This window comes from uncultured Campylobacter sp., from assembly GCF_938041645.1.
Classification (GTDB): Bacteria; Campylobacterota; Campylobacteria; order Campylobacterales; family Campylobacteraceae; genus Campylobacter_B.
Genome location: NZ_CALIST010000063.1, coordinates 1 through 52,199 on the forward strand (window position 1 = coordinate 1; position 52,199 = coordinate 52,199).

Annotated in this window: 42 protein-coding genes and 1 pseudogene; 21 read left to right on the forward strand and 22 right to left on the reverse strand. The window is 46.9% G+C overall.

The window, feature by feature from the left end:
* Window positions 1-159 precede the first annotated feature (159 nt).
* The 3 genes from Q0600_RS09140 to Q0600_RS09150 all read right to left on the reverse strand — a co-directional run bounded on the left by Q0600_RS09140 (window position 160) and on the right by Q0600_RS09150 (window position 4,408).
* Complete coding sequence (locus Q0600_RS09140) at window positions 160-1,110, reverse strand: DUF3137 domain-containing protein (RefSeq protein WP_298759472.1); 951 nt, start codon at window positions 1,108-1,110, stop codon at window positions 160-162.
* A 241-nt stretch (window positions 1,111-1,351) separates the two neighbouring features.
* Window positions 1,352-3,478 carry a DUF1007 family protein gene (locus Q0600_RS09145; RefSeq protein WP_298759474.1) on the reverse strand — a complete coding sequence of 709 codons (2,127 nt, stop codon included), beginning with the start codon at window positions 3,476-3,478 and terminating at the stop codon, window positions 1,352-1,354.
* Between the two features lie 3 nt (window positions 3,479-3,481).
* The gene (locus tag Q0600_RS09150; protein WP_298759477.1) at window positions 3,482-4,408 is read right to left on the reverse strand and encodes a zinc ABC transporter substrate-binding protein; all 927 of its coding nucleotides are present in this window, start codon (window positions 4,406-4,408) and stop codon (window positions 3,482-3,484) included.
* Window positions 4,409-4,521: 113 nt separating this feature from the next.
* On the opposite strand from Q0600_RS09150, the gene Q0600_RS09155 reads away from it, so the two are divergent.
* Both Q0600_RS09155 and Q0600_RS09160 read left to right on the forward strand, forming a co-directional pair.
* Window positions 4,522-4,875, forward strand: coding sequence for an HTH domain-containing protein (locus Q0600_RS09155; protein ID WP_298082437.1), 354 nt, complete (start codon window positions 4,522-4,524; stop codon window positions 4,873-4,875).
* 134 nt (window positions 4,876-5,009) lie between these two features.
* The gene (locus Q0600_RS09160) at window positions 5,010-5,450 is read left to right on the forward strand and encodes a hypothetical protein (RefSeq protein WP_298759480.1); all 441 of its coding nucleotides are present in this window, start codon (window positions 5,010-5,012) and stop codon (window positions 5,448-5,450) included.
* 869 nt (window positions 5,451-6,319) lie between these two features.
* On the opposite strand, the gene Q0600_RS09165 is transcribed toward Q0600_RS09160, so the two are convergent.
* The 4 genes from Q0600_RS09165 to rpmB form a co-directional block, all read right to left on the reverse strand.
* On the reverse strand, window positions 6,320-6,550 hold the full coding sequence (locus tag Q0600_RS09165; RefSeq protein ID WP_177387402.1) for a YdcH family protein: 231 nt from the start codon (window positions 6,548-6,550) through the stop codon (window positions 6,320-6,322).
* Window positions 6,551-6,797: 247 nt separating this feature from the next.
* Window positions 6,798-7,991 carry a bifunctional glutamate N-acetyltransferase/amino-acid acetyltransferase ArgJ gene (argJ, locus tag Q0600_RS09170; RefSeq protein ID WP_298759483.1) on the reverse strand — a complete coding sequence of 398 codons (1,194 nt, stop codon included), beginning with the start codon at window positions 7,989-7,991 and terminating at the stop codon, window positions 6,798-6,800.
* Window positions 7,984-9,114, reverse strand: a complete 1,131-nt coding sequence (locus tag Q0600_RS09175; RefSeq protein WP_298759486.1) for a potassium channel protein — start codon at window positions 9,112-9,114, stop codon at window positions 7,984-7,986. Before Q0600_RS09175 ends, argJ begins: the two co-directional genes overlap by 8 nt.
* A gap of 18 nt (window positions 9,115-9,132) precedes the next feature.
* The gene (gene rpmB, locus Q0600_RS09180) at window positions 9,133-9,324 is read right to left on the reverse strand and encodes a 50S ribosomal protein L28 (protein WP_291939605.1); all 192 of its coding nucleotides are present in this window, start codon (window positions 9,322-9,324) and stop codon (window positions 9,133-9,135) included.
* 144 nt (window positions 9,325-9,468) lie between these two features.
* Between rpmB and rpe the strand changes: the two genes are divergently transcribed.
* A complete protein-coding gene (gene rpe, locus Q0600_RS09185) occupies window positions 9,469-10,110 on the forward strand; it encodes a ribulose-phosphate 3-epimerase (protein WP_298759489.1) in 642 nt (213 codons plus the stop codon).
* Between the two features lie 21 nt (window positions 10,111-10,131).
* Window positions 10,132-10,938, forward strand: coding sequence for a 3'-5' exonuclease (locus Q0600_RS09190; RefSeq protein WP_298759493.1), 807 nt, complete (start codon window positions 10,132-10,134; stop codon window positions 10,936-10,938).
* 1,007 nt (window positions 10,939-11,945) lie between these two features.
* Here Q0600_RS09190 and Q0600_RS09195 read toward each other — a convergent pair.
* The 8 genes from Q0600_RS09195 to bamD all read right to left on the reverse strand — a co-directional run bounded on the left by Q0600_RS09195 (window position 11,946) and on the right by bamD (window position 21,608).
* Window positions 11,946-13,082 carry a glycerate kinase gene (locus Q0600_RS09195; RefSeq protein ID WP_298759496.1) on the reverse strand — a complete coding sequence of 379 codons (1,137 nt, stop codon included), beginning with the start codon at window positions 13,080-13,082 and terminating at the stop codon, window positions 11,946-11,948.
* Between the two features lie 393 nt (window positions 13,083-13,475).
* Window positions 13,476-14,852 carry a GntP family permease gene (locus tag Q0600_RS09200; protein ID WP_298759499.1) on the reverse strand — a complete coding sequence of 459 codons (1,377 nt, stop codon included), beginning with the start codon at window positions 14,850-14,852 and terminating at the stop codon, window positions 13,476-13,478.
* 962 nt (window positions 14,853-15,814) lie between these two features.
* Window positions 15,815-16,237, reverse strand: coding sequence for a Sua5/YciO/YrdC/YwlC family protein (locus tag Q0600_RS09205; RefSeq protein ID WP_298759502.1), 423 nt, complete (start codon window positions 16,235-16,237; stop codon window positions 15,815-15,817).
* Window positions 16,238-16,250: 13 nt separating this feature from the next.
* The gene (locus Q0600_RS09210) at window positions 16,251-17,150 is read right to left on the reverse strand and encodes a DMT family transporter (protein WP_298759505.1); all 900 of its coding nucleotides are present in this window, start codon (window positions 17,148-17,150) and stop codon (window positions 16,251-16,253) included.
* Window positions 17,151-17,439: 289 nt separating this feature from the next.
* Window positions 17,440-17,622: a GyrI-like domain-containing protein gene (locus tag Q0600_RS09215; RefSeq protein WP_298759508.1), complete on the reverse strand. Its 183-nt coding sequence runs from the start codon at window positions 17,620-17,622 to the stop codon at window positions 17,440-17,442.
* Window positions 17,623-17,657: 35 nt separating this feature from the next.
* Window positions 17,658-18,074: a GyrI-like domain-containing protein gene (locus Q0600_RS09220; RefSeq protein WP_298759511.1), complete on the reverse strand. Its 417-nt coding sequence runs from the start codon at window positions 18,072-18,074 to the stop codon at window positions 17,658-17,660.
* Window positions 18,075-18,444: 370 nt separating this feature from the next.
* Window positions 18,445-20,952 (reverse strand): endopeptidase La, encoded by a 2,508-nt coding sequence (gene lon, locus Q0600_RS09225; RefSeq protein ID WP_298759516.1) that lies wholly within the window; start codon window positions 20,950-20,952, stop codon window positions 18,445-18,447.
* Window positions 20,953-20,960: 8 nt separating this feature from the next.
* Window positions 20,961-21,608, reverse strand: coding sequence for an outer membrane protein assembly factor BamD (gene bamD, locus Q0600_RS09230; RefSeq protein WP_298759519.1), 648 nt, complete (start codon window positions 21,606-21,608; stop codon window positions 20,961-20,963).
* A gap of 252 nt (window positions 21,609-21,860) precedes the next feature.
* On the opposite strand from bamD, the gene Q0600_RS09235 reads away from it, so the two are divergent.
* The 9 genes and pseudogenes from Q0600_RS09235 (at window position 21,861) to Q0600_RS09270 (ending at window position 34,907) form a co-directional block, all read left to right on the forward strand.
* Entirely contained in the window at window positions 21,861-22,616 is a 756-nt protein-coding gene (locus Q0600_RS09235) for a type II secretion system protein (protein ID WP_298759522.1), read from the forward strand.
* 9 nt (window positions 22,617-22,625) lie between these two features.
* Window positions 22,626-22,691: pseudogene (locus Q0600_RS10595) on the forward strand (prepilin-type N-terminal cleavage/methylation domain-containing protein); the annotation flags it as partial.
* A 390-nt stretch (window positions 22,692-23,081) separates the two neighbouring features.
* A complete protein-coding gene (locus tag Q0600_RS09240; protein ID WP_298759525.1) occupies window positions 23,082-23,699 on the forward strand; it encodes a hypothetical protein in 618 nt (205 codons plus the stop codon).
* Entirely contained in the window at window positions 23,699-24,232 is a 534-nt protein-coding gene (locus Q0600_RS09245) for a hypothetical protein (protein WP_298759528.1), read from the forward strand. Before Q0600_RS09240 ends, Q0600_RS09245 begins: the two co-directional genes overlap by 1 nt.
* Before the next feature lie 15 nt (window positions 24,233-24,247).
* Window positions 24,248-24,790, forward strand: coding sequence for a ribosome-associated translation inhibitor RaiA (raiA, locus tag Q0600_RS09250; RefSeq protein ID WP_177388896.1), 543 nt, complete (start codon window positions 24,248-24,250; stop codon window positions 24,788-24,790).
* Window positions 24,791-25,066: 276 nt separating this feature from the next.
* Complete coding sequence (locus Q0600_RS09255; protein WP_298759532.1) at window positions 25,067-31,186, forward strand: hypothetical protein; 6,120 nt, start codon at window positions 25,067-25,069, stop codon at window positions 31,184-31,186.
* Window positions 31,187-31,802: 616 nt separating this feature from the next.
* Entirely contained in the window at window positions 31,803-33,599 is a 1,797-nt protein-coding gene (lepA, locus tag Q0600_RS09260; RefSeq protein ID WP_298759535.1) for a translation elongation factor 4, read from the forward strand.
* A gap of 604 nt (window positions 33,600-34,203) precedes the next feature.
* Window positions 34,204-34,743: a DUF6882 domain-containing protein gene (locus tag Q0600_RS09265; protein ID WP_298759538.1), complete on the forward strand. Its 540-nt coding sequence runs from the start codon at window positions 34,204-34,206 to the stop codon at window positions 34,741-34,743.
* On the forward strand, window positions 34,725-34,907 hold the full coding sequence (locus Q0600_RS09270; RefSeq protein WP_298759541.1) for a hypothetical protein: 183 nt from the start codon (window positions 34,725-34,727) through the stop codon (window positions 34,905-34,907). The genes Q0600_RS09265 and Q0600_RS09270 overlap by 19 nt, the downstream gene beginning before the upstream one ends.
* A gap of 198 nt (window positions 34,908-35,105) precedes the next feature.
* On the opposite strand, the gene Q0600_RS09275 is transcribed toward Q0600_RS09270, so the two are convergent.
* The gene (locus Q0600_RS09275) at window positions 35,106-35,849 is read right to left on the reverse strand and encodes a hypothetical protein (protein ID WP_298759544.1); all 744 of its coding nucleotides are present in this window, start codon (window positions 35,847-35,849) and stop codon (window positions 35,106-35,108) included.
* Window positions 35,850-36,065: 216 nt separating this feature from the next.
* Here Q0600_RS09275 and Q0600_RS09280 point away from each other — a divergent pair, with 216 nt between their 5' ends.
* On the forward strand, window positions 36,066-36,584 hold the full coding sequence (locus Q0600_RS09280) for a hypothetical protein (protein WP_298759546.1): 519 nt from the start codon (window positions 36,066-36,068) through the stop codon (window positions 36,582-36,584).
* 397 nt (window positions 36,585-36,981) lie between these two features.
* Here Q0600_RS09280 and Q0600_RS09285 read toward each other — a convergent pair whose 3' ends face one another.
* The 4 genes from Q0600_RS09285 to Q0600_RS09300 all read right to left on the reverse strand — a co-directional run bounded on the left by Q0600_RS09285 (window position 36,982) and on the right by Q0600_RS09300 (window position 41,777).
* Window positions 36,982-38,118: a PepSY-associated TM helix domain-containing protein gene (locus Q0600_RS09285; protein ID WP_298759549.1), complete on the reverse strand. Its 1,137-nt coding sequence runs from the start codon at window positions 38,116-38,118 to the stop codon at window positions 36,982-36,984.
* A gap of 32 nt (window positions 38,119-38,150) precedes the next feature.
* A complete protein-coding gene (locus Q0600_RS09290) occupies window positions 38,151-39,053 on the reverse strand; it encodes a TonB-dependent receptor (protein ID WP_298759552.1) in 903 nt (300 codons plus the stop codon).
* Window positions 38,999-40,075, reverse strand: a complete 1,077-nt coding sequence (locus Q0600_RS09295; RefSeq protein ID WP_298759558.1) for a TonB-dependent receptor plug domain-containing protein — start codon at window positions 40,073-40,075, stop codon at window positions 38,999-39,001. Before Q0600_RS09295 ends, Q0600_RS09290 begins: the two co-directional genes overlap by 55 nt.
* 772 nt (window positions 40,076-40,847) lie before the next feature.
* Window positions 40,848-41,777: a ribose-phosphate pyrophosphokinase gene (locus Q0600_RS09300; protein ID WP_005873085.1), complete on the reverse strand. Its 930-nt coding sequence runs from the start codon at window positions 41,775-41,777 to the stop codon at window positions 40,848-40,850.
* A gap of 539 nt (window positions 41,778-42,316) precedes the next feature.
* Between Q0600_RS09300 and Q0600_RS09305 the strand changes: the two genes are divergently transcribed.
* Complete coding sequence (locus Q0600_RS09305) at window positions 42,317-42,469, forward strand: hypothetical protein (RefSeq protein ID WP_298759561.1); 153 nt, start codon at window positions 42,317-42,319, stop codon at window positions 42,467-42,469.
* A gap of 71 nt (window positions 42,470-42,540) precedes the next feature.
* Here the strand turns inward: Q0600_RS09305 and Q0600_RS09310 are convergent, their stop codons facing one another.
* Window positions 42,541-44,520 (reverse strand): DNA polymerase III subunit gamma/tau, encoded by a 1,980-nt coding sequence (locus Q0600_RS09310; RefSeq protein ID WP_298759564.1) that lies wholly within the window; start codon window positions 44,518-44,520, stop codon window positions 42,541-42,543.
* A gap of 93 nt (window positions 44,521-44,613) precedes the next feature.
* On the opposite strand from Q0600_RS09310, the gene Q0600_RS09315 reads away from it, so the two are divergent.
* The 6 genes from Q0600_RS09315 (at window position 44,614) to hemE (ending at window position 51,420) form a co-directional block, all read left to right on the forward strand.
* Entirely contained in the window at window positions 44,614-45,162 is a 549-nt protein-coding gene (locus tag Q0600_RS09315; RefSeq protein ID WP_297941485.1) for a YajG family lipoprotein, read from the forward strand.
* Complete coding sequence (locus Q0600_RS09320; RefSeq protein WP_298759568.1) at window positions 45,163-45,780, forward strand: ComF family protein; 618 nt, start codon at window positions 45,163-45,165, stop codon at window positions 45,778-45,780.
* Between the two features lie 50 nt (window positions 45,781-45,830).
* Window positions 45,831-48,554 carry a DNA gyrase subunit A gene (gene gyrA, locus Q0600_RS09325; RefSeq protein WP_298759580.1) on the forward strand — a complete coding sequence of 908 codons (2,724 nt, stop codon included), beginning with the start codon at window positions 45,831-45,833 and terminating at the stop codon, window positions 48,552-48,554.
* Window positions 48,547-49,578: an aspartate-semialdehyde dehydrogenase gene (locus Q0600_RS09330; protein ID WP_297941487.1), complete on the forward strand. Its 1,032-nt coding sequence runs from the start codon at window positions 48,547-48,549 to the stop codon at window positions 49,576-49,578. Before gyrA ends, Q0600_RS09330 begins: the two co-directional genes overlap by 8 nt.
* 301 nt (window positions 49,579-49,879) lie before the next feature.
* The gene (locus Q0600_RS09335; protein WP_298759570.1) at window positions 49,880-50,371 is read left to right on the forward strand and encodes a YqhA family protein; all 492 of its coding nucleotides are present in this window, start codon (window positions 49,880-49,882) and stop codon (window positions 50,369-50,371) included.
* Window positions 50,372-50,373: 2 nt separating this feature from the next.
* The gene (hemE, locus tag Q0600_RS09340) at window positions 50,374-51,420 is read left to right on the forward strand and encodes a uroporphyrinogen decarboxylase (RefSeq protein ID WP_298759575.1); all 1,047 of its coding nucleotides are present in this window, start codon (window positions 50,374-50,376) and stop codon (window positions 51,418-51,420) included.
* Here hemE and Q0600_RS09345 read toward each other — a convergent pair.
* Window positions 51,417-51,560, reverse strand: coding sequence for a hypothetical protein (locus Q0600_RS09345; protein WP_298759578.1), 144 nt, complete (start codon window positions 51,558-51,560; stop codon window positions 51,417-51,419). The genes hemE and Q0600_RS09345 overlap by 4 nt on opposite strands.
* Between the last annotated feature and the right edge of the window lie 639 nt (window positions 51,561-52,199).

Consider the following 52,199-nt stretch of genomic DNA (forward strand, 5'->3'; position numbering starts at 1 on the left):
AGGGCGGCTACCGAGCGATTGCATTGTTGATTAAATTTCGGACAGCCGCCGAGAGATCGCATTGCTGATTAAATTTTACGTTTTTGCCGAAACTACGCTTCGTTAAAATTCCGCCCGGCCTAAATTTAGTCGATGCAAAATCAGCCGTAATGCGCCCTGCTAATTTGTGAGTTTAAGTGTTTCGATTAGGCTTAAAATTTTGCGGATCTGCGTTTGGTATTCGCGCGCAAGCTCTATGCTAGCAGGCCTATCAAAAAGAGTAGTTTCAAAAAGATCGGGCGCGCCTTTTAAAAATAGATATAAGCGCTCATCCATAAATACCGCGCTCAGGTCGAACTCGCCACTCGTTTCGCGATTTATTTCGCGCAGACGCTCCATAAACGCGGGCGTTAGCAGATAGCGCGCTTCTACTTTGTCATCCGCAAACACGCGAAAATCGCGCATAAAATCCACATCGTCCATCATCTCTTTTTCGCCGAAGATCTTGGCGTTTAGCTCCCTGCTTACCACTATCGTTTTGCCCGAAGTTTTTTTCGCGAGCTCGCAGATCAGTACGTTGCCGTCAAAGTCCATATAGTTATCGTAGAATATTTTGATCAACATAATCGCCGCTATGAGCGGATTATCCGTTTTCATGTAAAACCTGCTATTACTATGTACCTCGCTGAGGCTAAATTTAATCCCGCAGTACACGCCCGTAATCCGATCCTCGCTTTTGATCCTAGATTTCCTATAAATTCTAAATTTTTGAAATTCCTCTTCTTGCATGCCGGTATATGGATCGTATTTTAAACCGGCATCTATATCGTTTATTACGGCGCGGACGAATATCTCTTTATAAAATTTGTAGTAGCGAATTTCCGCTTCGGTTTTTTGACTGGCGCAATGCATAAGAAATATCCAAAAGATATGAAAAAGGATCAAGACGCTCGAAAATTCGGCAATTTCTATTAGAGGAGTGTCTGCTTTAACGCAGTTTAGAAACACTAATACGAACAGGACCGCAAAAAAGGCGGCTATACTGAGGTAGCGGTATCTATTAAAAACTCTAGCGCGCGCTTTTTGTTCGGTTAAAGTCTGCGAAACGACATCTTGCAGAGCAGACGACATATCTATCCTTGAGAAAAATTTCGCCCGTATTGTAGCAAAATTTAGCGGAATTCATAAAGAGCGAATTTCGCCTCATAATTAAATAGTCGAGATCGGAGCTTAATTTACGCAGTCCTTGCGGCGTAAATTTTAAAATCTTACTATTCTGAAAACAATTCGCACCGGATTTAAAATTTAACGCATTGCGTAAGCTTATATTTCACGCGAGCCGCCTTTGTAAATTTGCGTTTAAATTTTGCGATCACAGTATCCTGAGGCTGTCTGAGATGAAATACATAAAAATCCCGAGCCCGAACATCACGAAAAGCCCCAAAAATTCGACGTATAGCTTCAGGCTTACGAGCCGTTTTGAGCTTAGTTCGTTTGCTTTCGCGCCGAAAAGCGCGGCTAAAAATATCACGACGCTCATTCCAAAACCGATGAAAAGCGCACTCGCGACGCTAAGCGCGAAGCTTCCGAGGCTGAAAGCAAGCACGAAAATCAGGATCGTACCTGGGCAGGGTACGAGCGCCGCCGCAAGTGCGATAAGCCACTCCCGCCCTTTCTCACCGCCGCCAGTCGCGCTGCTTTGCAGCGAGTGAGATGAGGTTTGGTTTTTGGAATTTGCAGAATTTAAAGCCTGTTTTTGCCCGTTTTGGCTAGACGAGTTTTCTTCTACGCTTGCGGTTAAATTTAAATTCGAATTTAGCTCTGCCGCTGCGGCGCCTAAATTTTTGGCATCCAAATACTGCGCGGATTCGCCGTTTTGAATATTAAATTTAGAAAATTTATAGCTCTTTGACGCTGCGTGAGCGGAATCCCTGGCGTTTGTAAATGCCGTATTTTTTAAGCGGGCGCCTGTCTCTGCGATATTTGCGGCGGAAGCGCAAGCAGCGCAGGAGCAGCCCGCATCGTGGTGGGCGCCCGATCTTACGCGGCGAGCTTTGTCGTAGATGATGAGCGCCGTTATGACGATGATCAGAAGTGCCGAAATTTTCGTTGTGATCGAGGCGGAGTTTGCAGAGACGAGGCCCGCGACGTTTTGCAGCACGAACATGCTCGCGCTTACTAAAACGAGCGCTCCCAGGACGTGTAGAAGCCCGATTTTAAGGGCAAATCCGAAGGCTTTGACGTAGCTGCCGCCATGGGCTAGGAAATAGCTCGCCGTTAGCAGCTTCGCGTGCCCTGGACCCGCCGCGTGGAAAAAGCCGTATATGAAAGAAAGCGCCAAGACCCATAGGATGGTGCTCGCGCTTGCATGCTCGCTGCTTGCGCGAAACGCCGTTTTGAGACTTTTCATAAAATCCATCGTCTTTTGCGCGACAAATCCCAGCGAGACCTCTTTGTGCTGCTCGCTTGAAATCTCGTCGCTGTCGGATGCGGCGCCGTTTTTGCTCGCGCTATTTTGCGCTAAATTTGAATCATCGCCTAAAGAAGCCGCGGCATTTTCGCCGTTTTTTGCAGCGACCTTTAAGTTTTCGCTGCTAAGGCGGTCGGAATTTGCGGGACCACCTTTTGCTTGCACGTCCTTTTTGGCGGCTTTATTAATCTGCGCGATAGTATCCGAAGCGGCTATATTTTTTTGCGCCTCTGCTGCAGCTTCCGAAACGATGTCGCCGACGGATCTTTGGTTTGATCTGCGTGCTGAGCTGGCATTGGGTTTATCTTGACCGCCTTGCGCAAGTTTGCTCTCTGAGCCCGCAAGATTATGCTCGCTAGATACAAGATCATCCTGCGCTAAATCGGAGTTTGGCGCGCTTGAAATTGGCGGTTTTTTATCTGCGATCTTTGGTTTTTCGCCGCTAAATTCTATAAAGGTGGTGGCTAAATTTGAATTAGGCTTTGCTACAAAGCCCTCGCCTAGATTAATGGGCTTGTCGTCAAGCATTTTGAAATTGAAAAATCCCTGATCGTCGTTAATGGAAATTTTAAGAACGCGGCCGTTTCGCAGCTCGAAGCCGACTTTTTGATCGAATTCAAACACGAGTCTGCCCTTTTTGACGAGGCTTATTGCGTTTTTAAAATTTCCCTTGATTTGCGTGCCTACGAGGTTGCTAAGCGCGGGCTTTGCGTTTTTTGGCGCTTGATCGTAGAATTCCGCCTCGCAAAGGTAGTTTTTGGGGGTTAGATAATCGGTCATCGCCTTAGTTATCTCGGCAAGCTCACTATTTTCAAGCTTGCCGTTGGAATTTATATCGTAGGTCTGCATTATGACGTCGGTAAAATTTTGAGAGAAAAGCCACGAAAAATGCAGGCTTACGATCTTGCCGTCCTGTGCGACGGGGGTAATGCTAACGTGCGCAGTGGGCGTGTATAGGGCGCACAGAGCGCACGCAAATATCCGCGAGCTAAAGATCGCGGATAAAAGTAAAATTTTAATAAATTTCATCAACTACAAATTTTCTCCGAAAACGTCGATCGTCTTTTTCATCGTCTCGTACCAATCTAGCGGCAGCTGATCGATCTCCATCACCTTTGCGCCCGTTTGTGCGGCGATGGTTTGCGCTGCCTTTTTGGAAAACTGCGGTGCGACGAAAATCACCTTGATCTTTTCCTCTTTGGCTTCCTCGATTAGCTCGGCTAAATCCGCAGGCTTAGGCTCTTTGCCCTCCACTTCGACTGCGATCTGCTCTAAATCGTATCGGTGCGCGAAATAGCCCCAAGACGGATGATAAACCATAAATTTCTTTCCCTTGACGACCGCTAATTTCTGCTTTGCGTAAGCGTCCAGCTCGTCAAGTTTTTTAGCAAATTTATCAAAATTTGCTTCATAAATTTTAGCATCCTTAGGATACTGTTTGGTTAACGCGTCTTTAATATTTTTAGCTTGAATTTTTACAAGCTGCGGATCGAGCCAGATATGTGGGTCTAAGCCGTCGTGATGATGATGGTGCTCGTGCGCCTCGTGGTCTTTGTCGCCATGCTCATGATGCGCGTCATGATCTTGGTCATCGTGATGTGCGCTATGATCGTGTTCGTCGTGATGGTGATGCTCTGCCATAGCCATTTTAGTGATGCCATCTTCTGTGCGGATTATCTTCATCTTCGGATACGATGCGGCAAGCTTTGGTAGCCAGACTTCATCAAATTCTATACCGACTGCAAAATACAGATCGCTATTTTCTAACATTTTCATCTCCGAAGGCTTAGGCTCGTACGTGTGCGGATCGGCGCCTTTGCCGACCATCGTATTTACTTGCAGAGTATCGCCTGCGATCTGTTCAACAAAATACTTCGTAGGAAGTATGGTCGTGGTGACCGTAGGTTTGGCGAATGCTACGCAACTAGCTGCTAAAAGCGTGAAGACAAGCTTTTTCATAAAATTCCTTTCTAAAAAAATTGCGGAAGTATATCAAAAGCAACTTAGTTGCAACTTAATATAAATTTATCTAAATTTCGCTATCATCGCTTAAATTTTAAAAAAGGCGTAAAATGGATCCCAAAGATTTTTTAGCGAGTCACGATATCGCTCCTACAGCGCTTAGAGTGCAGATCGTGCAGATCCTAAGCGAGAAAAAATGCCCGGTAAGCTATGATGAACTAGTAGAACAAACGGGCGCTAATAAAACTACAATATATCGCAATATAGCGCTTTTGGAAGAAAAAAATTTGATAATTACTAGCGAAAATAATCATAAAAGCTTTTATGAGCTCACCGACGGCGCAAAAGCGTATTTTGTCTGCGAAAACTGCCATAAAATGGAGGAGATTTCGATGCCAGCTTTGCCGCAAAAAAATGTCAAAAGCGTGCTCGTGCGAGGATTGTGCGAGAAGTGCGGCGGCTGAGGCAGGAAATTTAATAAAAAGCGCTCAAAGAAACTTAGCTAAAACGCTAGGGCAAAATTTAACCGATTTTTAACGGATTTTTATAAAACAAACGATATAATCCGAGCGTTTCATATTTTAAAAGGGAAAATTCAGTGAATAAAAACGATACGATAAAAGCAATAGAGAAGTTTGTAAGTTCTCAAGAAATGACGATGTTTCGCCTGAAAAAGGGTATCTACGGCGATGCGATGAAAAACCTGGATCAGGTTTTTACGCCGTATAAGGAGTTTGCCGAGTTTTTCAAAAATCCCGCAAATAGGCTGCAGGAGCTGTTAGGCAATATCGCGTACGAATCGATTTTAAACTTCACTGAGGCAGGATTATCGCACTGCGAGAAGATCCACTCGATCTATTTTGTGGAATCCAAAGGACTTTTCAAAAGCGGGCTAAAGTATATCGAGCCTGATGCGACCGCGAGAGAAAGAGCCAAGAGCTATTACGACAAATTGCTGGAAAATAATGAGAAGCTTAACGAATATATCGATATCGGCTTGCAAAGGCTACATGGCTTAGAAGCAAAGGTTTTCGAGTAGGCTAGGCTAGCTTTGGGATTTGATTTGCGCGGCGAAATTCTATCGCAAATTCTTGGCGCTTAAAATTCTATGATTAAATTTCACACCTTTTACAGATTTCACTTATACTATTTAATTCCGCGTTAGCGCCGCTTTTAATTGTGTATATAGCAAATAGGGTGGCTTGAGCAATTCCGTGGCGGCAGGCATTATCCGATACGATCAAAGAAATAATCTAAATTTTTAAAGCTCAACGAAGCGGGTTAAAATAAGCAAGCTTGGCTAAATTCCGTGGAGCGACTAAAGAAAGTTCTAACATAAACTAGTGCTTAGTTGGAGTCTGCGAATTTGAAATTTCGCGGTTAGCGCGAACGGGAATTTAAAATTCTAGCGCCACTTTAGATTTTTGCGAAATGCGGAATTTTAAAAATAGGTATTGCGCCTGAAACAAGCAAAACGCAAGATTTGAAATTTGCTAGAAAATACTCACTGCAAAGTAAAATTTAAGAGCCAGGCTGCAAGGCGATGCGGCGTAAATTTTAATTTACTCTGTAGCGCAAAACCGCATTCAGCAAGAGATATTTTCGGAAACAGAAGGGGCGATAGAGAGCCGTAACGAATTATATTTGATTGCGCTAATACCGTATTGTTTGGTATATGCAGTGATGTAGCCGATGCGTAAAAATTATTTAGCGGTGTCAATATGGTAAAGCGTGCGGTATAAATTTTTAACTCGTTTTGGCACGCTGTTTTAATATCTCTATCGCGCGCGGCAAATTTAAGCGGTTAAACTTATTGAGATTAGAAAATTCTAAACACGGATTAAAGCTTGGCGGCGAAATTAGCCTTGCTAGCACTCCGCTGCATCTTAATTTCGCCGTCAAGCAACTTTATTTATCTGCCTTTTCGGCTTTATATTGCGCTAGCAGGGTGCCTAGCTCATCTTTTATGCGAAGCTTTTCCTTCTTCATCGCATCGATCTCCAGATCGCTCATATGCACTCTGCCGGCCTGCGCGTCGGCGATCTTGTGATCCAGCTCGTCGTGCTTCTCAAATAGCGAATCAAATCGTGCGTTTTTGCCTTTTAACTCAGTGATTAAATCTCTGTATTCATGAAACATGCCTACTCCTTTGAAAAATTTATTTAAGTATATCAATAAAGCGCTTAAAACCTAATTTCAGCTATCAAATTTAGACTGAATTTCACGCATGAGATTCCAGATTTTAAGAGGTAGAATTTTTAGCCTTTAAAAATTTAAAACAGGCAAATTTAAATGATAAAATTTTAAGAGCAGAGCTTTAAAGCCCTGCTGCTATTCGCTATTTTCGAGACGAGATTTTTATTATGAAAGAGTAAGCTGTGAATCTTTATGATCTATAATCGGCGTTGATTTTTACGTAGTCGTAGCTAAGATCGCAGCCGTATGCACTAAACTCGCCGTCTCCGAGCCCCAAATCGCACCAGATCGTAAAGCCTTTTTGCTGCATTACGGCGTGAGCCGCAGCCTCGCGTGCGACGTCCAGCTCGCGATTTTGCGCGTCATAGAGCAGCACATCGTCGTATTTGATACGCAGCTTTTCTTCGTCGCATTCGATGCCACAGGCGCCTATGGTGGAGGCTATACGACCCCAATTCGGATCTTCGCCGAAGATCGCCGTTTTAACAAGCGGCGAATTGCTTAGCGCCTTCGCCGCCGTGCGAGCATCCCCAGCATTTGCGGCACCACTTACTCTAAATCGCACCAGCTTGGTTGCGCCTTCGCCGTCTTTTACCAGCATCAGCGCAAGCTCGCGCGTCAGGGTGTTTAGCGTGGAGGCGAAAGCATTTTTGTCGTAGGCGCATTTGGTGCTGCAGCAGAGCATAATCGTATCGTTGGTGGAGGTGTCGCCGTCGACGCTTACGGTGTTGAAGCTCTGCTCCGCCGCCTTTTTTAGTAGCTCGTCCATATCCGCGCGCGGGATTTTTGCGTCTGTTAGGACGAAACAGAGCATGGTCGCAAGCGCAGGATTGATCATACCCGCACCCTTGCAAACGGCTGCGATGTGAAATTTCTCGCCGTTTTCTAAAGAAATTTCATATGCAAGCTCCTTTTTTATCGTATCTGTCGTCATAATGGCGGTGGCTAGGGCGTCCGAGTTTCGCGCCGAGAGGTTAAAATTTTGCGCGGCGGCGATAATTTTTTCCTTTTTGAGGCGGTATCCGATAACGCCGGTGGAGCTCATAACGGGGTTTATCAGAGCGATCTTTTTGCTAAGCTCGCTAAAAATTTCATCGATATCGGCGATTCCTTGCTCCCCGGTCATCGAGTTTGCGTTTTTAGAATTTACGAGGATAAAATTTGTTTTAAGCTCCCCGCCCGCGCGCTCTTGCGCCCTTTTGAAATGCCTAATCGGCGCGGCTTGAAATTTATTGCTCGTAAAGATCGCGCTTACGGCAAAGGGCTCGTCCGCGCGGATAAATCCCAGATCGTTCCCCTCTTTTTTAAAGCCCGAATTCATGCCGTCGAAATAAAAGCCTTCGACGTTTTGCAAACCGCCCTCAAGCTTAGTTATTTTAAACATATCTCATCTCCTGTGGCTTGTATTTGCTGCGGATGAGTTTTTTAGTGTTGCGGATGCCCTCTGCCGTGCCGATGACTAAAAATTTCACCCCAGTACCGATGAGATAGTCGCCATCTGGCATCGGGATAAAGCGGCTGTTGGGCTCTTTGATTCCCACGACGTCGGCGTTTGTAAAATCGCGCAAGCGAGTTTCTTTTAGGCGCTTGAAGCGGATCCACGAAAAATCGGGCACCGTAATCTCCTCGATATCGATAAGCGAGTCTTTTTTATACAAAAATCGCTCCAAAATGTTTTCCATATCAGGGCGCACGCTGATCGCAGAGAGCCTTTGTGCGGCGAGTTTGGATGGTGAGACGATAGAATTTGCGCCGAGTTTTTTTAGCCTCTGCGTGTCGCTGTCATCATCGCTATTTGCCATGATGAAGTAGGGAGTGATGCGACCAAGCTCCTTTTCGTATAGGCGTACTAGCGAGATTATTGCGATATTATCGGCTAAATTTGGAGCCAAGGTGATGACGCATTTGGCCGATGAGAGGTGGGCTTTTAGCATCGTGGTTTCCACGTGCGGCTCGCCTACGATGAAGTAGGGGTAGCGGTTTTCCTCGGCGATTTTGGCTAGAGCGGGATCGGGGTCGATCACCACGAAGGGTAGGTGGTTTTCGCGAAACTGCTTGGCAAGCTCGGCGCAGTAGATGTTGTTGTAACAGATAATGTAGTGGTTTTTGAGCCTTGCGATGTTATTGATCATTCGTTGCTCCCTAAGTAAATTTTGAAGTTTGCCGTTTTTTATGACCTCGACGACGACGCCCAGGCAAAACGAAAAGGTTCCAAAGCCCATGAGGATGAATAAGACGGTAAAAATTCTACCTGCGGGCGATATCGGCGCTACTTCGGTAAAGCCTACCGTCGTGAAGGTCATGCCTGCTTGATAAAAGGCGTCTACGAGCGAAAAGCCCGCTATAAAGACATAGCCTAATGTGCCGATTAGCATCATCAGCACAATGGTTATAAGCGGTAAGCGAAAAGGACGTAGCTGGTCGTAAATTTCTGTATAGAGGTTGATGTCCGGCTTAGTCGAGCCGGACCAGTCGAGGAATCGCTTGATCTTGTCCAAAACAGACATAAATTCCTCTTTAAGAGGTTATTTTGATTGTTTTTTCATAGTTCGTAGAGTTGAGGCGGCTACTTTGATTCGTCTGGTTGAGCCGTCTTGTAGCTGAACGCGGATGGTGCGTAGATTGACCTGGAATTTCTTTTTGGTTCTGTTATTTGCGTGGCTGACGTTGTTTCCTACCATCGCACCTTTGCCGGTGATTGCGCATCTTCTTGCCATAATAAATCCTTGATGATTAAAATAAATGACGATTATATCGAAAAAATTTCAAATTATGCTTAAAATCCGCCGCGGTTTAAATTTAGCGAAATTTATGACAAAACTAAGTAAAATTCCGCATCTTGAAATTTTAAAGGAATCTTAATGTATGTCGCACCCAGCATTTTATCGGCGGATTTCGGCAGGCTCGCGGAGGAAATTCGCGCAGTCTGCAAAGCGGGCGCCGATCTCATTCACGTAGACGTGATGGACGGACATTTTGTACCCAATCTCACGATCGGACCGCTCGTAGTAAGCGCCGCGGCAAAGGCGAGCAGCAAGCCTTTAGACATCCATCTGATGGTTAAAAACGTGCCGTTTTTCGTCGATCTTTTTTTGCCGCTAAAGCCGAAATTTCTTAGCTTTCACATCGAGGAGGAGACCCATCCGCTGCGCCTCATAGATCATATCCGCCATAGCGGCGTCTCGCCCGCAGTCGTGCTAAATCCGCACACTCCGCTTAGCGCGCTGGAGTTTATCTTAGGCGAGGTCGATATGGTGCTTTTGATGAGCGTCAATCCAGGTTTTGGCGGGCAGAAATTTATCCCCTCGGCGCTTGAGAAAATAAAGCAGCTGCGCGAGCTGATAGATCGCAAAGGCGCAAAATGCCTCATTGAGGTCGACGGCGGCGTAAACGGGCTGAATATTGCTGGTATCGATGAAGCGGGCGCCGACGTCGTGGTAGCGGGCAACTACATATTTTCTTCAAACGACTACACGGAGGCGATCCGTGCGCTTAAAATTTAGACGCGGCACAGGGGTAAAATTTTGACGCGCCAGATCGAAAATCTCATAAATTTACTGGCTCAAAAGAGCATAAATTATTACGATTTTATCTCAAAAGCAAGCGACATTGCCGAGATTACCGAGCTTTTCGAGCCAAAAGACCTCTCGATGTGGCGGGCGCTGGGCATAGAGATAATAAAACTCGACAACGGCAAAATCACGCTCAAAACCCGCGAGACGGATATTTCGGATGAAATTTTTTGCTTCGTAGATATAGAGACGAACGGCGGGCTCTCAAACGGCCAGATCATCGAAATCGGCGCGATAAAAACGCGCGGCACGCAGGAGCTTGACCGCTTCGAGAGCTTCGTTTACGCGCCCGTCGTGCCCGAAAATATCACGGAGCTTACCGGTATCCGCGCGGACGATCTTGTGGGCGCACCGCCGCTAGCTAGCGTGCTGGAGCGGTTTAGACTGTTTTTAGGAGATAGCGTTTTTGTGGCGCATAACGTCAAATTTGACTACGGCTTCATCGACGCGAGCCTGCAAAAATGCGACTTTGGGATGCTTTTAAATCGCAGGCTCTGCACCGTCGAGCTCGCGCGCCGCACGATCGAGGCGCAAAGATACGGGCTCGGCTCGTTAAAAGAGCTTTTAGGCGTGCAAAACGTCCACCACCGCGCATTTAGCGACGCCATTTCCTGCTTTGAAATTTTCAAATCCGCGCTCTCGCGGCTGCCGTGGAGCGTGCAAAGCACCGAAGACCTGATACTTTTTAGTAAGACCGCAAAGAGTCTGGCGCTGCCTAAGCCGCAGATTTCGGGGCGCGACGAGGGCGAAATTTTATAAACCCCGCGCTGAATTAAGAGACGAAATTTTAGCGAAATTTTGCACCGCCGTTTGAGAGCTAAAATTTACGCGCATTCGAAGCGTTAGTTTTTTACGCTCTTGCTTCGGGTAAAATTTGCTAGCGTTCGCAATCGCGCCGAGCGTGTCCAAGACGTCGCGCGCTTTAAATTTTAAAATTTAGTCTAAGCGAACGCGGCGCGAATTCGATGCTTTAAATTCCAATATAGAATTTTATAAAATTCTGCGGCGCCGATCGCAAATAAAATTTCATAAATTTTTATCGCAAAATACAGCGCGATCGGGGCAAATTTAACGCAAGTCCGACTCTGTCGTAGCGGCGTACGGCAGCTGCATCCGCGCTAAATTTAGCGATAAGCAAATCCGCGATCTTAAATAATACAAATTACGCAGACGCAGCCCGTCTCTCATCAAAGCGTCATCGGAAGACTGGCGGGCTTTGTGAGCGAGTGAAGTAATGCGCCGCCGTCATCTTTGCAAGAAGCGCGATCTTGCGATTGAGCGGTCTTTTTCGCCTCAAGACGGACATATCGTGAGTTAAAATTTCGAAATGGAATTTTACAAGGCGGATCGCTGTCTTTAAATTTACGTTGCAAATCTCATAGGCTGCGAATACGGCGGTCAAATTTTAAAATTCCGTCTGTTTTAATCATGCCTTGAGGTATGGTATTGCGAGGGTACGTGAGCCGCTTGATTGGAAAATGAGTTTTAGATCGCGCCTTGCGTTTGTATCGCGCGCAGTAAAGTAAAATTTCACGCTGTCCGTCGCTGCGCCGCCTAGTCGTTTCTGTCTTTTCAAACACGCTAAATTTCAGTAGAGCTCTGCTTTAATGTTGCTCTAATGCAAAATTCGTCCGTTCATGGCGCTTTTAGCTAAATGAAATTTTACCGTTCACTGCGAGACGTGCGGTAATTCTATTTGCCGCGCATACGCGCCGTACCCGCTTCGAGTTTTAGCGGACGCACCTTAAAATTTCAATTCAAAAGCCCTATTTGGCGCCGCGTCCGAGCAGGAACAATCTCACCGCTTGTTCGGCGACGCGGGCTAAATTTTGTGTCGCGATCTCTTTTTCCATCGCGTGCTCAAGGCTCATCGGTTCATTTAGGATGCAAAAAAATGCGCCTATGCCTCGCTCATTACAGCCGCCGGCACAGGGCGAGATACCGCCTGCCAGCGCGATTACGGGCACGCTGTAGGAAGCGGCGATCTTCGCGACGCCACAGGGAGTTTTGCCCATCGAGCTTTGAAAATCGAGTCTTCCTTCGCCTGTGATGACGAGCTCGGCGTCTTTCATATCGCGATCTAGCCCGATCTCTTCGGTGATGATGTCGATGCCTGGCTTAAGCGTCGCGTTTAGAAAGCTCACGAAGCCAAAGCCTAGCCCGCCGGCAGCTCCTGCTCCGGGGCTATTCCAAAGCTCGCGTCCGAGGTGCTTACTTACGACGCTTGCAAAATTTATAAGCCCCGCATCGAGTTGCTTTACCATCGCTGCATCCGCACCCTTTTGCGGAGCGTAAATATATGCCGCGCCGTTTTCGCCAAAAAGAGGATTATCTACGTCGCAGGCGATAAGAAACTCGCATTCTTTAAGATGCGGCAGCACCGAAGTGCAATCTATCGTGGCGAGTTTAATCAGATCTTCGCCTGCTCCCGCAAGCTCTACGCCATTTGCATCTTTAAATTTAAAGCCGAGCGCGCGCAGCATCCCCATGCCCGCGTCATTCGTAGCACTTCCGCCGATGCCGATGATAAACTTTCGCGCGCCGTGTGCGATCGCATGCGCTATCATCTCGCCAAAGCCATAAGTGCTCGTTTTTAGCGGGTTGCGGCGCGATTTTTCGATGAGCGGCAGACCCGATGCGGACGCCATTTCTAAGATGCCTAGCTCGCCTTTTAAGGCGTAGCGCGCGGGCGTTTTTTCGCCTAACGGATTTGCTACGATGACGTCCATGAACTTAGCTTTTAGCGCGTCGGCAAGGGCTTCAACGCTTCCTTCGCCGCCATCTGCGATAGGTTTGACGAGCACTTCGCAGCCTAGCTTTTCGATGCCTGATTTTACGGCGTTGCCCGCCTCAAGCGAACTAAGCGAGCCCTTAAACGAGTCGATCGCGACCAAAACTTTCATATTTTTCCTTTAGCTGGTATTTTAAAATTTTGGAATTTTACAGCGCATAGGCTAAATTTACGATGACAAGACTGAAGCAAGAGTAGAATTTTAAAATCTCGTTGCCGAATTTATGGGGCAAATTTTAAAATTTCATGTCGTGGAATTTTAGAATTCTGTAAGCCACAGAATTTCGGCTAAATTTTAAAATTCCGTAGCGATAGAATTTTAAAATTTTGCTCCTTGAGGCTTTGTGTATAAATTTAAAACTCCGCTATACGAAATTTTAATACTAGTGCATTTGCGCGGTACGGCTAGCTACGTAAATTTAAAGAATTTAATGTAGCTAGCCGCGGGTAGATGCCCGTAGCACTCCGCATTGATTTAGCGCGGTAGCGGCTAGAATAAGCTAACCTAGATCAAAAACAGCGACAAAACCCACACGCTGATCATACCCGTAATGCCCATAATTAGGGTTAGCATAGTCTGTGTGCGGTAGCCTTGCTGCGGGTTCATCTTGCTGAAATTCGTAACGACCCAAAAGTAGCTGTCATTAGCGTGCGAAACCGTCATAGCGCCCGCTGCGATCGCCATTACGACGAGCGCGCCGGACATTTCGGAGGTGAAGCCCAGTACCTGCATTAGCGAGCCGTCTGCGTTAAATGCGCCCATAATCGAAGCTGTAGTGATGATCGCCACGGTGGAGCTTCCTTGCGCTGTTTTTAGGACTGCCGAGATTAAGAACGGGAAGAAAATCCCCGCGGCTTTAATGGCAGTCGCATTGTCTTTGATGTAGGTTACGAAGCCGGCGTCGGTGATGACCTTGCCTAGCACTCCGCCCGCTGCAGTGATGAAGAGGATCGGGCCTACGATTTTTAAGGATTCGTTTGTGATCTCGCTAAATTCGCCTAGTTTGTCGGTTTGTGCGAGTAAAAATACCGCAAAAACTACTCCCAAGGCTAGCGCGATGATAGGATTTCCTAAAAATTGTGAAATTTCGCCCGCAAATCCGCCTACTTTTAGGATCTTGGCGACGGAACCCAGCGCCATAAATAGGATCGGCACCAAAATAGGGGCTAAGCTTAAAAATCCGCCAGGTAATTTGCCGTATTGCTTAAGCAGATCGTCGTAGCTTTTGGCGATGACTTCATTGGCTTCAGCCTCGCTTATATGGACGCTTTTGGCGACTTTTTTAGAAAAAAAGTATGTGGCGATCAGCACTGGCAAGGACACTACCGCGCCCATTACGATTACGAGCAGCAGATTGCCGCCTAGACCCACGGCGCCTGCTGCGGCGATCGGCCCCGGAGTCGGCGGGATGAATACGTGCGAGGCATAAAGTCCGCCGGAGAGCGCTACTGCAAGAGCGACCGGATTTTCGCCGATTTTTTTGCTGATCGCTTCTCGGATTGGGTTTAAAACGACGAAGCCGCTGTCGCAAAATACGGGGATACCTACGATCCAGCCCATTATGAGCATCGCAAGCTCGGGGCGCTTTTGCCCGACTACGTTTACTACTATATCGGCGAGTTTGAGCGCCGCGCCCGTCTTTTCGAGCACGGTGCCGATGAGCGCGCCGAAGATTATGACGATACCGATACTCTTAAACGTGCCGCTGAATCCGTCGCCGATAATCGCGGGGATCTTGGCTAGCGGTATGCCCGCGACGATCGCGAGCGCCAGGGAGATAAGCATTAGCGCCAAAAACGGGTGAACGCCTGCTTTGGAGATCAAAAAAATCATCACGACGACCGCTATGGCGAAGCAGATGATTAACGCAACACCGCTCATAAAAGCTCCTTGAATGGATTTAATTTGTTCGCAAGCGGTTTAAGCTTAAATTCCGTTTGCGCCTCAAATTTAATGCGGTAATTTTAGCGAAATTTTAATATAAAGCAAGAAAGGCGGCGTTAAATTTATGGAAATTTATGATTTATGCGGAAATGAAAGACTAGCTAGCGGAGTTTATCAGTTGGAATTTATCGGTGCCGCGGGGCGAGAGGCGGTTAAAATTTTAAAATTTGCAGCATTTGGCTTGACACACGTTGCGCGGCGGCGAAAATTTTATCGCGGATCTGTCGTCGTGGCGCAGCAATGGCGGCGGTGTGCTTGCGCTTTACGCGCAGCTTTGGCGGCTTGGGGGCGTGAGCGACGCGGACGGCTTTGCGGCGCTTGCTACGGCGGAAGTAGTAATAGCGGTGAGGTAAAGCAATAATAGTAGCGATGGGGGCGGCGATAGCGGCGATGAAAGGCGATAGTATCGGCAGCGGCGGGATTTTTGATATACAATCGGCGATGATAGAATTTTGATCGAAATTTACTCACGCGGCGATGAAATTTTAATTAAAACTATCGGTGGAAGCGGCGAAATTTTAATTGAAAGCAGGCAACATAGGTAGAGCTTCGATCAAAAACGGCGCGTAGTAGCTCTGATAAAAATCGGCAGCAATCTGCGGTAGAATTTTGCGGCTTTTTATATAATTTTTCTGCGAGTCTGCTGTGATCTTTTTTTGGATTTTTCAAAATTCCTAGCGGTCTTTGCGCGGTCTATCTGCGGCGGGATTTCACGGCTCGGCTAAATTTACAGAGCCATTTTAAATTTAGAAGGCCGTTTTAAATTGTGCAGAGGACAAAGTAGCCGAAACGAGGTATCCGGTTTTAAATTTGCAAAGCCGTTTAAATTTATAAAGTTACTTCCTGCGGCGCCTCTTTTTTAGGCGCTCTTAGTACGCGTAAATTTTTAATCGGTAGCTCTATCTAATCCGCAAAATTTTAGTTTTTGAAATTTTATATATTTTCGAGCTTGCGTTTTGGCTGAAATTTTGATCCACGACCTGATCCGCCGCAGCTTTCGCCCAGGCTTCGTCGAAGTTTTGTCCGTTTAAATTGGCGCTGCTAGAGTAAAGCCAGTCAAATTGCCTCAAAAACTCCTCGTGAGCGCACCCTTTTACGACGCGCACGGCATTGGCGTTCGGATATAAAAACGTCGTTTTTCTCGCGCGGCGCACTAAATTTTTAAATTTAGCGGGCACGCGAGCGAGGTTTTTTAGCTCGCTAAGCTTTGCCGTCGTTATGAGGCAAGGTTTGTCTGCAGGACGGCGTTTTAGCGCGTTTATCTCGCGAAAATCCTTGCTCAAAAATCCAGCCGTCGTATCGGTCTGCGCCAAATAGATCATCTCTCCTCCAAATTTACGCCTTTTTTCTATCTTTAGCCAGCAAGAATATGCACGAGATAATCAGCGTAAAGCCCGCAAAATCAAGAAACACGAACTCCGTCCCCAGCCAAAAATAGGCAAACGCCGCAGCGCTCACCGGCTCGATGCACGCTATCATGCTCGCCCTGCTAGCGCCTATTATCTTTAGCCCCGTCATGTAAAAGCTAAACGCGCATATCGTGCCAAGGATCACCACCGCGGCAAGCGCAGCAAAGCCGTCCGCGTCGCTCACGCCGCCAAGCCGCCAAACCCGCGTGTAAAGCGCAAGCGCGCCGCCGCCGATAACCATACCCCAGCCTAAATTTAACGGGACGGGGTATTTTTGATTTAGCTTCGCGGGGATGAGGCTGTAAACCACGACGCCAAGCGCGCTAATCAGGCACCAAACCAGCGCCTCCGCGCTGATAACGAGCGAGCCCAGATCGCCGTGAGTGGCGAGCAGCATGACGCCCAGCACCGCCAAGATAAGCGCGATGAGCTCGACCTTTTTGGGCGCGCGTCGCTCCAAAAAACAAACTACGGCGAGGATGAGCGCGGGCGCGGAGTACTGGATCACGGTCGCGACGGCTGCGTTTGAGAGCTCGATGCTGTAAAAATACGCATACTGCGTCATCATAAGCCCAAATACGGCATAGATGAGCAGCTGCGGCAAAAGCGCGCGATCTTTTAGCGGCGCAAGGGCTAGGCGCGGCGAGCGAACGACATAATACGCCGTCATCGCAAGCCCGGCTAGACCTAGGCGGTAGGGCACGAGCCAGTCGGCGCTAACGCCCTTTTGCGTGAACAGATACTGCCCGCAAACTCCGCTAAAGCCCCATAATACGCCGCCAAGAAGCGTGATGAAAACACCAAAAAATTCGCTCTGAGATCTCATTTGCCGCCTTAAATTTAAAGCCAAAGTATATAAGCTTATGCTTAAGCTGGGGTTAAATTTGGGGTTCTGCGGAGTTTGTCGGACAGTGTTTGCAACTAGTAGAATTTTGTAAATTTTAAAATTTGAAACAAATAAAGAGATGATAAAAATTTATGAGGCTACTTAAGAATGAAGTAAATTCTAAATTTAGCTTAACGTTCTTGATTTATGGAATAAATTTTGACATTTACGATGCGCCAAAGCTTATAATGTATTGCTTTTATATAAGTCGAATTTGGCTAAAAGGCGGCTAAATTTTTCTAATCGGCAGTCTAATTATCGTTTTGCATTTTTGCGGCACGGTTTTTCTGGGGTCGCTTAGATAGATTTCGTGATGCGCTCTTTGCTCGCCAAAGTCCTTTGCGTAGCCATTCGCGATGATAAACTCGTCTATTTTGGCTACGCTTCTGGGCTCATCATCAAAGCCGCCCACATGTAAAATTTGCGCGCAAAGCCCCTCATCTATCCTTAAAAATTCCGCCGCACTGCAGTCCAGCTTCTTTTTTGCGCAGCCTGTCGCACCGCCCAGTCAAAGCTCTCTCTCGTGATAAAATCAGGCAGCCTAATCGCGCTAATCCAGCTAAAATCGCTCTTTCGGGCGTAGTTTGCCGCTCCGTCAGCAGAGCCGCGCTGCCGCCAAAACCCCTCTAGCGGTGGCACGACGTACTCGAAAAAGCCATCGATTTTATACTCGGTTTTGTAGCTCATTTTTAGTGCGTAGCTCACGGCGTAGAACACCTCTATCGCGCGCTGATACGCGCCGCCTGATTCGTTCGGATCGCCATCGCCTCGGATGCAGACGAAATTTGCGGGCGGGACGGTTAAAATTTGCGGCGCCTGTTTAGGTGTGTAGAGTTGCTTAAACTCTTTTTTAAAATCAAACATTTTATTCCTTTCGCGAGGTAAATTTCATAAAATTTTGCGCTAAAAGCGAAGCTGAAATTTTAAACTGTCTTAAAATTTTACATCATTACACGATCGCGCGTATGCGAAATTCTACAAAATTTTACGTTCGCCGCATCGTTATAAGAAATTTTGCCGCAAGCGCGTCAATGCGCCGCTACGCAATAAAATTTCACGCCACCCTCAAACAGGATATGAAATTTACTGCAAGTATTTGAAAAATTTTAATACATGCAGATAGATTTTATGCAGGCAAAATTTCACACGGGCGAAATTTCACGCCGCTATAAATATTTTAAAATTCCGCCGAAGCGTGCGGCTAAAGCGGCCAAATTTAAAGCGCCGCTTTAAATTAAACGAGCGCCAGCTTCAGCACCTCTTCGATCCGATCTACCGGCGTTATTTTCAGATCGTTTTTGACCTCGTCGGGGATCTCCGCCAGGTCGCGCTCGTAGTTTTTGCGCGGGATCAAAACCTCGGCGATTTTGGCTTTGTGCGCCGCGATGAGCTTCTCCTTAAGCCCGCCGATCGGCAGCACCTTGCCGCTTAGCGTGATCTCGCCAGTCATCGCTAGATCGGCGCGCACCTCGCGCTCGCTTAAAATCGACGCGATCGCCGTACTCATCGTGATACCGGCGCTCGGTCCGTCCTTGGGCGTCGCGCCCTCGGGCACGTGGATATGAAGGTCAAATTTATTGTAAATCTGCTCGGAGCTTTCGGAATTCTCCTCCGCGCCTAAATTTCGCGCCGCCAAGCTTTTAGACGCGCCGCTATTTGCGCGCAATGCGGAGTTTTTGCCCGCGCGCGAGGCTTTTGCCGCGCCGCTCTCAGCGCCTTGAGCGGCTTTGAGCTTACCCTCGTCGATCAGCACCTTTACGACGCTAAAGGCGATCTGCGCGGATTCTTTCATCACGTCGCCGAGCTGGCCCGTGATCGTCATCGCGCCCTTGCCTTTGATCTTGACTGCCTCGATCTTGAGCACGTCGCCGCCTATCGCAGTCCATGCAAGCCCGTTTACGATGCCGATTTGATCGCATTTTTCAACCTCATCGATCTCGAAAACCTTTTTATTTAGGAATTCGCTTAAATTTTTCGTCGTTACGACGATTTTTTTAAATTCTTTGTCTTTTAAAATTTTAACCGCGACCTTGCGGAAGATTGCGGCGATCTGGCGGCGTAGGTTTCGCACGCCGCTTTCGCGCGTGTACTCTTCGATGATCTCGGAAAGGGCTGCCGGGTTGATCGCTACGTCGGCGGCTTTGAGCCCGTGGCGCTGCAGCTCCTGAGGGATCAGATAGTCCTTGGCGATCTGAAATTTCTCCTGCGGCGTGTATGAGCTAAGCTCGATAAATTCCATCCTATCGCGCAGCGGCGCGGGTATGAGAGATACGTCGTTTGCCGTGGCGATAAAGATGATCTTGCTAAGATCGATGTTAAAATTTAGATAGTAATCCCTAAAGCTCGAGTTTTGCTCTGGGTCTAAAATTTCAAGCAGAACTGCGGTCGGATCGCCCTTGTATGAGCTTGAAATTTTATCGATCTCATCAAGCACGATGACGGGGTTCATCTGATTTGCCTCGATAAGCCCTTGCACGATGCGGCCCGGCATCGCGCCGATATAGGTGCGGCGGTGTCCGCGTAGCTCGTTTACGTCCTCGAGCCCGCCCAAAGCGATGCGGATAAGTTTGCGCTTAAGCGCGGTCGCGATGGAGTTCGCAAGGCTCGTCTTGCCTACGCCGGGAGGGCCGTAGAAGCATAAAATCGCGCCGCCGTTTTTGCCGTCCTCTTTGCTCTTCTTGCCGCTTGTACCGCGAAGCTCCAAAAGCTGCTTTAGCGCGAAATATTCTTCGATACGCGCCTTGGGCTTTTGCAGGGAGTGGTGGTCTTTATTCAGCTGAGCGGTGACGCCCTCGATGGACATCTTGTGCTTTGCCGCTTTTTCGAACGGCACTTCGATCACCCAGTCCAGATAGCTCTGCACGAGCCCCGCATCGGCGCTGTCCGGATGGAGGCGGGCAAATTTATCGATCTGCTTTTTGATCTCTTTGTAGGCATCCTCGCCTAAATAGGGCTTTTTGGCCTCTAGTTTTTTGCGATACTCCTCGATCTCCGCGTCTCGGTCGGCATCGCCACCGAGCTCCTTTTGGATCTGCTTGAGTTGCTCTTTTAAAAAATACTCTTTGTTCGTCTTATCGATCTTGGAATGAACCTTGCTTTTGATCTCCTTTTCGAGCCTCTGCGCTTCGATCTCGTCGGAGATGTAGTTGATGAGGTTGAAAAGACGCTTTTGCAAGTTGCTCTCGGTAAAAAATGAGTAGGCTACCTGCTTTTTTAGACGCAGTGCGCTTAAAATCAGGTCGCAAACGCGCGCAGCGTCGGTGCCGTCGTCGATGGTTTTTAGTAGATCGTTCGGGAAAAAATGCGTGAGCGTGCTAAGCGTCTTAGTTTTTTCTTTCAGCACGCTTACCAGCGCGTCTAATTTCTGGTCATTGCCGCGCTCGTCGTGGATGATATCGACGGTAGCGATTAGCGGATCTTGCGAAATTTCTTTTACGATTTTACCTTTTAGCGCGCCTTGAAATAAAATTTTAACCCGACCGTCGGGAAGCGGTACGGTTCTCATCACGGAGCCCACTACGCCTGCGTTATAGATACCGCCGAAGCTTCTATCGCCGCTAAATTCCGACTTGGAGCTTACGACCATTATCATAGATTCGTTTTTGGCGGCTAGATCGAGGGCTTTTTTATTATGCTCGTCGCCGATGAAAAGGGGCGCTATCATAAACGGATATAAAAATAGCTCGTCCTCGACGATGATAGGCAGATCGCTTGGGAAGGTTGTATTTTGAATCAGTTGCATCGCTCCTCCTACTCAAAAATCGCGCGATACCAAGGCGAGCGCGGTTTGATGACGTCGGTGCCGTTTAGCGGGGATTCCTCGATGCGCTGCTCGTAAATTTTAGCCGAGCTCTCGCGGTCGGTGCGCTCATAAAGGTCTTTGATGTCGATATTTAGCTGATGCTCGGCAAGCCTGAGCTTCGTTAGCATCGTCTCGAGTAGCGGACGATACTCGCTCTGCGGATATTCAGCTATAAATTTTCGAATTTCGTCGATGCTGTTTAGCATTAGCTTTTGGTTGCGATTTGGGCGGCTAAAGGAATCGAAATTTGCTCTGATCTTTAAAAATCTTGCATATTCGATCTTTTGCGTCGTGCCGTAGAGACGGATGTATTCGTCTAGGTATTTGTTTGCTTTCTCGTAGTTTTCATCCTCCACAAAAGCCCACGCCATAATGAGTGTCATCTCCTCAAGCAGAGGCGAAGCGATATGCTCGCTAGAAAAGCTAGTGTAATGCTTCTCGGCATCCTCCATATTTGCGTTGTTGATATCTTCTAAAATTTTAGAATACCATGCCTCGGGGCTTAGGTTAAAAAGCTCGCCGTCGCCCTTGCCACTGCAGCCGCCGATAAACGCGATAAATAGGAGAGCGGATAGAATTTTACTTAGATTTGTCATAAAAAATCCTTGGAATTTATTTAGCTCGTAATTTTATAGTCTTTGAGTAAATGCAAGCTTAAATTCCGCGTTCAAATTTAAAAATGGAATTTCTTTAAAATTTTTATGCGTTCGGGCTTAAAAATCTTTGTAAACCAAAAAAATTTACGCGATAAATTCTAAATTTAAGTTTAACAATAGTATAATTAGCGCCGATAACGCAGAGTAAGTTTGCGTTTCCGTAATTTCAAAATTTTAAAGAAAGGATGTAAGATGAAAAAAGGTTTTACTCTAATTGAGCTGATCTTTACTATCGTGATTTTGGCGATTACGACGATGGCGATTCCGCGTATCGTCGCGCAGACGACAGAGCTAAATGCCCTTGCGATCAAAGAGGAGCTTGTATATAACGCTAAAGCTTTTATGTCTCGTATATCTAAAGCGCAGTGGGATAGCGCATACGCAGGAGATGCTAGCTGCGGAGGCGATACTGGCTGCATGAAAAGAATTTTATCGGTAAATCCGACGATAAAATTGCCGGATAATAGCACTATGGAAGCTAGACCGGGAATTTTAGATGAAGCTAGTAAGCGCGAGGTCAGCACTCAAGCTCCGGCTACGAAAGGGCAATTCGGCAAAGGGGATAATAGAATTTCTTTCGGCGGCGGTCGTTATAACGATGTTGATGACTACGATAAATTTACTACTCAAATGACAGTAGGCAATTTAGTAGGCTCTAGTAGTAAGGGTGATTTTATTCTTAATACTGGAATTAATGTCGACGTAGATTATGTAGCAGAGCCTTTTACTGCGGAAGATTATGCTAAGGGTACCGATATAAACGGAACCCTTAGTGATCAACCAGCCAATGGCTCCCCTACCAATATAAAGATGGTTAGGGTTGCCGCCACGGATCTAAACGATGCCGTAGCTAAAGATGGTACTGCCAAATCAGTAGTTTTAAAAGCGTTTTTATCCAATATCGGCGTCGGCGTTCAGACAGCCGTCACTAGACGATATTCCCGATAGGAGCGCGAGATGAAAAAAGGTTTCACCCTTATAGAGCTTGTATTTGTTATCGTAGTATTAGGTATCATCTCGATGTTCGGCGCTGATCTATACACAAAGATATATAAATCCTATGTTCATGTACGTGCAGTAAATCAGCTGGAAGCTAGAACACAAAATGCAATGATGCTAATAACAAATCGCTTGGAAGATAGAATAAAAAGCTCTACTATAGGCAGAGAACTTAGCTCAAACCAATTTGTGCCAATTAGCGCTTTAGATGATCCAAAATACGATATATTAGAGTGGATCGGACAAAGCGTAGAGACGAGAAATATAAATAAGAGAACTCCGGGTTGGAGTGGCTTTATGTCGATGTCTCAACTCCGAGATGACAAATGGAAAACAGGTACAGAAGATGCAGGCTACATTGGAAATACGAGAGCTACATTCAATATGGTATCCCTAGGTAGCGATTTCCCACAAGTGGCTAATATAGTTGGAAATTTAAGGGCTACGAAATACGGTAAATCGTCTACTAATACTCAAGTCGCCGTTATCTTTAGGGTCGTCACGAATGATGCTTCACCTACTAGCGTAGGTATAGGCTTTGGCTACGATAGAAAGGTCGACGTGAACGGTAGCAATCGCGTGCTGATCGCCGTAGGCACTCCTAGTGCTGCGGGTAGCGGTAGTATGGAAGGTGAGACTATCACTATAAATCAATATCCGTTGAACCCGAACAACGATAAATCACAGGAATTCTCCGAGCAATACTATATAGCTCATAGTGCCTACGCGATCGTTCCAGATTTAGGGGGTAGGGATAGTATTGTATATATGAGAGATAATGCTGGTAATGTATTAAGTAAAAATTTTGATTTGGTTTTAAAATACAACTATCGTCCGTGGAGCACCGTTAAAGATGATGCAAACTCATACAATGTTGCTAGCAGTGCGTTACTAGCCGAGGACGTGAGCTTATTTAGATTTAAAGACGATAATGGCGCCGTTGCGCTTAAACTATGTATGAGAGACGACGGCAGAAATTTCGATCCTGCAGAGCTGGATCTGAACGTTTGTAAAGCACAGGTGGTGTACTAATGAAAACTATGCGAAAAGGCTTTGCTCTAGTAGCGGCTATATTTTTTATCATCATTGTAGCGACTACCGCGATTACGGCGCTATCTATCGCGTCTATGACGGCTCGCGATGTCAATAATATCCAAGGCAGAGAGCAGGCGCTACTGCTAGCGCAGAGTGCTACGGAGCTAGCTGTCCTTGCTATGCAAAAGCACCAGTATCTAACTACCCCGCTTAAGGCAGGAGGTGCTACTGCTGCGACTAATCCTACATTAAATACGATTACTCTTGAGTATCCGTCAAATGATCCAGCTCAAAAGATGTTTGATATCACCGTGACATTCGGATATTTCGATAGACAGTTGGGTGCGCCCGGCAATCATACCGTCGCTTATAGTAATTTTGGGCAAGGCTCGTCCGAAACACTTGCAAATGGTAGTGTGGGCAGAATTCTAAGCCATGCCGCGCTTGTAGATGTAGTAGTAAAATCCAACGTAGAAGTTATGGGCAGACCGCAGATTACATATCATAGGCGTACTATTCAAAAACCATAATGCAAAGGAGAGACGATGAATTTAAATATCGTAGGTAAGCAGTTTGAGCTAACGGAAGCTATTAAAAATTATGTCGAAAACGCATTTGAGACGCTAGAAAAATATAATCTCGACATCATCTCGGGGCGTTGTGTAATTTCTGCCGACGAGAAGCAAGGCAAAAAGGGCTTCGTGGTGGATTTTTCATTAAATTTAGCGCATCAAGATACTATCGTCGTGCGCCAAAAAGATAAGGATCTCTACGCTGCCGTCGATCTCATCGTCGAGCGCGCTTCAAAAGTGCTTCGCAGATACCACGATAAGGTAAATTCTCATAAAAATCGCGACGAGATGAAACAAAACGCCGTAGATAATGCGGTCGGTGCCAATAAGCCAAATTTAAACGATGAAGTTGATGAGATCGTCCCTACCGAGCTGGATCTATATAAGCCGTTAGAGATCGATGAGGCGCTAAATAAGCTTAAAGAAAGTACCGATCAGTTCTTGGTCTTTAACGATATGGATGCTAAAATGCGCGTGCTTTATAAGCGCAAGGACGGTAAATTCGGCTTATTTTAGAATTTTAGAATTTTAGAATTTTAGAATTTTAGAATTTTAGAATTTTTAAGGCGCGGAATTCTCGCGCCTTTACTTTAATTGTTTGAGAGTTGTTGCTTATTTGTTATTATATTATTTTTAATGTAGCCCAAGATAAACAAAATCGCATTTTATAAAATCTTTCTTTTAGGAAATCTTTAAAATTTATTTATATTTGTTCCATATCCATATAAAATTTAAGCAAAAAAAATGTAAAATAATAGTCAAAAATTATGTTATTGACCGGAGGGTAGTATCATGAAAGTTAAGAGTTTTAGCTTTGCGCCCATTTTGGCGCTGTTGTTTTGTTTCGCGACGGGAGTATTCGCAGATGATAGCAGGTCGAACGTGAAGATAAATCCTGCTACCCCAATAAGCAACGAGTATCGTGACGATGGCGTGCTGGACGGAAGGAGAGGTGGTTGGACTTGGCACGAAGATCAGGGTTTGTATAATTTCACCACTATAAAAAATCGGTCTGACGAATTAAACCAAAAGCCGATAGTTAGATTCGGCGGTGCGGGCACATACGTCTTTGGAGACTACGCCGTGACCGGAAAGCCGGTGATTAGTTTAAGCTGGCCTTCTGCTTTAGGCTATGGTTACATGTGGGGAGCAAAAGGTACATACATTAAAGATGACGGCGACGGACAGTTTTATTTGAATAGTTCAAAAGCTGTTTTGAGGCTTCCTAAGGGCGTGACTAAAAACGATATAGTCTATGCGAGACTTTATTGGCAGGGAAATATATTCAGCACGACTGATTTTAACAGCAAAGCAGAATACGACAGCCTAGACGGAAAAAAAGATACCGGTTTTGCTAAGTGGTATACATGGGTGAAATTTAAAATGAAAAGCTCGAAAGGTAAAGCTAGCATAATAAAAGATGTTCAGAGAGATAGATGCGAAGGAACGGCTGCTTGGAACTTTTTGGCAAAATCTCGCAAGCCCTTACGTTTGCGTTTAAAATATGGCTGCACTAAAGATATTACCGATCTAGTCAAGGAATATTTTAAAGATTATTCCGACAGCATTGAATTTACTGTAGGAAACGTAAGAACGAGTGATGGTGAGGATCAAAGCGGTGCAGATTTTACCAATTTAGAGTTCAACAGCGTTCGTATTGGGCCGTACGGCGGATGGGGAATAATCGTAGTATATGATAAAACCGCCAACTCCAGAAGGGATTTGCTAAATAATTTACAATCTAACGATAGCGTAACGGGTCAAAAAATGACTTATAAAGAGGCCGTAGAATATAAAAATAAATATTTTAAACCAAAAAACGTAACTATTTACGGCGATTATTTTGTCGTCACCCCTTGGAAGGATGGAGGATATACGCCTATAAACATTAACGCTACCATCAGTGGATTTTATACACCTAGAAGTGGGTCCGTAAATGCAAAGCTAGGGTTTTTAGGGTTTGGTGGCGAGAGACAAATGACCTCCGACGAGTATTTTAAAGTTCAACACAAAGGAACTGCACAAATGGATTCGCTATACGGATCCAGTGGGGTTAATCAACGGTTAGCTAACGATCGCGCTAATATATACGACGGCTCTGTCGCTTTACTTATAAATGATAACGGCACCTATAAGTATAGCTATCCATACGGCACCGGTTATTTAGGTGGATTTGATCTGGACGAATTCGATATCGGTTCAAAGATGAAGAATGCGCAATCTAGTCTAAACATCTCTTTGGGTGCGGCGTATGAAGATCTCAACGGAGGTCAAGCCGATCAAAACTTCATAAGTATGATTGCTATTTCCGCCGATTTGTATGTCCCTCAAATGTGCTATCAGTATGAGGTATATAACGCCGCTAACTGGGTTAAATTCTTTGATAATGATGGTAACCGAAGAAGCGAAGAGGATGTAAAAAAACTACATGAACCTCCTGAGCAGATCAAAAACCCGGTAGTTGCGGGTGAAAATATCTATTATAGAATGAAATTTGAAAATAGATTGAATGGCGGCGATAGCGAAGATGCAGCAGGTGCGGTAGTATCGATCGACTTTGGTCAAGCCGGCGCTACCTATACCAAAGATAGCGCTACTATAAATAACGAGCTAGTCGTAAATGATCCTATCACTACCACTACAAATACCATACCTGCGGCGGCAGCCGATGAACTAGTCTATTTACGCGATGGTCAAAAGGGTGCATACGAGACTATGAAAGACGTCATAAAAGGTGGCACTCCAAACGTTACGAAGGCTATTTATAAAGATAGGCAGTTTACTGCGCTTGACGGTAATATATTGAAATTTTATATAGGTCAAGGCGCGGGAGACTTAACCCCCTCTTCAACACCAGGCGGCAGCCCTGTACCCGTAGGCGGTTTAATGCAACCGGGTAAAGCGGCATACGGCGAGTTTAATGCTACCGTAAATACGGGTGCAACCATATTGCAGGCTCCTGCCGTGACACTAAGTTATAAGATGAGCTTAGATATAGGCGGCGGTCAGCGAGTCTTCATAGAGATGGATAGCGCTTCCGAGCTTGAATTATGCGACGCGACAAAGGTTTCTAAAAGCGTTAATATCCTACCTTTAAGCGGTTTACAGGTAGTCAATAAGAATTTTAGTAAAAATGACGACGACGATAGGCTATATACTCAAATCTCCGATAAGCCTTTCGATGCGAAACTCATCTTTAGACCGGATTATGAGAGCCAATTTTGTAAGAAGTATAAGGATGATACCGGTAAATGCGAGGAATACATCGACGCAGCCGCAAATTCTCCTTACTTCAAAAAAGATCCGAATACCGGCAAGCTCGTATATATCGGTAGTGAGGCTAGAAAGCTTGAGAAATTCGACTTGAGCGGTAAATTGTATTTATCCGTTGTCAGGGCGAGAAATGCCGCTACTACCTCGGATAAAGTTGCCGATAGCGATAAGGGGAATAGCGCAGTTTACTCATGCCGATCCGTAACCGATTCCTTAAAAATTCCGTTTAAGATGAAGGACAAAACCGATTACACTATCGATAAGGAAGTGGATTTTAAAGGAAAAAGTATTTTAGAGCTAAACGATATAGAGATAGGAGATGCGTATCAGGGTCTTACATTTATGCTTAGCTATCGTCCGGATAATCAAGTTGCCTCAGGATCCGATTTAGATCAGTATATAAAAAACAAAGATTTAAATAACAGCGATCCTAAGGCTTATTATTCGGAGCTCAAGAAATGGGAGCTTAAAAAGCGATATGGATATTGCGAGACAGGTGAGAATTTTAGCTGGTGCAACACAAAACTAACTGCGGAGCAAAAGAAGGACATTTGGGAGAATAAAATACAACCGGAGCTGAAGAAGCTTGAAGATAATATAAAGGCTGCTAAAGATGAGTTCGGAATTCAAATGTCAAAAGACGGCTCGTTCCATATATGCGGTAGCGACAACTTTGTGCTTCGCCCTGCATATTTTAATGTAGATACAAAAGCGCTGAAGGATTCGGGCAAGTATAGTAAGATCGTAGATACCACTGCGAGTGGTGATATAACCAAAAAAGGTGATGGCACCAGCGTACTTAATCCTAATAATCTGCGCGTAGGCGGCGATTATACGCAAAACGCAGATATCTTGGCTCACGTAATATCGGCCAGAAGCTATAATGACAACGGCGTACCTAACTACACAGCAGAAATCGGTGGCGATCTTGGCAATCAACGTTATCATCTGCGTAAAAGCTATGGCGCGGATTCTGATGATACTCAAGATATATCAACCAAGATTCGCGGTATTCAAACCTACTTGCGTCCGTTTATATCTAATGAATGCGCGGCTAATGTCTCTACTCAATCCTATTATGTAGATAGAAAGAATGCTTCCACTACATTAAAACGTGGCGTTAAAGAAGATAGTTGTTATGGCGGTACTGCAGTGGAATATTCCGGTGCTAAATACAATGCCGAAACAGGCAAATATGAGATTGATCCGGAAGCCATCAAAAAAGGCTCTTTTGGCAAGAGCGATGATGTCTCGTGCGTATTAAATGGCACAAGCTCGAAATTTGACGCAGCATTTAGAAGAGTATGGGATAAAAACGCCGTAAGTCTATGGGCGAATTTTAACGCTAGAAATATCGTAGAAGCAGGAGGCGTTGCGAAATTTGATAGCAAAGGTCATGTTCAAGGTGCATATCTTATGACTCAGTCTAGAAAAAATCCGGTAGATAAAGATAAAAGCTATGCCGTCATCTATACTGAAACCATAGGTAAAGATGCCGATAAAATTTTTAATTACTATAATGTCGGCGATGTACTCGTAAACATCTATGATAATTCGTGGACGGATGCTTATTCCGATCAGACATACTCTAAGAAGTGGAAGAGCGCTAAATGTATCATCAATTCATCTAGCAATACTCCTAATGCTAAGGGTATGGTAGGCTGCGACGTAGGCATGAGAATTGCTGCCAACAAAGATAAAGCGATAAATGATAATATTGTATTGCGCTACCGACCGGATCGTATCAGAGTATCTCTCACAAGCCTTGATAACGGTGTGACAACCGGCGTAGGCGATAATAATATCTCTGGTGGAATATCTGCGTATACATATTTCAACGCTCCGGACATCGAAAACGATGTCGTAGTATATGCTGACGAAAATTCTAGCCAGAATTTAGCGGTGACGCATCAGATAAGTCAGCTAGCTAAGCTTAAGGTCAATGCAGTAGCGTATCTATCTGACAAAGTTTATAAGGATGTCATCGCTACGCTTTATGACGGATATAAAATGGAAATTGGCGACAAAGGTAAGGAGAAACTTCAAGCCGTGTGCGGATTTTCGAGCGATCTTGATTTTGCGCTAAATTTCGGATTTGATTGCGCTAACAATAGTACCGATGGGCGTTGCTCCACAGCTACCGCTAATAAGACCGGTGGAGCTACAAATTACGTGCCATATCCTGATAAACCTGCCGTTAAATACGAGATCCCTAGCGATACGCAGTATTTTGCTAAAGATTCTGACGTATGCTTAGGCTCTACTGGATATGATAGCAGATGCTATAAATATAACGTAAGAAGCAGTAAGGGTTCTTCTAAAACTGATGAGATGCCAGACTGGGAGGAAGCCGCTTCTAGCGGTGATGCTGGTTATGGCTTACCTATACCGCTTAAAATAGCTCTTAATTACTACTCTGATGCTTCATTAAGAGGCGGGCTTATCAATAGACCGCAAGGCGGTACAGGAATTAATTATGACTCGAAGTCAAATGAATTCAGAATTTTAGCGCAAGGATTTAGAGAAGGACAAACTCCCGACTCGACCGTGTATTTTAACTTCGCTAGGATGCATAAAACCCCTAGCACCCCGGTGCTTATCTATGCTAGTGACTTTGATATTCAAGACGGAACCGCTCTTAAGACCTTTGGAAAGTTTTGGCCATCGAAATTCGATAGCTCATACAAAGCTATCTCTGATACCGACTCTGAGGACTACAATAAAACCGATATAAAGCTGTCTAAGGAAGATTTCGATGTCTTTATTACTAGAAAGGTTAGCGAGACCAGAGCTGCAAGTAAGGCTGCTTATATAGCCGCCGCTAATTCTAATAGCAAAACTTACGCAACCGGCAAGACCGTTACAGATTTTAGCGATAATGTAGGCACTTACGCCCTATTTGTCTATGGTACATCGTACGATAAAAGTTTGGGGGCTATAGTGCAGCAAGCTACTACTGGGACTCCAATATCTGTTCCTATTTACACGCAAATCTATTGTGGTAGAACCGATAAGTGCTCGAATATGCCTGCGCCTAGCGATAGTTTGGCCTACGAGGTTCCGGTTGCGAATGTCTCGGGCAAGGTTAAAGCCTCGAATATATTTACCGTGCTAGCGGCTCAAGATCATAGCTTAACTGACTTTACGAAGTTTGTAGTAAATACGAAAGCTACTTTAAATAACATAGACGAGGAGTTTGTGAGCGACTACGATAGTCTTACTAAGGTTGGCGACGTAAATGTGGATATCAGCAGGGCCAATGTGGTAAAAAATGGCCGAGAGAATATAACCATCAGTGGCACTGCAGCAGGTCATGCTACAATACGTATCATTACTAATCCATGGCTTATTCATACTCCAGCCTTAAATGATAAGACTATGTTTACTGCAAATGATGGAGGAGCCTACTCTAAAAAGTATCCAGGCGTACGACAGTATTATAATCCTCTTCGTGTACATATAAAGCAGTCTAAACCTACGGTCTGGGGCGGTGAAGGTCAGGTTAAATCGGGCATAGCGGATGATGTAGGATCGTTCGCTGGTGGTAGCTCGTCAGACAATAGTACTAGCGATACTTCGACTAGAATTCTAGATTCTGGCGATGTTCGCGATATCTACAATCAAAAGACCGATTGGTAGTATCAGCGTTAAGCTCGTAACATAAAGGCTAGCCTTCTGGCTAGCCTTTTTTTATGGGTGGAATTTTGGTTTTCTTGGCGACAAATATTTTGGAATTTTGCTTTGCAAATTTTTGTCTGTAAATTCCATGAGATAGAATTTCTTTGAAATTTTAAATTGCGAAATTTTGCTATAAAACTTGGCGGTAAAATTTATTCATTGAGATTTGTGCGCCGTAACGGCATAGAATTGCGCGCTAATCCCAAGCGGTAGAATTTCAAAGTAAAATTTTATATGACGATCATCCTCCCGTTTATTAAAATTCTCAACCATCAGCATTGTAAGTTTCGCGTAGCGTAATCACGCAAGGCTTATTACAATTTTTTGTTACGTGAAATTTTACATTTCAATATAGCCGCAGAATTTCCGTTCGTAAATAGCGTCTAATTCTTGCCGTCAAACTCCGTTGTGGCAAAGCATGCCACTTAATAATTTTTTAAAATTCTATCGCCCGTGGCGGCTTACGAATTTTACTTCGTTGTATAAATTTTTAGTTCGTAAATATCGCCTCCTCATTTACCCATTTTTAAATGAAATTTCGGCACAATGCGGCTTAAAATTTCGTCAGGAAAGCCACTTGAAAACAAAAAATATCAGAAATTTCAGCATCATCGCGCATATCGACCACGGCAAATCCACGCTCGCAGACCGCCTGATTAGCGAGTGTAACGCCGTTGAGGCGCGCCAGATGAGCAGCCAGATCATGGATACGATGGATATCGAAAAGGAGCGCGGCATCACGATCAAGGCGCAGTCCGTGCGGCTCGAGTATGAGCTTGGCGGAGAGAAATACGTTTTAAATTTAATCGACACTCCGGGCCACGTAGATTTTAGCTATGAGGTCTCGCGCTCGCTGGCTAGCTGCGAGGGGGCGATCCTCGTCGTGGATGCGAGCCAGGGCGTGCAGGCGCAGACCATCGCAAACGTCTATATCGCGCTGCAGCACAATCTTGAAATCATCCCCGTACTTAACAAAATCGATCTGCCCGCCGCCGATCCGCAGCGCGTAAAAGAGGAGATCGAGCACGTCATCGGGCTTGATTGCAGCAGCGCGATCGAGGTCAGCGCCAAAACGGGTGCGGGTATCAAGGAGCTTTTAGAGGCGATAATCACTCGCATCCCCGCGCCCAAAACGGACGACGCTGCGCCGCTTAAGGCGCTTATCTACGACAGCTGGTTCGATAACTACCTAGGCGCGCTCGCGCTTGTTAGGCTCTACGACGGCGTGCTGAAAAAGGGCGACGAGGTCTATATCATGGGTAGCGAGAACCGCCACGAGGTGCTTGATCTGATGTATCCCAACCCGCTCGCGCCTGCCAAAACCCGCGAGCTTAGCAGCGGCGAAGTGGGCATCGTCGTGATGGGGCTAAAAAACGTCGCCGACGTGCAGGTGGGCGATACGATCACGCTTTTTAAAAAACGCGCCGCCGAGCCGGTGGGCGGATTTGAGAAGGCCAAGCCCTTCGTGTTTGCGGGCATCTATCCCGTGCAGACCGATAAATTTGAAGATCTGCGCGACGCTTTGGACAAGCTCAGCTTAAACGATAGCTCGCTTAGCTACGAGCCCGAGACGTCGCTCGCGCTAGGATTTGGCTTTCGCGTCGGGTTTTTGGGGCTACTGCATATGGAGGTCGTGAAGGAGCGGCTCGAGCGCGAGTTTGATCTCGATCTCATCGCCACGGCGCCGACCGTCACATACGCCGTGTATCTCACGGACGGCTCGTGCGTGCGGATACACAGCCCCAGCGAGCTTCCTGCGCCAAATTTCATCGAGCGCATCGAGGAGCCCTACGTCAGGGCGACCATCATCACCCCGAGCGAGTTTTTGGGCAATCTCATCAGCCTTTTAAATTTGCGCCGCGGCATCCAAACCAAGATGGATTACATCACGCCTGAGCGCGTCCTGCTTGAATACGACGTGCCGACAAACGAGATCATAATGGACTTTTACGACAAGCTCAAGTCATGCACCAAGGGATATGCGAGCTTTGATTACGAACCGATCGATTACAGGCGTGGCGATCTCGTAAAGCTCGACATCCGCGTCGCGGGCGAAGCGGTCGATGCGCTCTCGATCATCGTGCCCGCCTCAAAGGCCGAATCTAAGGGGCGCGATCTCGTCAAAGCGATGAAGGAGATCGTGCCGCGGCAGCTTTTTGAGGTCGCGATTCAAGCAAGCATCGGCAACAAGATCATCGCGCGCGAAAACGTCCGCGCCATGGGCAAAAACGTGACCGCCAAGTGCTACGGCGGCGACATCACGCGCAAGCGCAAGCTGCTCGAGAAGCAAAAAGAGGGCAAGAAGCGCATGAAAGCAATCGGTAAGGTAAATCTGCCGAGTGAGGCGTTTTTAAGCGTGCTAAAGATCGATTAAATTTAGCGCGCGGGTGATATAAATTTCATCTTTTGCCGCGCGGCCGTAAAATTTGATTTTAAATTTTGACGATCGCGCGGGCGGTTTAAATTTAGCGGCTCGTCGTTTGGTATGAAATTTTGCCTTTAAATTTAACGATCTTAAGAGACGATTTAAATTTTATGACTGCGCGGCGTTTAAGTTCTATCGCTCGTGCCCAAGCTGATACATTCGCTGCTGCGCACCCATTTTGCGCCGCTTTAAGCTCTAGTGCTCGCTGCTCGGTCGTAGAATTTCGCTTTAAATTAGGCTAAAATTTCGCCTTTCAAATTTAACGATCGCTCGGGCAGTTTAAATTTAGCCGCCCGCCGACCATTGCAGTCGCGTCCGCGGCCCGGCTGCAAAATTTTATCCCAGCGGCGCCCGCTATGGAAATTTTATCCGCCACGGTTTTGTAAAATTTGATTAAATTTTGCCCCTTTGTCGCGTCGCGTGAAATCGTTATAGCGCAAGCGATAGCTAGAATTTATTTTGATAAATTCCATAGCCAAGCGCGGCGTATAAGAGGGCGCGCCGATAAATCCCGCAAAAGCGCTAAATTTATCGGCGCGGCAAAAGGAGAAAAATGAAATTTTTAGACCGCTTAGGCGTCGATAAGAGCAGCTTTATTGATCTGTTTTCGGCGTGTTTAGGTTGCGGCGCAAGGGTGCAAGAGGCGGCCTCAAAGCTGATCGTAAAGGGCAGGCGCTGGTCTGTGGATCTAAAGCGCGGCGAGATCAGTTTCGGCGATGATGCGCCGCGCGCTATCTGGTATATCGACAGCGAAGCAAACGCCGGCCGCACGTGGCTATTGGGATACGAAAACATAAACCGCCTTGATGAGCGGCTGCTTACTCTCGCGCGAGATGTGCACGACTTCAGCTTGCGGCATGGGCTAGCGCAGCTTAGCGCGTCTAAGCTCGCACTAAGCGCGGAGATAAACGGCCACGCTCTAAGCACGATCGCGTGCGGATTATCGCAGGAGCCCGTAATCTACTACCGCTGTCCGCACGCCGGCGGAGCTGTGTTTGTAGCGTTTGCGGCGGGCGAGTGCGTGAGCTCCGATGGCACGATCAAGCTCAGCATGGATGCAAACGAGCTATCTCTTTGGCGCGCGATTATATAGGCGTATTTCAGTTAAATCACGCCGTTTTTATTAAGGCGCTTTTACTTAGAAACGGTACGAAATTTAGCGAAGCGGCGGGTAAGATCGTAGCAAATTTTAAAAATGACGCAGTCTTTTCGTTTGATAATTTGGGGAGGCTAAGCGAGGTAAAGTTCGCCGTATAGAGCCGCAAATATCGCGCCGTGCATTCGCGGCTTTGAAATTTACGCCGCCAAATTTTGCCCTGCAAATTTATATCGTAGAATTTTGCAGCTTGGAATTTTGCTCGGTAAAATTTAGATCGCGGAATTCTGCCACGTAAAATTTTGTCTTAAAATTCCTCTACTCTATCCGCGCCCAAGCCTTTAAATTTTAAACCAAAATCAGCCGCCGTCGATATCGAAATCAAGATGCTCTTTGAAGTAGGCGCGCAGCCTGCGGCGGTCGTTGCGGCCGGGCGTGATCGCAAACCACAGCACGCGGTCGTTTAGATCCTTGCCACGGATCAGCACGGTGTCGCGCAGCAAGATGTCGTGAAAGTCGCCGTTTAGCCGCCACGACGAGAGTGCCTTGGCGAAGAAAAAGATCACGACGCCCGCGACCATGATCACGAATGCCATTCCCACGCGCTCACTCATGGTGATACCCACTAGCCATAGCACGATCATCGATCCGATCCCAAATGTGAAGAACTGCTCGTGTTTTACGTAGCGGGAGTGGCTAAGCGCCGTGTAGCCGGTGCAGGTGCGCAAAAAGCCTGGAGTGAGCCTAACGTAGTCGATGTTAAAGAGCAAAATTTCGCTCTTGCGCTCGTTTGAAACGAAGGTGATCGCGTGGTCGCTAAATTTAAACAGCCCGCCGCCGTCGCGCCCCTGATACCAAGCTACGCCCGCGATCAAAAGCCCCAAAATCCCGCCTCCGCCGCGACCGCGTCCGTTTCCTAAAAAAATTTCATCTAAATCAAGGCCGGCCGACACGCCGTAAAAAAATACAAAGACCATCATCGCAATGACGAAGATCACGATGAAGGAGTTGTCGTTTTTGACGCTAAATCCACCTGCACTCGCGGTTCGTGCGCCGCGGCTGCGAAGGGCGGCTTTGTAGTCTTTGGTGCTAAAAGTAGGCATAAAGCCTCCTTTCTTTTGGGCTTGCGAAACTCTTTTGCGCTTTCAAAGCCCGTTTAAAACGGTTAAATTTTATAAAATTTCAGATCAAATTCGGATTAAATTTCAAATTTGAAGAGGTTTTAAAATTTAAATGGGTTGCAAATTTAAAGGATTTGAAATTTAGCCCGGGCTAAACCCCGTTTTTGTATAATCGCACAAAATTTTAAAGGAGAAAAAATGAAAAAAATTTTTGCTTTGCTTCTTGCGGCGCTATTCTTTGTTGGTTGCGGGCAGTCTCAACCGAAAGTGCCGATCGCAAGCGCGTATAAATTCAAGGGCATTACCTACCAACACTTCCAAAACCATAATCCGAAAAAATTTGTCTATCAATCGCCGGAGGCGGTCGAGAAAAAGTACAACGAGCAGCTTTTAGCGGCGCTAAAAGAGGCGAATCTGCTGGATCAAAACTCTACCGATGAGCTTAAAATTACAATAAAGCACCACAGGGGCTTTACGGGCGAAGCTACTCCGTTTCCTAGCGATAGAATCGGTGGCATAGAGTTTATTTATGAGGTTAAACTAGTAAGAAACGGCCAAATTTTAAGAAGCTACGTGCAAAATGACATTGAGCATTACGATCCAGGATTTTTCGGCAATATGAAAACCATAGCGTTGCAAAATACAGACGATAGCTATGAAAATGCCGCAATTACGGCTCTTGTCAAGCATTTAATGGAGATCATAAAGAGCTTTTAGTGGCTCAAGGGCTTTGCATTGCAAACTAAACTGCAGTAAAATTTTAAAGCACAACTGGCTAGCGTATGTGGCGGTTCGCATGATCTAAATCATCATAAATAGTTTTCGACGTCTTGCAGGTTTCTAAATCGCGGAATTTAAAAAAACAGCTGCAAACCTGCGCGGTAAATTGAAGTGTAGTTTTGTAGAAATTAAGAAATCAATTGAAATTGCAGATGGTAGTAGCCTTGCTGAAGCAAATTCCGCTTCCTCGCAGTCAAATTCTGCATTATAACCCAATTTTAAATGCTATAAATTTGAAATTCTGCGGTACAAAGCACCTGTTTATAGGCTATGAGCGTAGCCTCTTTTGCAAAGCCTTTATGTAGAGTACTGAGTACTGCGTGTTTTGCGTAATCTATCTTATAAGCCTTTTTAAGCTCATCCAAAAACCGCTCGCGGCTAAAAACAAAAATGAAAGCGAAGATAGGCAAAATATAAGCTTGCCGATCTGCCCGAAAATTTCGCCTGAATGAATATCTAAAACCGCCATGCGTATCGTCATAAAACGCGGCATTTGCGCTTTCATATCGGCAAATTTAACATCCCTTAAAATTTCGCCGCTCGTAGCATTGATCGCGATCCTATTAAATTCATCGCTCTCGTCGCTCGCAATCCCGTATATCTCGCTATATACTCCGTCTTTTGGATTAAGCATTATGTTAAAAAATTTAAAATTTTCGCCGTGTTTTTGGGTAAAAATTTTAAACATCGCGTCGATCTCCCGTAGTTTGCCTGCATCCTTAAACCCCAACTTTTGTCTAGGTTCAAATTTTTCAGCTTTGTAAATTTGGTCCTCGCCCAAAATTTTATTCGTTAGTCTTGCTAACCAGTCATAAGAAAAATATAGCCCGCTCGCGCTTATAGCAAAAAGTATTACAGCCGCATAGATGCCCGTGCATCCGTGGATCTGATAAAGCAGCGCGTAGCCGCGAACTTTGAAATTTATCTTTAGCGCCTTTGTAAGCTTGCGTCTAAAAAACGGATAATAGATCAAAATCCCGCTTAGCAAAAGCAAAATGAGCCCTAGCGTGCTAAGTGCCACGATTTGCCTGCCGATCTCGCGAGCCCCCTCGCCGAAGGCAAGCTCAAAGCCTAGATTTGTATGTAGGCTTAGCACAACGTTCATTATCCTCTCTTCATAGTTCTCGCCGACGATTTGTCCGTCATAAGGGCTCAAAAAATACGCTCTTGCTCGTCCTTTGCCGTCTTTGCCCGCGACTTCGATGCTTGCGCCGCCGTCTTTTATGCCGATTAACTCCGGCGTGAAGCTACTTTGCTTCTCGCCGAAAATTTTTAAAATTTCAGAAATTTTTAGGCGAGGCACATCTCTTTGGACGGCGAAAGACTGCCGCTCGTTAATCGCGTCAAAAATTTCATCGTGATACGAGATGAAACAGCCCGACAAGGCGACTACGAGCAGCGGTAGTGCACAAAGCAGAGACAAAATTAAATGAACGTTGAACCAAAAGTTTTTCTTTAAAACTCTCCTCATCGTTTAAATTTCATCTTTAAATTTTGCTCGAATTAAAAATTTACGTTGAAGCCGAGCTGAAATTTACGACCCTCAGCTATGAGGGCCCTGGTCGGCTTATCGTCTATTACTCTTTCGTTAAATACGTTATATACGCTAAAATTTACGCTAGCGTTTTTCGTGATTTTATAGTTAGTCCCGACGTCGGTGACGGCGTAGCCCTTGGTGCTTACATATACGCCGTTTTTTATCCTGCTTATATAATTTACCTGCGTCCAGAAGCTCAGATCGCTATTAAAGTCGTAATCAAGTCCCGTTTTTATCATATAGCGCGGGGTGTCGGTCAGCGTCTTGCCCTCATTTTCGCCTGATTTTTGTTTTGATTTAGCGTAGGTGTAGTTTGCATGAAATGCTAAATTTGATAAAATTTTCCACTCGCCGCTAAGCTCAAGTCCGTCTATGGAGGCTCTGCCGATATTTACGTTTTCATAAATTCCAAAATAGGTCTTGCCTTGATAAACACAAGTCCAAGTAGCGGGATTATTAAAATCCGCTCCCGATCCCCAACCGCCGCATCTTACGACGCTATCGATCTTGTCTTTGAAGTCGGTGTGAAAAACGGTCGCCGAAAGGCTTAGATTATCGTTATTGTCATACATCGTTCCGACCTCGTAATTTACGCTAGTTTCGGGCTTGAGGCTGCTTCGCCCCAGTCTGATACCGCGTCCGTGATTTATCGGAATTTTTAGCCCTTCGGATCTATCGTCGATATTAGGCGTCGTATAGCCCGCCGATACGCCTCCCTTAAACGATAAATTTTCATTTAGATGATAAACGATGTAGCCGCGCGGCGCAAAGTGTCCGCCGTAGTCTTTGTCGTAGTTGTATCTTAAGCCCGCAGTCAGTGCAAGCGCGTCCGTGACATAAAAATTATCCTCTCCAAATACACATCCCATCTTTTTAGATGCGCATCATCGCTAAAGCCCGGCTCATTTTGTGATGAATCCAGCTTCTCATGGCGATACTGCGCGCCGAGCGTTAAGGTATTTGAGTCAAAAAGATACGAGCCTTGAGTATTAAATATCGTAGATCTTAGCCTGATGTCGCTTGCGGCTTGATCGGAAAAGGTTTTTGTAACCTCGTGCGATAGATAGGTATCGGTTAGAAATTTATCGTATCTTCCGCTATGCGAGAGCGAAATTTGATCGTCTTTGTCGTCTTCGTGAGTGTTATATCCTAGATACGCCGTTTTGCCTAGAGTTCTTGAGGTCAAGTTTTTAGTGTGTTTGTAATCAAGCGCGAGATCGTCGTTCTCGGTAGGCTTATACATAAGCTTCGCACCGAAATTCTTATCCGCGTCTTTTGGATTGCCGTAGTCTTTGACGTCTTCAAATTTATGAAAATATCGCCCGTAAAGCGAAATTCCGAGTGCGTCTGGCACTATCGCGCCGCTTGCATAAAATCCAGTAGAGTAGCCATTGCCTATGTCTTTGTGCTGCGCGATATCGTAGTAACCGTTTATATTGGCGATAGGCTCGTTTGAAAAGCCCTTGGTGATGATGTTTATCACGCCGCCCATAGCGTCGGTACCGTATAGAGAGCTCATCGGTCCGCGGATGACTTCCACGCGGGCAATAGCATTTGCGGGCGGGATGAAGCTTTGGATGCTTCCTTGCGAGCCGAAACCCGGAAATGCGCTCTCGCTGGAAACAGGACGACCGTCGATTAAAATTTTAGTATATTTTGAATCCATACCACGCATTCTGATATCGCTTTTGCCCTTCATTGAGCTAAATCTAGGTGCGGAATATACGCCTGGTATATCCTTTACGATGTCGGCTACGTCTTTGTGATTTCTCTTTTCGATCTCTTTTTGAGGTATTACCGAGATCGACGCCGGCGCTTCTTTGATATCTTGCTCAAAGGCAGTGGCGCTTACGACGATCTCTCCTAAATCGGCCTCTTGCCCCCCCCCCATAGTTGTGCGGTCAAAATCGAAACTGCCACGAGTGATAAATGCAAACTGCGCATTATTATGTCCTTTTGATAAAATTTTGCGAATGAAATTCACGGACGAAATTATAGCTCCGAAAAGATTAAATATTTATGAAATATTAAAAGGCGTTATCGCTATCAAGCATATTTGATTCTAACGTGCAATCGCTATTTATAGGCATTGATGAATAAAATTTTATTTGCTTTTGGCAGTTTAAGGAGCGAATGATAAATTTAAAGGCTAATGAGCTTTAAAAATTTACGCCGCGTTGTAAATATCAAAATTTAAATGCAGTGAGCTCGGGATATCTGTCATTAGTGTGCGCCGTGGGTTTTGCGGAGAAATTTAATGAGACTTTGCGAAGCGTAGCCGATGCGCACAGGAGTGAGCGGCAATTAAATTTTCACGGCGAATTTAAAGCAGGGTGTTTTTAATACTAATTTTTCAAGCGTTAAAATGCGGCTTGCGGCGGCTGGTGCGGCAAAATTTGCTTTGCGGTTGCAGTTAAATTTTTCCGCCGCGCGGAGTAAATACCGCGCAGAGGTTAAATTTGCCGCGTAGAAGCTAAATTTCGCGTCGCAGTTAAATTCACAATAAGTTAAATCAGCAGCGAGCTCAAACGCTGTAAATTTGGAGCTCACAGGCGTAAGCGCTTGACTTGCGGCTGAGCCGCGATCTTTTATTATAAGATGCCTCTTGTTCGCATTCCTGCGGCTGTATAAAACAAACGACGCCGCGTTTTAAATTTTAAAATTTATTTGAATAAGCTATTTACGCTCTCGTCGTGATATACGCGTCTGATGACCTCGCCGAAGAGCGGAGCGACGCTGATTACCTTGATGCGGTCGCTTTCCTGCTTTAGCGGGATCGTGTCGGTCACGACGAGGCCGTCTAGCGCGCCACTTTCGATGCGCTCATATGCCGGGCCGCTTAGCACGGCGTGCGTGCAAAACGCACTGACGCTCTTTGCGCCCTGTTCCTTAAACGCGCCCGCAGCCTTGACGATGGTGCCTGCGGTATCGATCATATCGTCGATTAGGATCACGTCCTTGCCCGCGACGTCGCCGATGATGTTCATCACCTCACTTTTGTTCGCCTCCTCGCGGCGCTTATCGACGATCACCAGATCGAGCGAGAGCTTTTTGGCGAAGCTTCTGGCGCGCGCGACGCCGCCCACGTCGGGGCTGGCTATGATCGGATTTTTTAAATTTTTCTCTTTCAGATAATCCAAAAATATCAGCGAGCCGTAGAGGTTATCGACCGGCACGTCGAAAAAGCCCTGTATCTGCCCCGCGTGCAGATCCATCGTGACGACGCGGTCGATCCCCGCCGTCTGCATCATATTTGCCACGAGCTTCGCGCTGATCGGCACGCGCGGAGCCGCCTTGCGGTCTTGGCGAGCGTAGCCGAAGTAGGGCACCACCGCCGTGATCGAGTTCGCGCTGGAGCGCTTCAGCGCGTCGGTTAGGATCAGAAGCTCCATCAGATTGGAGTTTGCGGGCGCGCATGTGGGTTGGATGACGAAGACGTCCTTGCCGCGCACGCTCTCGCCGATCTGGACGCTGATTTCGCCGTCGCTGAAGGTTTTGATCGCGCACTCGCTAAGCGGCAGCGAGAGATATTTGGAGATTTTTTTGGCAAATTCGGGATTTGCAGTGCCGGAGAAAATTTTATATCCGCGCATTTTGGTGACCTTTGGATTGAAATTTGCCAGAATTCTACACCAAAAGCGCTAAATTTTAGCTAATTCGCCCGCCGCGCCCGCGTAAAATTCATAAGCGTGCATCGCGAACCGCCGCCCATTTGCTGGATAAATTCTTTAAAATTTCAGGGCGGCTCAGTTCGCCGCGATTTTACCCTGGCGAAATTCAGCTTTGACTTACGGCGCCCGCGAGCGATCGGAGCCTGCGTTTTTGCACGAGCAGCCGCGTAGATGTAGCTAAAACCGTATCGCAAAGTTTGATGAAAGTTTGAGAGAGCGCATCAGGCGGGAGCATGGTACGGATAAAGTCGTATCGCGGAGGGCATGGTGCGGATGAGCGCGAAATTTTATATTTGCTATGCAAACGCGCAAATTTTATTTTTGAACTGCGGAGAGTGCGTTTAAATTTAAATTTTGAGCTTGCACGGGACAGACTGCGCGGATACTTGCGGCGCGCTAAATTTAGACTGCCGCGGCGTATGAATTTTGGATCGCCAGCGCGGTTAAATTTAAAGCGCGCTTTGACGATCAAATTTAAAGCTTGCTGTTTAGAGCTCGATCGCGCGCCGCAAAATTTTAAAATTTATCGCGCGACTTTGGTCTGCCATGTAAATTTAGACACCGCCTTTGCGCGCTTAAATTTTAAAATCGCGCAGGCTTGCTTCGCCGCGTAAATTTCTATATCGTTTTGGCGCGCTTAAATTTAAAATCACGCGGCGCAGTGTAAATTTATCCGCAGCGGGCGCTATTCCGTGATTTTGGTGGGCTCGCCGAAGAGTCTATTCATCTCGGAGATCAAAATTTCCTTGCCGTCCTGCGCGCCGTTTGCGAGCTCGGCGAGGCCTGCCTTGGCGGCGCGCACGCTCTTGCTCGTATCGCGGGGCTTTGCGGCGTAGTTTTGCGGATCGGTGGATCTTAACAGATCGTCTTTGGGCGGCTGTTTTTCGCCCTCGCTGTTATCGCCTTTTTTTTGCGGTTTTGCCGCTTTCGACGCGGAATTGTCTTCGGAATTTTCGCCGCCGTTTGAAATTTCATCTTGCTCGGAGTTCGCGGCTCCGCTCGCGCCTACCTCGGAATTTTGCGCGCCGCTCGGCGTAGAATTTTCTTGCTTCTGCGGCGCGCCCTGCTCGATCTTGATGGCCGCGCTCTCGCCGAAAAGCGATTTTAGCACGCTATTTATCGCTCGCGAGCCCTTGCGCAGGTACTCTCTGTCCTGCCCCTGCGCGCGCGAGAGCAGATACAGCGTGCCGCGCTCAAATTTTAAAAATTCCACGCACTTGCTAAATTTCTCGCCCAGATCGTAATCGCGGTCGTAAATTTTGGCTAGAAAATTCTCGTAAATTTCATTTTGAGCGCCCGTTTTGGCGGATGGGCTAGAATTTTTAGTCTGCGCGTCGCTGCCTGCGTTTGGTTTTATTTCGTCGCTCGCGTCAGTGCTTTGTTTTGCCGCACCGAAGTTTTGCGCAGGGCTTGCGGGACGTTTCGCGCTCGCAGTAAAGCTCGGCACTTCGCTTGTAGCGCTACCCTGGTCGCTTGACGTAAAAGTTGCGCCGTCCGGCTCGCTGTTTGGCACAAAAGTCGCGCTTTGGTTGAAATTTGACCTAAAATTCGGCGCAGAGTTTTGCGCGTTTAAATTAGGCGCCGAAGCGGAAGGATAGCCTTCGCCTTGATCCAGGGATCTTCCGACCTCGATCAGCTCGTCGATCTCGCGCAGATTGACCGCCTCCATCATCATAAAAATCATCATAGAAATTGCGTAAGTGTTGTCGGGGCTGATGGCGAGCATGCTCTTAGCGCCCGCTAAAATGCGGAAAAACCGCTCATACATCAGCAGGCTAAATTTCGCGTCGCGGCGCAGGAATTTATCCTTTAAATTTGCGATCATCTCGTCGATTATCGTCTCGGCGTTGTAATTTTCGACCTCTTTGATGATCTCGATCGCGCCCGCGCGGTCCTGGCGCAGCACTACGTCTAAAATTTCGCCAATTTTGGCGGGATCGAGCAAGCCTAACATATCGGCGATCGCACGCTCGGTGATACCTTCGCGGCTAAAGATAATCGCCTGATCGAGGAGCGTGAGCGTGTCTCGTAGCGAGCCCGAGCCGCTGCGCGCTAGAATTTCGAGCGCGCCCTCTTCGTAAGCGATGTTTTCGGTTTTTAAAATTTGCTCTAGATGCGCTACGACGGCGCTTTTGGCGATCGGCTTAAAGCGAAAGTGCTGCGTGCGCGATAGAACCGTGACGGGAAGCTTGAGCGGATCGGTGGTCGCAAGGATAAATTTTACGTAGCTAGGCGGCTCCTCAAGCGTCTTTAAAAGCGCGTTGGAAGCCTCTTTGGTGAGCATATGCACCTCGTCGATGATGAAAATTTTAAAGCGCGCGCTTGCGGGATGATACTTCGTCTGCTCGATGAGCTCGCGAATATCGTCGATCTTGCGGTGGCTGGCGGCGTCCATCTCGATGATGTCGATGTGGCGCCCCTCGTTTGCCATTACGCAGTTATCGCAGAGCTCGCACGGCTTGCCGGTGGGGCCTTTGTCGCATAAAAGCGCTTTGGCAAAAATCCTAGCCGTCGAGGTTTTGCCGCTGCCGCGAAGTCCGCTGAAAAGATATGCGTGGCTCAGCCTGCCCGAATCCAGCGCGTGCGCGAGGCTTTTGGCGACGGCGTCTTGACCGATGAGCTGATCGAAGCTTTTGGGTCTGTATTTTAAAGCGAGTGCTTGCAAAATTTCTCCTTTGATTCTGCTAATGATACAAAAAAATCTATAAATTTTAAATTTAGTGCTACAATGCGCCCGAATTTCAGAAAAAGGATAAAAATGAAAAAATTTTTAATCGGCGTATTTGCGCTATTTTTTGTCGCTTGCTCGCAAACCAGCAGCGTCATCAGCTTAAATCCGTATCTTTCTAAGGCCGATCAGACCGTAAGCGGCAAGTCGGTAAATATCAACGCGATCAACGATCAGCGCGAAAATCAGATGGTAATCGCCGTCATCAACGATAATAACGGCAAGCTGGTCGATGAGGTACTTTTAAAAAACAATCTCTCGGCGTGGTTCGACAAAGCTTTACGCGCGGAGCTTGAGGCTCGCGGCGTAAAGATCGATCCGGCAAGCCCGAATATCGTAACCGTAAACATTAGAAGCATCTCGGCGGCGATCAACGGCTACTCGAAGGAAAATATGAGCGCAAGAGGCGAGGTCGCGATCTCTATCGTGCAGGGCAACAAAACTACGACCAAGCGCGTTTCGCAGGATCAGAGCCAATTTACGGCGCTTCGCACGGCTAGATCGCTTAATCCTTTCGTGCAAAGCTTGCTTGGCGACATCGTCAAAAAATCTGCCGATCAAATCATCTCTACGCTTTAGATGCGCTGCGTAAATTGCGGCGCGTTTAGCCTGCGCACGATCTGCGCCGCCTGCGCCGCAAATTTAGCCGAATGCCGTCTAAGTATGCGGCAGGTGGAGGGCTTTAGCGTATTTTACTACTACGGCTACTCCGAAATTCGAGAGCTTATACTTTCTAAACATCACGAATACGGCGCTGCAGTGCTTGCGCGCATAGCCTCTTTAAGCTTAGCGAAATTCCCGCTTCATCTGCAGCGCGAAATTTCTGCAAATCCGCAAAATTACGAAACGTTTAAAACGGACGGGATTTTTAAATTTAACGCCGTGCCGCTGGATGATGACGCTCGCAGCGGCTATTCGCACACGGCGATCCTAGCTCGCGCGCTAAAAAGCGAACTCGTGGAGCCAAAATTTCACTGCCTGCGCGCGCAAAACCGCGTCAAATACACGGGGCAGAGTTTGGAATTTCGCCTAAAACACAAGCGAAATTTTAAAATTTTAACCCCGCCGAAATTCCCCGTGATCCTAGTAGACGACATCATCACCTCGGGTCTTAGCATGCTGCAAGCGCGCGAGAGCTTGATCGATGGCGGCTTTATGCCCGTGTGCGGCTTGGTTTTAGCTAATGCAAAAGAATAATTCGCTATAATCGCGCTTTAAAATTTAAAAGGATATTTATGCAATCAAATATGTTTGAAAATCAGGAGATCATCGATATCGACGTCGAAGAATCGATCAAGACGAGCTATCTTGATTACTCGATGAGCGTTATCATCGGTCGTGCGCTGCCGGACGCCAGAGACGGCCTAAAGCCGGTGCATAGGCGAATTTTATACGCGATGAACGATCTTGGCGTGGGCTCTCGCCAGCCATACAAAAAATCCGCCCGTATCGTAGGAGACGTTATCGGTAAATACCATCCGCACGGCGATACCGCCGTTTATGATGCGCTCGTGCGAATGGCGCAGAGCTTTTCGATGAGAATTCCTTCCGTGGACGGGCAGGGTAACTTCGGATCGATCGACGGCGACGGCGCGGCGGCGATGAGGTATACCGAAGCGCGTATGACGCCGCTAGCCGAAGAGCTGCTAAAAGACCTGGATAAAGAGACGGTCGATTTCGTGCCGAACTACGACGAGAGCCTGAACGAGCCCGACGTCCTGCCTGCGCGCGTGCCGAATTTACTGCTTAACGGCTCAAGCGGAATCGCCGTAGGAATGGCGACGAATATCCCACCGCACAGCCTAGATGAGCTCGTGGGCGGTCTTTTGATACTGCTTGAGAATAAAAACGCAAGCCTAGAGGAGATCATGGGCGAGATCAAGGGCCCTGATTTTCCGACCGGCGGCATCATCTACGGCAAAAAGGGGATTATCGAGGCGTATAAAACGGGCAGAGGGCGCGTTAAAATTCGCGCTAAAACCCATATCGAAAAAAAGGCTAGTAAAGACGTCATCGTAATTGACGAGCTGCCGTATCAGACAAATAAAGCGCGCTTAATCGAGCAGATCGCAGATCTCGTAAAAGAAAAGCAGATCGAAGGCATCTCCGAAGTGCGCGACGAGAGCGATCGCGACGGAATTCGCGTAGTAATCGAGCTTAAGCGCGACGCGATGAGTGAGATCGTGTTGAATAATCTATTTAAGCAAACCACGATGGAGGCGACCTTCGGCGTGATAATGCTCGCGATCGACGGCAAGGAGCCGAAGATTTTCACGCTGATAGAGCTTTTGAAGCTGTTTTTGAACCACAGAAAAACCGTCATCATCCGCCGTACGATTTTTGAGCTTCAAAAAGCGCGCGCTAGAGCGCATATCTTGGAGGGCTTAAAGATCGCGCTAGATAATATCGACGAAGTGATTGACGTGATTAGAAATTCCGCCGATACAAACGTCGCGCGCGAAAATTTAATGAGCAGATTCGGCCTTAGTGAGGCGCAATCAGGCGCGATTTTGGATATGAGGCTAAGCCGTTTAACGGGGCTTGAGCGCGAAAAGATCGAGGAGGAGCTAAAAGAAATTTTAGCCGAGATAAAGCGGCTTGACGCGATCCTAAAGAGCGAGGAGCTAATCGAAGGTATCATCAAAGATGAGCTTTTGGAGATCAAGGATAAATTCAGATGCCCGCGCATCACCGAAATCGTCGATGACTACGAGGATATCGACATCGAAGATCTTATCGCGAATGAAAATATGGTCGTTACGATCACTCACCGCGGCTACATCAAGCGCGTGCCTAGCAAGACTTACGAGAAGCAAAAGCGCGGCGGCAAGGGGCGCGTGGCGGTCACGACGTACGATGACGACTTCATCGAGAGCTTTTTTACGTCCAACACCCACGATACGCTTATGTTTATCACCGACCGCGGGCAGCTTTACTGGCTTAAAGTCTATAAAATCCCGGAGGGCTCGCGCACCGCAAAGGGCAAGGCGGTAGTAAATTTAATCCAGCTCGGCGCGGACGAAAAGATCATGGCGATCATCCCTACGACCGATTTTGATCCGAGCAAGTCGCTCGTATTTTTCACTCGAAACGGCATCGTAAAACGTACGAATTTAAGCGAGTTTAAAAACATCCGATCGCTTGGCATCCGCGCTATCAGCCTAGATGAGGACGATACTCTCGTAACCGCTCTCATCGCTCCAAACAGCGCCGAGGAGATGCAAAACTACAAAGGAGGCGCCCTAAGCGGCGACGATCTGGACGGCGGCGAGGCTGAGGAAATTCTAGAGCAGACCGAGCAGGATATTTTAGAGGGAAGCGAGAATGAAATTTCAGATGAAATTTCGGACGCACAAGAGGGTGAGCTGCAAAGCGCCAACGAAAATATGCTCTTCATCGCTACGAAAAAGGGAATGTGCCTTAAATTTAATCTAAATAAAATTCGCCAGATGGGGCGCATCGCTCGCGGCGTAAAGGGGATTAAATTTAAAGAAAAAGGCGACGAGGTCATCGGCGCAGCGTTTATTTTAAGCGACATGCAAGAAATTTTAAGCGTGAGCCAAAAGGGTATCGGCAAGCGCACGACCGCGAGCGAGTATCGTCTCACAAATCGCGGCGGCAAGGGCGTCATCTGCATGAAGCTCACCAACCGCACGGGAGAGCTCATCGGCGTCGTGATGGTCGATGAGGAGATGGATCTTATGGCGCTAACCACCAGCGGTAAGATGATCCGCGTCGATATGCAAAGCATCCGCAAAGCGGGCCGCAACACCAGCGGCGTCATCGTCGTAAATGTCGAGGGCGACGACGTAGTGAGCATCGCAACCTGCCCGAAAGCCGAGGAGGGCGACGAGGGCGAAGCGGACGAGCTTGCGCAGGATGAAAATTTATTAAATTCAAATTTAGATAGCAAAGATTCGCAGAGCGACGACCCTAGCGATGAAATTTTAAAAGGAGGAGAGGATGAGTAGTTACAATATCGCCATTGTAGGCGCTACCGGCGCTGTAGGCGAGGAGATTTTGCGCGTCTTAGACGAGATGAACTTCCCCGTAAAGGACATACTGCCGCTTGCAAGCGCAAAGAGCGCGGGCGAGAAGGTGGAATTCCGCGGTAAAGAATACGTCGTGAGGGAGCTAACGGACAGCACCTTCGACGAAAACGAGATCGACATCGCATTTTTTAGCGCGGGCGGCTCCATTTCGGCGCATTACGTGCCATTTGCTGCAGCAAGCGGCGCGGTGGTGATCGACAACACTAGCCACTTTCGTATGCAAGAAAATGTCCCGCTCGTAGTACCCGAGTGTAATCCTCAGGATATAAAGCTATGGGAAGAGACAGGCATAATCGCTAATCCGAACTGCTCTACCATCCAGATGGTTCAAATTCTTAAGCCGCTTGATGACGCGTTTGATATCGAGCGCGTGGACGTAAGCACCTACCAAGCGACGAGCGGCGCAGGTAAAGAGGGTATGAGCGAGCTTGTAGGGCAGTTGCAGCAGTTTTTCGCTTTTAAGCTTGATGAGTGCGAGCCGAAGGTTTTCCCGCATCAGATCGCGATGAATGTCATCCCGCACATCGATGTATTTTTGGACAACGACTACACCAAAGAAGAGATGAAGATGGTGAACGAAACGCAGAAAATTTTGCATAAAAACTTCGCCGTTTCGGCTACCTGCGTGCGCGTGCCGGTACTTCGCAGCCACAGCGAGGCGATCACGATAAAATTTAAAAAGGATTTCGAGATTAGCCGCGTGCGTGAAATTTTAAGAAACGCGCCTAGCATCGTGCTTGTAGACGATCCGAGCAAAAACGAATATCCGATGCCGCTGCTTTCGAGCGACACGAACGAAACCTACGTCGGCAGGCTCCGCAGGGACAATTTCGACGATAAAATTTTGCATCTTTGGTGCAGCGCCGATCAGATCCGCGTCGGAGCGGCTACGAACGCCGTGCGCATCGCGCTTCGCTGGATCGATATGCAGCAAGACAAGTAGGATAATTTAGCAAGGCTGCCGAGTTTTTGCACGCGGATACAGTCGCGCGCGTGATTTCGGTGCCGAGGCCGCGCGAATAAATTTGCAAATCAACCTAGTTAAAATTTAACGCCGCGAGCTGAAATTTTGCGCCTTTAACCTAGCGCAAAATTTTAAAGACTCAAACGGACGCGATCAAAAGAGATAAATTTATGCAGCTGCAAACGAGTGTAAATTTAAGCGAACGCTTCGGCATGGAGCGGTTTTTAAATTTATACGTTCGTTTGCGGAGCGGCTACCCGAATTAAAATTTAAGGAAAAAATGAAAGCTATATTTGAAAAATTTTTACTTTGCAGCAAATTTTTAACCCTCCTGCCGGTACTTTTTTGCATCGCGGCAGGCGCGGCGATATTTGTGGTGGCAAGCTACGAAATCTGCTCGGCGCTCTATAAAATCGTAGAATTTTTTCTAGCTCCGCAGAGCGAGGGAGCGCTTTACGTCGATATTTTAAGCGAGATAATAACGGCGATCGATCTGTATCTGGTCGCTATAGTACTGCTAATCTTTGTATTTGGAATTTATGAGCTGTTTATCGACGAGTTTGTGGATCTGAATTTGCAAGTTTTAAAGATCGCCTCTCTAGATGAGCTGAAGCATAAACTCGGCAGCGTCATCATAATGGTGCTCGTAGTGGATTTTTTCAAGAGAATTTTGCACACCGATTTTACTACCCCTTTGGATATGCTTTTGCTCGCAGGAGCTATCTTTGCGGTTTGTTTGGCTTTGTATATTTTGAGTAAATTTAAAGGATAAAAATGGTTTTCATCGACGCATGCTTCGGCAAAGAGACCCCATACACGCCCATTTGGATGATGCGCCAGGCGGGGCGCTACCTGCCGCAATACATGGCGGTGCGCGAGAGGGCGGGTGATTTTTTGAGCCTGTGCCGCGACTACCGCGCCGCTAGCGAGGTGACGATCCAGCCCGTGGAGATTTTGGGCGTCGATGCGGCGATACTTTTTAGCGATATTTTGGTCGTGCCGATGCAGATGGGTATGGATCTGCGCTTTGAAGCGGGCGAGGGGCCGAAATTTAGTGATCCGATCCGCTCCCGGGGCGATCTGGCACGCCTTGATCCGCAAAAGGCCGCGGCGGAGCTCGGATACGTTTATGATACGATCTCGCTTACTCGCTCTCGCCTTGCCGCGGATAAAGCTCTTATCGGCTTTTGCGGCGCGCCGTGGACGATCGCTACCTATATGATCGAGGGCGGCAGCAGCAAAAATTACGCCGTTTGCAAAAGGATGCTCTACGAAAATCCGCAGCTTTTGCATGAAATTTTGCGCCTCGTTACGGAGGCGACGAAGCTTTATCTGGCGCGCCAGATCGGCTCGGGCGTCGATGCGGTGCAGATTTTCGACAGCTGGGCGGGCGCGCTGGAGCCGAGCGCGTACGAGGAGTTTGGCTGGCGATACATCCTAGAAATCACGGAATTTTTAAAGGCGAAATTCTCGCATATCCCGCTCATCGTCTTCGCCAAGGGCACGGGCGCACAGATGTCGCGGTTGAGCCGTATTGCGGAGCAGCGAGGAGCGGCGAGCTTTGACGTATGGGGCGTGGATTGGAGCACTCCGATTGAGCTTGCGCGCGAGCAGCTCGGGGGCAAATTTGCGCTTCAAGGCAACCTGGAGCCGATGCGGCTATACGATCGCAGCGCGATAGAATCGGGCGTGCGCGAGATATTAGCGGCGATGAAGGGTGTCGCGCATATCTTTAATCTAGGGCATGGAATTTTGCCCGACGTAAGCGTGCAAAACGCCAAATATCTGGTAGATCTGGTGCACGAGCTAACCGCGCGCTAAAACCTGGTTTTACGAGAGCTCGCTTGCAGCGCGCCGCTGTGAAATTTCATAGAGCCGTAGTTTAAAATTTTGCTAGCCCAGGTTACTTGATTTGCTTCCGCGCGATTTTTTCCACTGCCCATAAATTTTAAATTTTGCACCGCTTTCACGCCGCTAAAACAGCTCGCGGAACGCAAAGCTTTAAAATTTTAAAATTCTACGCCGTTTTGCGCGGCAGTATCGCTAAATTTTAAAATTTAGCCGAAATTTGAAATTTTATGTCGCTTTTACATCGAGCGAGGCTTAAAATTTTATGCGCTATGTATGCGGCGGCGTAAAAATACCGCAAGCTCGCGAGTTTAAATTTAACCCGCGCTTTAAATTTATAGCTCGCACGCCCTAAATTTAAGGATAAATTCAAAGCTCTAAGCTTAAAATTTCGTCGTAGCGGGGACGGAGTACGGAAGTAAAATTTTGCATAAAAGCGGCGCTAAATTTCGGCACGCGGAAGTTAAATTTCAAGGCATAAATTTGCTACGTAGAATTTTAAAAGCTCGATACAAAGCGTTATTGGTGCGAGACTTGAGATCAGTATAAATTTGCTACGTAAAATTTCAAAGCGGGATTTCCTAGCTAAATTTTTTAAAAGCAAATTTCAGTAAAATTTCACGAGGCAAAATTTCAAATTAAAATTTTGAAAATTAAATTCCGCAAAGTAAAATTTAAAGCGCAATTCAAAGCAAATTCTGCGCGCAAGCAAACCCCACAAATCAAATCATGGAGCAAAAATGAGATATATT

Excerpts from the sequence above, each read along its gene's own strand:
- Q0600_RS09335 (WP_298759570.1), top strand. The coding sequence starts at position 49,880 with ATGAAAGCTATATTTGAAAAATTTTTACTTTGCAGCAAATTTTTAACC.
- Q0600_RS09330 (WP_297941487.1), top strand. The coding sequence starts at position 48,547 with ATGAGTAGTTACAATATCGCCATTGTAGGCGCTACCGGCGCTGTAGGC.
- Q0600_RS09150 (WP_298759477.1), bottom strand. The coding sequence starts at position 4,408 with ATGAAAAAGCTTGTCTTCACGCTTTTAGCAGCTAGTTGCGTAGCATTC.
- Q0600_RS09285 (WP_298759549.1), bottom strand. The coding sequence starts at position 38,118 with ATGAGGAGAGTTTTAAAGAAAAACTTTTGGTTCAACGTTCATTTAATT.
- Q0600_RS09140 (WP_298759472.1), bottom strand. The coding sequence starts at position 1,110 with ATGTCGTCTGCTCTGCAAGATGTCGTTTCGCAGACTTTAACCGAACAA.
- Q0600_RS09300 (WP_005873085.1), bottom strand. The coding sequence starts at position 41,777 with ATGCGCGGATATAAAATTTTCTCCGGCACTGCAAATCCCGAATTTGCC.
- Q0600_RS09275 (WP_298759544.1), bottom strand. The coding sequence starts at position 35,849 with ATGCCTACTTTTAGCACCAAAGACTACAAAGCCGCCCTTCGCAGCCGC.
- Q0600_RS09290 (WP_298759552.1), bottom strand. The coding sequence starts at position 39,053 with ATGGGATGTGTATTTGGAGAGGATAATTTTTATGTCACGGACGCGCTT.
- Q0600_RS09315 (WP_297941485.1), top strand. The coding sequence starts at position 44,614 with ATGAAAAAATTTTTAATCGGCGTATTTGCGCTATTTTTTGTCGCTTGC.
- Q0600_RS09200 (WP_298759499.1), bottom strand. The coding sequence starts at position 14,852 with ATGAGCGGTGTTGCGTTAATCATCTGCTTCGCCATAGCGGTCGTCGTG.
- Q0600_RS09195 (WP_298759496.1), bottom strand. The coding sequence starts at position 13,082 with ATGAAAGTTTTGGTCGCGATCGACTCGTTTAAGGGCTCGCTTAGTTCG.
- Q0600_RS09155 (WP_298082437.1), top strand. The coding sequence starts at position 4,522 with ATGGATCCCAAAGATTTTTTAGCGAGTCACGATATCGCTCCTACAGCG.
- Q0600_RS09165 (WP_177387402.1), bottom strand. The coding sequence starts at position 6,550 with ATGTTTCATGAATACAGAGATTTAATCACTGAGTTAAAAGGCAAAAAC.
- Q0600_RS09265 (WP_298759538.1), top strand. The coding sequence starts at position 34,204 with ATGAAATTTTTAGACCGCTTAGGCGTCGATAAGAGCAGCTTTATTGAT.
- rpmB (WP_291939605.1), bottom strand. The coding sequence starts at position 9,324 with ATGGCAAGAAGATGCGCAATCACCGGCAAAGGTGCGATGGTAGGAAAC.
- bamD (WP_298759519.1), bottom strand. The coding sequence starts at position 21,608 with ATGACAAATCTAAGTAAAATTCTATCCGCTCTCCTATTTATCGCGTTT.
- Q0600_RS09255 (WP_298759532.1), top strand. The coding sequence starts at position 25,067 with ATGAAAGTTAAGAGTTTTAGCTTTGCGCCCATTTTGGCGCTGTTGTTT.
- Q0600_RS09205 (WP_298759502.1), bottom strand. The coding sequence starts at position 16,237 with ATGATCTATTTGGCGCAGACCGATACGACGGCTGGATTTTTGAGCAAG.
- Q0600_RS09245 (WP_298759528.1), top strand. The coding sequence starts at position 23,699 with ATGAAAACTATGCGAAAAGGCTTTGCTCTAGTAGCGGCTATATTTTTT.
- hemE (WP_298759575.1), top strand. The coding sequence starts at position 50,374 with ATGGTTTTCATCGACGCATGCTTCGGCAAAGAGACCCCATACACGCCC.
- Q0600_RS09280 (WP_298759546.1), top strand. The coding sequence starts at position 36,066 with ATGAAAAAAATTTTTGCTTTGCTTCTTGCGGCGCTATTCTTTGTTGGT.
- gyrA (WP_298759580.1), top strand. The coding sequence starts at position 45,831 with ATGTTTGAAAATCAGGAGATCATCGATATCGACGTCGAAGAATCGATC.
- argJ (WP_298759483.1), bottom strand. The coding sequence starts at position 7,991 with ATGTTTAAAATAACTAAGCTTGAGGGCGGTTTGCAAAACGTCGAAGGC.
- lon (WP_298759516.1), bottom strand. The coding sequence starts at position 20,952 with ATGCAACTGATTCAAAATACAACCTTCCCAAGCGATCTGCCTATCATC.
- Q0600_RS09145 (WP_298759474.1), bottom strand. The coding sequence starts at position 3,478 with ATGAAATTTATTAAAATTTTACTTTTATCCGCGATCTTTAGCTCGCGG.
- Q0600_RS09320 (WP_298759568.1), top strand. The coding sequence starts at position 45,163 with ATGCGCTGCGTAAATTGCGGCGCGTTTAGCCTGCGCACGATCTGCGCC.
- rpe (WP_298759489.1), top strand. The coding sequence starts at position 9,469 with ATGTATGTCGCACCCAGCATTTTATCGGCGGATTTCGGCAGGCTCGCG.
- Q0600_RS09175 (WP_298759486.1), bottom strand. The coding sequence starts at position 9,114 with ATGTCTGTTTTGGACAAGATCAAGCGATTCCTCGACTGGTCCGGCTCG.
- Q0600_RS09235 (WP_298759522.1), top strand. The coding sequence starts at position 21,861 with ATGAAAAAAGGTTTTACTCTAATTGAGCTGATCTTTACTATCGTGATT.
- Q0600_RS09210 (WP_298759505.1), bottom strand. The coding sequence starts at position 17,150 with ATGAGATCTCAGAGCGAATTTTTTGGTGTTTTCATCACGCTTCTTGGC.
- Q0600_RS09295 (WP_298759558.1), bottom strand. The coding sequence starts at position 40,075 with ATGGGGGGGGGGCAAGAGGCCGATTTAGGAGAGATCGTCGTAAGCGCC.
- raiA (WP_177388896.1), top strand. The coding sequence starts at position 24,248 with ATGAATTTAAATATCGTAGGTAAGCAGTTTGAGCTAACGGAAGCTATT.
- Q0600_RS09220 (WP_298759511.1), bottom strand. The coding sequence starts at position 18,074 with ATGTTTGATTTTAAAAAAGAGTTTAAGCAACTCTACACACCTAAACAG.